Origin of the sequence: Streptomyces sp. Tue6028 (genome assembly GCF_002300165.1) — a bacterium.
Lineage (GTDB): Bacteria > Actinomycetota > Actinomycetes > Streptomycetales > Streptomycetaceae > Streptomyces > Streptomyces siamensis.
Genome location: NZ_MLCE01000031.1, coordinates 1 through 57,671, shown reverse-complemented (window position 1 = coordinate 57,671; position 57,671 = coordinate 1). Strand labels below are relative to the sequence as shown.

At 72.4% G+C, this 57,671-nt stretch carries 41 protein-coding genes (1 of these 41 running past the window's edge); 20 read left to right on the top strand and 21 right to left on the bottom strand.

Features of this window, described 5'->3' with window-relative positions; translation table 11 throughout:
* Positions 1-3,033 carry the 3' portion of a GH92 family glycosyl hydrolase gene (locus tag BKI49_RS28900; RefSeq protein ID WP_095937204.1) on the top strand. The gene continues 792 nt to the left of window position 1, outside the view, so the window shows 3,033 of its 3,825 coding nt (coding positions 793-3,825); its start codon lies beyond the left edge, outside the window; the stop codon is at positions 3,031-3,033.
* A gap of 73 nt (positions 3,034-3,106) precedes the next feature.
* Here BKI49_RS28900 and BKI49_RS28895 read toward each other — a convergent pair whose 3' ends face one another.
* The 3 genes from BKI49_RS28895 to acnA form a co-directional block, all read right to left on the bottom strand.
* Entirely contained in the window at positions 3,107-6,382 is a 3,276-nt protein-coding gene (locus tag BKI49_RS28895) for a GH92 family glycosyl hydrolase (protein ID WP_095937203.1), read from the bottom strand.
* Positions 6,383-6,759: 377 nt separating this feature from the next.
* Positions 6,760-7,839, bottom strand: a complete 1,080-nt coding sequence (locus tag BKI49_RS28890) for a lytic polysaccharide monooxygenase auxiliary activity family 9 protein (protein ID WP_095937424.1) — start codon at positions 7,837-7,839, stop codon at positions 6,760-6,762.
* A gap of 1,112 nt (positions 7,840-8,951) precedes the next feature.
* A complete protein-coding gene (gene acnA / locus BKI49_RS28885; protein ID WP_095937202.1) occupies positions 8,952-11,666 on the bottom strand; it encodes an aconitate hydratase AcnA in 2,715 nt (904 codons plus the stop codon).
* A gap of 249 nt (positions 11,667-11,915) precedes the next feature.
* Between acnA and BKI49_RS28880 the strand changes: the two genes are divergently transcribed.
* The 3 genes from BKI49_RS28880 to BKI49_RS28870 all read left to right on the top strand — a co-directional run bounded on the left by BKI49_RS28880 (position 11,916) and on the right by BKI49_RS28870 (position 18,368).
* Positions 11,916-12,113, top strand: a complete 198-nt coding sequence (locus BKI49_RS28880) for a DUF4236 domain-containing protein (protein ID WP_095937201.1) — start codon at positions 11,916-11,918, stop codon at positions 12,111-12,113.
* Positions 12,114-12,227: 114 nt separating this feature from the next.
* Complete coding sequence (locus tag BKI49_RS35440) at positions 12,228-16,760, top strand: hypothetical protein (RefSeq protein WP_179332613.1); 4,533 nt, start codon at positions 12,228-12,230, stop codon at positions 16,758-16,760.
* A gap of 78 nt (positions 16,761-16,838) precedes the next feature.
* The gene (locus BKI49_RS28870; RefSeq protein ID WP_095937199.1) at positions 16,839-18,368 is read left to right on the top strand and encodes a helix-turn-helix domain-containing protein; all 1,530 of its coding nucleotides are present in this window, start codon (positions 16,839-16,841) and stop codon (positions 18,366-18,368) included.
* Positions 18,369-18,437: 69 nt separating this feature from the next.
* Here the strand turns inward: BKI49_RS28870 and BKI49_RS28865 are convergent, their stop codons facing one another.
* Entirely contained in the window at positions 18,438-18,878 is a 441-nt protein-coding gene (locus BKI49_RS28865) for a DUF6299 family protein (RefSeq protein ID WP_095937198.1), read from the bottom strand.
* Between the two features lie 263 nt (positions 18,879-19,141).
* On the opposite strand from BKI49_RS28865, the gene BKI49_RS28860 reads away from it, so the two are divergent.
* Positions 19,142-19,336: a DUF5999 family protein gene (locus tag BKI49_RS28860; RefSeq protein ID WP_028802216.1), complete on the top strand. Its 195-nt coding sequence runs from the start codon at positions 19,142-19,144 to the stop codon at positions 19,334-19,336.
* A gap of 11 nt (positions 19,337-19,347) precedes the next feature.
* Here BKI49_RS28860 and BKI49_RS28855 read toward each other — a convergent pair whose 3' ends face one another.
* The gene (locus BKI49_RS28855; protein ID WP_095937197.1) at positions 19,348-19,746 is read right to left on the bottom strand and encodes a RidA family protein; all 399 of its coding nucleotides are present in this window, start codon (positions 19,744-19,746) and stop codon (positions 19,348-19,350) included.
* A complete protein-coding gene (locus tag BKI49_RS28850; protein WP_095937196.1) occupies positions 19,743-20,942 on the bottom strand; it encodes an acyl-CoA dehydrogenase family protein in 1,200 nt (399 codons plus the stop codon). The genes BKI49_RS28855 and BKI49_RS28850 overlap by 4 nt, the downstream gene beginning before the upstream one ends.
* Positions 20,943-21,081: 139 nt before the next feature.
* Here BKI49_RS28850 and BKI49_RS28845 point away from each other — a divergent pair, with 139 nt between their 5' ends.
* The 5 genes from BKI49_RS28845 to BKI49_RS28825 all read left to right on the top strand — a co-directional run bounded on the left by BKI49_RS28845 (position 21,082) and on the right by BKI49_RS28825 (position 26,532).
* Positions 21,082-22,767 carry an AMP-binding protein gene (locus tag BKI49_RS28845; protein ID WP_095937195.1) on the top strand — a complete coding sequence of 562 codons (1,686 nt, stop codon included), beginning with the start codon at positions 21,082-21,084 and terminating at the stop codon, positions 22,765-22,767.
* A 15-nt stretch (positions 22,768-22,782) separates the two neighbouring features.
* Complete coding sequence (locus BKI49_RS28840; RefSeq protein WP_095937194.1) at positions 22,783-23,625, top strand: PaaX family transcriptional regulator; 843 nt, start codon at positions 22,783-22,785, stop codon at positions 23,623-23,625.
* Between the two features lie 179 nt (positions 23,626-23,804).
* Complete coding sequence (cysC, locus tag BKI49_RS28835; RefSeq protein ID WP_095937193.1) at positions 23,805-24,356, top strand: adenylyl-sulfate kinase; 552 nt, start codon at positions 23,805-23,807, stop codon at positions 24,354-24,356.
* A complete protein-coding gene (gene cysD, locus BKI49_RS28830) occupies positions 24,353-25,303 on the top strand; it encodes a sulfate adenylyltransferase subunit CysD (protein WP_095937192.1) in 951 nt (316 codons plus the stop codon). Before cysC ends, cysD begins: the two co-directional genes overlap by 4 nt.
* Positions 25,304-25,305: 2 nt before the next feature.
* Positions 25,306-26,532 carry a sulfate adenylyltransferase subunit 1 gene (locus BKI49_RS28825; protein ID WP_095937191.1) on the top strand — a complete coding sequence of 409 codons (1,227 nt, stop codon included), beginning with the start codon at positions 25,306-25,308 and terminating at the stop codon, positions 26,530-26,532.
* A gap of 34 nt (positions 26,533-26,566) precedes the next feature.
* Here BKI49_RS28825 and BKI49_RS28820 read toward each other — a convergent pair whose 3' ends face one another.
* Both BKI49_RS28820 and BKI49_RS28815 read right to left on the bottom strand, forming a co-directional pair.
* A complete protein-coding gene (locus tag BKI49_RS28820) occupies positions 26,567-28,900 on the bottom strand; it encodes a bifunctional salicylyl-CoA 5-hydroxylase/oxidoreductase (protein WP_095937190.1) in 2,334 nt (777 codons plus the stop codon).
* Positions 28,901-28,902: 2 nt separating this feature from the next.
* Positions 28,903-29,730, bottom strand: coding sequence for an enoyl-CoA hydratase family protein (locus tag BKI49_RS28815; protein WP_095937189.1), 828 nt, complete (start codon positions 29,728-29,730; stop codon positions 28,903-28,905).
* A gap of 404 nt (positions 29,731-30,134) precedes the next feature.
* Between BKI49_RS28815 and BKI49_RS28810 the strand changes: the two genes are divergently transcribed.
* A complete protein-coding gene (locus BKI49_RS28810) occupies positions 30,135-30,587 on the top strand; it encodes an ATP-binding protein (protein WP_095937188.1) in 453 nt (150 codons plus the stop codon).
* On the opposite strand, the gene BKI49_RS28805 is transcribed toward BKI49_RS28810, so the two are convergent.
* From BKI49_RS28805 to BKI49_RS28795, 3 genes are all read right to left on the bottom strand, one after another.
* Positions 30,547-32,013, bottom strand: coding sequence for an amino acid permease (locus BKI49_RS28805; RefSeq protein ID WP_095937187.1), 1,467 nt, complete (start codon positions 32,011-32,013; stop codon positions 30,547-30,549). The two genes, BKI49_RS28810 and BKI49_RS28805, sit on opposite strands and share 41 nt — an antisense overlap.
* Positions 32,014-32,318: 305 nt before the next feature.
* Positions 32,319-33,326, bottom strand: a complete 1,008-nt coding sequence (gene argF / locus BKI49_RS28800; protein WP_095937186.1) for an ornithine carbamoyltransferase — start codon at positions 33,324-33,326, stop codon at positions 32,319-32,321.
* Between the two features lie 166 nt (positions 33,327-33,492).
* A complete protein-coding gene (locus BKI49_RS28795) occupies positions 33,493-34,716 on the bottom strand; it encodes an arginine deiminase (RefSeq protein WP_179332612.1) in 1,224 nt (407 codons plus the stop codon).
* Between the two features lie 194 nt (positions 34,717-34,910).
* Here BKI49_RS28795 and BKI49_RS28790 point away from each other — a divergent pair, with 194 nt between their 5' ends.
* Positions 34,911-35,990, top strand: coding sequence for an SPFH domain-containing protein (locus BKI49_RS28790; RefSeq protein WP_095937184.1), 1,080 nt, complete (start codon positions 34,911-34,913; stop codon positions 35,988-35,990).
* On the top strand, positions 35,987-36,880 hold the full coding sequence (locus BKI49_RS28785; protein ID WP_095937183.1) for a hypothetical protein: 894 nt from the start codon (positions 35,987-35,989) through the stop codon (positions 36,878-36,880). Before BKI49_RS28790 ends, BKI49_RS28785 begins: the two co-directional genes overlap by 4 nt.
* Positions 36,881-36,934: 54 nt before the next feature.
* Here the strand turns inward: BKI49_RS28785 and BKI49_RS28780 are convergent, their stop codons facing one another.
* From BKI49_RS28780 to BKI49_RS28770, 3 genes are all read right to left on the bottom strand, one after another.
* Positions 36,935-37,780, bottom strand: coding sequence for a M55 family metallopeptidase (locus BKI49_RS28780; RefSeq protein WP_095937182.1), 846 nt, complete (start codon positions 37,778-37,780; stop codon positions 36,935-36,937).
* A gap of 191 nt (positions 37,781-37,971) precedes the next feature.
* On the bottom strand, positions 37,972-40,545 hold the full coding sequence (locus BKI49_RS28775; RefSeq protein WP_095937181.1) for a polynucleotide kinase-phosphatase: 2,574 nt from the start codon (positions 40,543-40,545) through the stop codon (positions 37,972-37,974).
* On the bottom strand, positions 40,542-42,017 hold the full coding sequence (locus BKI49_RS28770) for a 3' terminal RNA ribose 2'-O-methyltransferase Hen1 (RefSeq protein ID WP_095937180.1): 1,476 nt from the start codon (positions 42,015-42,017) through the stop codon (positions 40,542-40,544). The genes BKI49_RS28775 and BKI49_RS28770 overlap by 4 nt, the downstream gene beginning before the upstream one ends.
* A 216-nt stretch (positions 42,018-42,233) precedes the next feature.
* On the opposite strand from BKI49_RS28770, the gene BKI49_RS28765 reads away from it, so the two are divergent.
* Complete coding sequence (locus BKI49_RS28765; RefSeq protein ID WP_095937179.1) at positions 42,234-43,157, top strand: LLM class F420-dependent oxidoreductase; 924 nt, start codon at positions 42,234-42,236, stop codon at positions 43,155-43,157.
* 244 nt (positions 43,158-43,401) lie between these two features.
* Here the strand turns inward: BKI49_RS28765 and BKI49_RS28760 are convergent, their stop codons facing one another.
* The 4 genes from BKI49_RS28760 to BKI49_RS28745 form a co-directional block, all read right to left on the bottom strand.
* Positions 43,402-43,881, bottom strand: a complete 480-nt coding sequence (locus BKI49_RS28760; protein WP_028802231.1) for a DUF6099 family protein — start codon at positions 43,879-43,881, stop codon at positions 43,402-43,404.
* Positions 43,882-44,064: 183 nt separating this feature from the next.
* On the bottom strand, positions 44,065-44,400 hold the full coding sequence (locus tag BKI49_RS28755; protein ID WP_095937178.1) for a nucleotide pyrophosphohydrolase: 336 nt from the start codon (positions 44,398-44,400) through the stop codon (positions 44,065-44,067).
* Positions 44,401-44,434: 34 nt separating this feature from the next.
* The gene (locus tag BKI49_RS28750) at positions 44,435-45,592 is read right to left on the bottom strand and encodes an AAA family ATPase (protein WP_095937177.1); all 1,158 of its coding nucleotides are present in this window, start codon (positions 45,590-45,592) and stop codon (positions 44,435-44,437) included.
* 566 nt (positions 45,593-46,158) lie between these two features.
* Complete coding sequence (locus BKI49_RS28745; RefSeq protein ID WP_095937176.1) at positions 46,159-46,548, bottom strand: cell division protein SepF; 390 nt, start codon at positions 46,546-46,548, stop codon at positions 46,159-46,161.
* A gap of 175 nt (positions 46,549-46,723) precedes the next feature.
* Between BKI49_RS28745 and BKI49_RS28740 the strand changes: the two genes are divergently transcribed.
* From BKI49_RS28740 to BKI49_RS28730, 3 genes are all read left to right on the top strand, one after another.
* Complete coding sequence (locus BKI49_RS28740) at positions 46,724-47,143, top strand: TOBE domain-containing protein (protein WP_095937175.1); 420 nt, start codon at positions 46,724-46,726, stop codon at positions 47,141-47,143.
* A 94-nt stretch (positions 47,144-47,237) separates the two neighbouring features.
* Positions 47,238-48,989 carry a hypothetical protein gene (locus tag BKI49_RS28735; RefSeq protein ID WP_373557599.1) on the top strand — a complete coding sequence of 584 codons (1,752 nt, stop codon included), beginning with the start codon at positions 47,238-47,240 and terminating at the stop codon, positions 48,987-48,989.
* Positions 48,990-49,163: 174 nt separating this feature from the next.
* Positions 49,164-49,931, top strand: coding sequence for an SDR family NAD(P)-dependent oxidoreductase (locus tag BKI49_RS28730; protein ID WP_095937174.1), 768 nt, complete (start codon positions 49,164-49,166; stop codon positions 49,929-49,931).
* Positions 49,932-50,024: 93 nt separating this feature from the next.
* Here BKI49_RS28730 and BKI49_RS28725 read toward each other — a convergent pair whose 3' ends face one another.
* Positions 50,025-51,341: a hypothetical protein gene (locus tag BKI49_RS28725; protein ID WP_095937173.1), complete on the bottom strand. Its 1,317-nt coding sequence runs from the start codon at positions 51,339-51,341 to the stop codon at positions 50,025-50,027.
* A 72-nt stretch (positions 51,342-51,413) separates the two neighbouring features.
* Positions 51,414-51,953, bottom strand: coding sequence for a DUF7144 family membrane protein (locus tag BKI49_RS28720; protein ID WP_095937172.1), 540 nt, complete (start codon positions 51,951-51,953; stop codon positions 51,414-51,416).
* A gap of 458 nt (positions 51,954-52,411) precedes the next feature.
* Here BKI49_RS28720 and BKI49_RS28715 point away from each other — a divergent pair, with 458 nt between their 5' ends.
* Positions 52,412-53,371, top strand: a complete 960-nt coding sequence (locus tag BKI49_RS28715; RefSeq protein WP_095937171.1) for a hypothetical protein — start codon at positions 52,412-52,414, stop codon at positions 53,369-53,371.
* 92 nt (positions 53,372-53,463) lie between these two features.
* Here the strand turns inward: BKI49_RS28715 and BKI49_RS28710 are convergent, their stop codons facing one another.
* On the bottom strand, positions 53,464-54,099 hold the full coding sequence (locus BKI49_RS28710; RefSeq protein ID WP_095937170.1) for a TetR family transcriptional regulator: 636 nt from the start codon (positions 54,097-54,099) through the stop codon (positions 53,464-53,466).
* A gap of 87 nt (positions 54,100-54,186) precedes the next feature.
* On the opposite strand from BKI49_RS28710, the gene BKI49_RS28705 reads away from it, so the two are divergent.
* Together BKI49_RS28705 and BKI49_RS28700 are read left to right on the top strand one after the other, a co-directional pair.
* Entirely contained in the window at positions 54,187-54,951 is a 765-nt protein-coding gene (locus tag BKI49_RS28705) for an LmeA family phospholipid-binding protein (RefSeq protein WP_095937169.1), read from the top strand.
* Positions 54,952-55,211: 260 nt separating this feature from the next.
* Entirely contained in the window at positions 55,212-57,455 is a 2,244-nt protein-coding gene (locus BKI49_RS28700; RefSeq protein ID WP_095937168.1) for an MMPL family transporter, read from the top strand.
* Positions 57,456-57,671 lie beyond the last annotated feature (216 nt).

Sequence of the window (57,671 nt, the reverse complement as noted above, 5' to 3'; positions counted from 1 at the left end):
CTGCGCTACGCCGGCACGCACAAGGCGGACAGCCGGGCGTACTCGTACAACAAGGTCTTCGACGTGAACGTGGCGGTCGGGCGCGACACACAGCTGTCGTACCGGATCTTCCCGTCCATGGCCGACGGCGACCGGGACTACGACGCCACGAACGTGTCCGTGGACCTGGCCTTCACCGACGGCACCTACCTGAGCGACCTGTCCGCGGTCGACCAGCACGGCTTCGCGCTCACCCCGCAGGGCCAGGGCGCGTCGAAGGTGCTGTACGTCAACCAGTGGAACAACGTCGCCTCGCGGATCGGTTCGGTCGCGGCGGGCAGGACGGTCGACCGGATCCTGGTCGCGTACGACTCCCCGAAGGGCCCGGCGAAGTTCCGGGGCTGGCTGGACGACGTCGCGCTGAAGACGGTCGCGCCCGAGAAGCCCAAGGCGCACCTGTCCGACTACGCGCTGACCACCCGCGGCACCAACTCCAGTGGCGGCTTCTCGCGCGGCAACAACTTCCCGGCGACCGCCGTCCCGCACGGCTTCAACTTCTGGACGCCGGTGACCAACGCGGGCTCGCTGAGCTGGCTCTACGACTACGCCCGGGCGAACAACTCGGACAACCTGCCCACCATCCAGGCGTTCAGCGCGAGCCACGAGCCGAGCCCCTGGATGGGTGACCGGCAGACCTTCCAGGTGATGCCGTCGGCGGCGTCCGGCACCCCGGACACCGGGCGCGGCGCCCGCGCGCTGGCCTTCCGGCACGAGAACGAGACCGCCCGCCCGTACTACTACGGGGTGACCTTCGAGAACGGTCTCAAGGCCGAGATGGCCCCCACGGACCACGCGGCGGCGCTGCGGTTCACCTACCCCGGCGACGACGCCAGTGTGGTCTTCGACAACGTCACCGAGCAGGCGGGGCTGACCCTCGACAAGGACAACGGCATCGTCACCGGCTACTCGGACGTGAAGTCCGGGCTGTCGACGGGCGCGACCCGGCTGTTCGTGTACGGCGTCTTCGACGAGAAGGTCACCGGTGGGGACTCCAGCGGCGTCAAGGGCTACCTGCGCCTGACACCGTCCAAGGACCACACCGTCACCCTGCGCCTGGCCACCTCCCTGATCAGCGTCGACCAGGCGAAGGACAACCTCCGCCAGGAGATCCCGGACGGCACGTCCTTCGACAAGGTCAAGTCGCGGGCCCAGCACCAGTGGGACGCCCTGCTCGGCAAGGTCGAGGTGGAGGGCGCGACGACGGACCAGCTGACGACGCTCTACTCCAGCCTGTACCGGCTCTACCTGTACCCGAACTCGGGCTTCGAGAAGGTCGGCGGGAAGTACCAGTACGCGTCGCCGTTCTCGCCGATGCCCGGTCCCGACAGCCCCACCCACACCGGCGCGAAGATCGTCGACGGCAAGGTGTACGTCAACAACGGCTTCTGGGACACCTACCGGACGACCTGGCCGGCCTACTCCTTCCTGACACCCAGTCAGGCGGGCGAGATGGTCGACGGGTTCGTGCAGCAGTACAAGGACGGCGGCTGGACCTCACGCTGGTCCTCGCCCGGCTACGCGGACCTGATGACCGGCACCTCCTCGGACGTGGCGTTCGCGGACGCGTACGTGAAGGGCGTCGACTTCGACGCGGAGTCGGCGTACGCCGCGGCCGTGAAGAACGCGACGGTCGTCCCGCCGACGTCGGGCGTGGGACGCAAGGGCATGTCGACCTCGCCGTTCCTCGGCTACACGAGCAGCGACACCCACGAGGGACTGTCCTGGGCCCTGGAGGGCTACCTCAACGACTACGGCATCGCCAAGATGGGCCAGGCCCTCTACAAGAAGACCGGCAAGAAGCAGTACAAGGAGGAGTCCGAGTACTTCCTCAACCGCGCCCAGGACTACGTCAACCTCTTCGACACCAAGGCCGGCTTCTTCCAGGGCCGTGACGCCAAGGGCGACTGGCGCGTCGACTCCTCCAAGTACGACCCGCGTGTGTGGGGTTACGACTACACGGAGACCAACGGCTGGGGCTACGCGTTCACCGCGCCGCAGGACTCGCGCGGTCTCGCCAACCTGTACGGCGGACGCAGCGGCCTCGCCGAGAAGCTCGACGCGTACTTCGCGACGCCCGAGACGGCCTCCCCCGACTTCGTGGGCTCGTACGGCGGTGTCATCCACGAGATGACCGAGGCCCGCGACGTGCGGATGGGCATGTACGGCCATTCCAACCAGGTGGCCCACCACGTCAACTACATGTACGACGCGGCGGGACAGCCCTGGAAGACGCAGAAGAACGTACGTGAGGTGCTCTCCCGCCTCTACACCGGCAGCGAGATCGGGCAGGGCTACCACGGCGACGAGGACAACGGCGAGCAGTCGGCCTGGTACCTCTTCTCCGCGCTCGGCTTCTACCCGCTGGTGATGGGCAGCGGCGAGTACGCCATCGGCTCCCCGCTGTTCACCAAGGCGACGGTCCACCTGGAGAACGGCAACGACCTGGTGGTGAAGGCGCCGAAGAACAGCGCGAAGAACGTGTACGTGCAGGGCCTGCGGGTCAACGGGAAGAAGTGGACGTCGACCTCGCTCCCCCACTCGGTCGTCTCGCGCGGCGGGGTGCTGGAGTTCGACATGGGCGCCAAGCCCTCCTCGTGGGGCACCGGCAAGAACGCGGCACCCGTGTCCATCACCCAGGACGACAAGGTGCCCGCACCCCGCACGGACGCCCTCAAGGGCGACGGCGCGCTCTTCGACAACACTTCGGCGACCGACGCGACCGTCACGTCCGTGGACCTGCCGGTCTCCGCGTCCGCCAAGGGCGTCCAGTACACGCTGACGTCCTCCGACCACACGAAGGCCCCGGCCGGCTGGGTGCTCCAGGGCTCCAGCGACGGCACGCAGTGGACGGACCTGGACAAGCGCTCCGGCGAGTCCTTCGCCTGGGACAAGCAGACCCGCGCGTTCTCCGTCGCGCGGCCGGGCGCGTACACGCACTACCGGCTGGTCCTCGACGGTGAGGCGACCCTCGCGGAGGTGGAGCTGCTGAGCTGACGCACACCCCCCACGGGAGAAGGGGCGGGCGCGGAGAACTCCGCGCCCGCCCCGCTTTTTCCTCTCGTCGCCGTCAGCCCACCGCGAGGGTGAAGACGTGCAGGTCGGCGTTGTCCGGCAGCCGTACGCTGCGGACGGTCTTCCCGGACGGCGCCTCGAAGGGCTTGGTGGCGAAGACGTACGTCGCCACCGGGTCCTTGTCGGCGCCCGCGACGTTGCGGTACGCGGCCTTCGCGACGGTCGCGTTGCCGTACTGGACGGTGCCGCCTCCTCCGCCGACGGTCCAGTCGGTGAAGGACAGGTCGACGGCGTCGGTGGTGCCGTCGGTGTACGTGACGGTCGCCTTGGTCTGCTGGTTGCCGTTGACCGCACTGCCGATGAAGGACAACCGGGCGGCCGGCTCGGCGAGTTCGACGGTCTGGCCGGTCGCCGAGGCGTTGTCGGGGCGGCCGGCCGGGGAGTTCGGCCAGGTGAAGGTCAGGCCGTCCACCGTGCCCCGCTCGCCCGGGGTCAGCCCCGCGTCGGCGAGGGCCTGCTTGGAGTAGCTCCAGCCGCCTCCGTCGTAGTCGGCCTCGTCGTGGTCGCCGCTGTCGTCGGAGACGCCGGTGTTGTTGTAGGCGGCGAGCAGCGAGTCCGGGGCGGCGACCGTGAGGGCCACCGGCTGCCGGTACGAGGTGTCGTCCGAGGACACCGAGACGTCGACGTCGTAGAAGCCCTGCTCGGCGTCCGCCCCCGCCGACAGCGTGATCCGCTGCGCGCCGTCGGTCACGGTGCCCTCCGCGGGAGTCGCCGTCACGCCCTTCGGCACCTCCACGTGGAAGCGCACCTCGGGGCCCGCGCCGCCGCTCAGCGCGAGGGCGCGGATGTCGAGCGTGGTGCTGCCGCCCGGCGCGAGCGTGGCCGTGGTCGGCCCCACACCGATCTGGTACGGCTGTTCGCCCGTGCGGAAGGACGGCGGTGCGGCGGCCTCGTCGGCGCCCCAGGTCCGGTCGGGCGTGCCGGACAGCGTGTAGTCGAGCGTGCCGCCGTCCCGGACGAAGGAGGCCGGCAGCCAGGGCCGCTCACCGGTGCGCCCGTCGACGCGCAGCGACCGGACGTACGGGGCGTCCACGGCGGCGCCCCGCGCCCTGATCTCGATGTCGGCGCCGCCCGGACGCTCGATCTCGATCCTCGGGAACAGCGGTGACGACAGGGTGAGTTCGGCGCGCGAGGGCACCTGGGGATACATGCCGAGCGAGGAGAAGACGTACCAGGAGGACATCTCGCCGAGGTCGTCGTTGCCGGGGATGCCGCCCGGCTCGGTGGACCACAGCCGGGTCATCGCCGCGCGCACCGTCTCCTGCGCCTTGTAGGGCGCGCCCGCGTAGTCGTACAGGTAGGGCACGTTGATCGACGGCTCGTTGTCCAGCTCCGACTTGTCGCCGCCGCTGCCCGTGAAGGCCCAGCTGCCGTCGGCGTTGTGGAAGAAGGCGTCCAGCCGGTCCAGCGCCTTGGCACGGCCGCCCATCGCGGCGAACAGGCCGGCCGGGTCGTGCTGCACCATCCAGGTGTACTGGGCGGCGGTGCCCTCCACGAACCCGTTGCCCGTCGCCGGGGTGAAGCCGGTGACCCAGCTGCCGTCGGCCTTGCGGTTGGCGATGTAGCCGCCGCTGGGGTCGGCGGCGAGGTTGAAGCTGTTCTGCCACCACTGGGAGCGCCGGGCGAACTCGGCGGCGGTCTTCCGCTCCCCCGCCGCCGTGGCCAGCTGGGAGATCGCGAAGTCCGCGCCGGACATCTCCAGGGTCTCCGCCGCGCCGCCCCACGCGTTGGACACCGAGGGCATGTAGTGCTGCCGGAGGTACTTGTCGAGCGAGGGCCGCTGGCCGACCGACAGCACCGGCTTGCCCGCCGACGACAGGTCCTTCTCCGTCGGTACGGTCGCCGCCCGCACCAGCGAGTCGAGCGCGCCGCGCAGGTCGAAGTCGGTGCCGCCGAAGGCCCTGATGCCCGCGAGGGCGGGCGCCGACGGGTCGCCGTTCATGACGTGCGTGCCGTTCGCGCCGTGCAGCCAGCGGTCCCACACGCCGCCGTTCTGCCGGGCGAGTTCGAGCAGCGACTGCGCGATGTCGGAGCCGGTGTCCGGGTCGAGGAGCGTCAGCAGCTGGACCTGGGAGCGGTAGACGTCCCAGCCGGAGAAGGTGCCGTACTGGGCCTCGTGCCCGCGGCCCACCGTGTGGACCTCGTCGTCGCTGCCTCTGTATCTGCCGTCGGCGTCGCTGATGACGTTCGGGTGCAGGAGCGCGTGGTACAGCGCGGTGTAGAAGGTGGTCCGCGACGCGTCGGTGCCGCCGCCGACCCGGATGGCGCCGAGCCGGTCGCGCCAGGCACGGCGGGCGGCGTCCCGGACCGCGGCGAAGGACCGGTGCGGCCCGTTCTCGGCGGAGAGGTTGGCCTCGGCGCCCGCCCGGCTGACGTACGAGATGCCCACCTTGACGTTCACCGGACCGGTTCCGGGCTCGAACTCCACATAGCCGCCGGCGCCCTTACCGGCGACGGGACGGCCGCCCTGGCCGAACCCGCCGGTCCCGCCGCTCGCCTCGGTGCTCCCGGGGCTGAGTTTGTCGTCCTGCCAGGTGCCCGTCTTCTTGAAGTCGCGGTCGAAGCGGGCGGTGAAGTGGAGCGTGTAGTAGGCGCGTCGGCCCTCGGGGTCGAGGTATCCGCAGAAGTTCCCGGAGGTGACCGATCCGGAGACGGTGCGGGTGGCCGGGTCGATGCGCACGTCCGAAGCGGTCGAGCCAACTTCGGAGTTGGCGGTGCGGATCAGCAGGGAGGCGGGTTTGTCGGCGGGGAAGGTGAAACGGCCCGAGCCGGTGCGCGCGGTCGCGGTGAGGTCGGCGGTGACGCCGGAGGAGAGTTCGACCCCGTAGTGGCCGGGGTCGGCCGTCTCGTCGGTGTGCGCGAAGTCGGCCGCGTACACGGCGTCCTTGGTGTCGCTCGCCGGAGAGGAGGTGACCTCGCCGGCGTACGGGAAGAACGGGATGTCGCCGCTGCCGCCCGCGCATCCCGTGCCGGACATGTGGGTGAGGCTGAAGCCGCGGATGCGGGTGGCGTCGTACTGGTAGCCGCCGGGCGCGGCCGTGCGGGTCGCGTCGCCGCGGGTGTTCTCGGGGCTCCAGGACAGCATGCCGAAGGGCACGACGGCGCCCGGGAAGACATTGCCGCCGTTCTTGGTGCCGATGAGCGGGTCGACGTACGTGGTCGGGTCCCGGACGAGGTCCGGCGGGTCGGACTGGGGTGCGGCGAGCGCCGGGGTGGCGCCGGCGACCGTCAGGGCGACGGCCAGCAGAACGGATGACGGACGGAAACGCATGACGCGGCCCCTCCTCCTTCGGACGGGTCGCGCACCACAGGTCGCACAAGCCGCAGGGACAGTAGCGTGCGCCACGGGTACCACGGAAGACCGCCTGCGGCCCGCAGGGCGCGTCCGGCGCACCCCCGGACGGCGCAGCGGGGGCTCCTGCACCCCAACTGGCTTGACATCGTTGTCGGTTGAGGCGGTAGAGTTTTCCGAAGACCGTTCGACAACGTTGTCGCACACTGCGATCGGCACAAGCCACGCCCCGGGCTCTCGGTTTCCCGCGAGCCGGGGGCATCGTCCCGGGCCGGGCCTCCCCCGACCTGTCCGGGCTCGCGGACCGGGTGAGTCGCGAACCACCCACCCGGTCCGCCCTGAGCAAGGGCGCGGGATCATCCCACCCGGCAGGGAAGGGATGTCGACGGGTCGTCACCCGATCCGGAGACGACATAACCGAATGTCGCGCCGGCGCCCGGAGCCAGCGCTCCGTTCCAGTCGGCGTTGTGCACCATCACGTCCTGACCGTCGTACGTGGCGTTGCCGTTCCAGAGGCTGGCGACCGACTGCCCGTCCGGCAGCGTCCAGTCGACCATCCAGCCGAGCATCGGCACGTCTCCGGTGTTGGTGACGGTCACCTCGGCCTGGTAGCCGCCGGACCAGCTGTTCGTCGTGCGGCGGGTGGCCGAGCAGGCGCCGGGCGGGGGTTCGGTGGGGTTGCCCGGGTCGTGAATGCCCGTCACTTCACCGTTGCCGCCGTCGAAGACGACGTCGGAGCAGGAGTAGAACGTCTCGGCGCTGTCGGAGCGCTGCCAGACCATGTAGATGATGTGGCGGCCCGACTTGTTCGCCGGCAGCGTGCCGCTCCAGGAGTAGTTGGCCTCGACCGTGCCCGGGGTGCCGTGGAGCGGCGGGTGGTCGACCGTGAGGAACGGCTGCTCCTCCATGTCGTACCAGGTGAGGGTCCTGGTCGGGTCGAAGCTGTCCTTGGTGACATAGACGCGGAACCAACCCGGGTGGGCCGCCCAGGCGTTGTACGCGAAGTCGACCGTGGCGCCCGACGTGAGGTGGGTGAGCGGCCAGTCGTCACGCGGCAGGTCGAAGCCGGTGAAGTTGGGGTTGCCCCCGCTGCACAGCGCGCCGTCGGGGACGAAGCCGCGGGTGCGGCCCGCGCCGTCCGAGCGCAGCACGGAGAACCAGTTGTAGAACGGCGTGGTACCGCCGGCCTGTTGGGCCGCCCTGCACGCCGGGTTCACGGGCTTGATCTCGCCGGTGTCGGTCAGCCCGTCCTGCCAGCACAGGAAGGTGCGACTGCCCGGCTTCATGGGGGTGCCGTGCGCCGCCGCGCCACCGCCGGCCGCGAGCACCAGCCCCAGGGCCGGCAGGGTGGTGAGCAGGGCGAGCAGCACGAGGAAGAGGGCCCTGTGCCGGGCGGGGAACGGTAATCGGCGCCTCGGCCGGAGCGTTGATGTCATGGTCATGTCATTCCGTCCTTCCATGGGCGGGCGCGCGGTGAAGGTGTCCGGATCACGTGAGGTGGGAGCGGTTCCGGGGGCGGGTTCCGGTCCACCGGTCTATGGGAGCGCTCCCACCCCACTCACTCGTGAAGCTAGCGCTTCGGGGAAGCGGTGTAAACGGGTGACGCACGAGTGCGGGGTCCGTGTGCACGGGGCGTGTGGGGGCGTCGGCGCGGGCCGCGGTCCGGCGCCGCGGGGCCGCCCCCATGGGGACGTGCAGCCCCCTCCGCAGCGGGGTGCGCCTCGGGGCCGCTGGGGCGGGGGGCCGCCTCCGTCGAGAACGGCGGGGTCCCCGCCTCGGCGGAGCGGGCACGACCGCTCCCTCGGCACAGGCCCGACAAACGCCTCTCGCCCCCGCCGCCCCTACCCGTCCCTTACCTCTGGGGGCTCCGCCCCCAGACCCCCGATCAGCCTGGACGGCCTCGTCCTCAAACGCCGGACGGGCTGAAAGGTGACTCCCAGCCCTCAGGCGGAACCGGGGTGGAGGGGGCGGGGGGCCGGAGGAGCGGGGGGTGAGGGGGCTTGGGGGTGAGGGAGCTGGGGAGCTGGGGAGTTGAGGGGGTGGGGGCTGGGGAGTTGAGGGGGGCTTGGGGGGTTGAGGGAGCTGGGGGGCTGAGGGATTGAGGGCCTGAGGGCCTGAGGGCCTGAGGGGCTGAGGGCCTGGGGAGCTGAAGGGCTGAGGGTCCACACGGACCACACGGACCACATGAACCACATGAACCACATGAACCACATGAACCACACGGGCCATACAGACCACACAGGTCATATGGACCACGCGAGGTAACCGCCCAGGCCCACGGGGTGTTGGGCGCCAGCCCGACTCACACCCGCACTCGCCCTCTCACGGAAGGGGCCGTGCCGGTGAATCAAATGCCCGTTGCGGACGGCGCCACCCACCCACCGAGGCTCTACCAGCACCGCCCCGCACAACGGCTGCAACGGGCGGATCACCGGCACGGACCCGACCCACCCACCGAAGCGGTGGCGAGACGGGGAACACGAAGGACCGCACCCCCGTCACCGGGGATGCGGCCCTCGACCGCGCTACAACTGCCCTGCCGTACCGCTTACTTGCGGATCAGGTTGCGCAGCACGTACTGCATGATGCCGCCGTTGCGGTAGTAGTCCGCCTCGCCGGGGGTGTCGATGCGGACGACCGCGTCGAACTCGACGCCGGTGTCGGTGGTGACCTTCACCGTGCGCGGGGTGGTGCCGTTGTTGAGCTCCTCGACGCCGGTGAAGGAGAAGGTCTCCTCGCCGGTCAGACCGAGGGACTCGGCCGTGGCGCCCTCCGGGAACTGGAGCGGGAGGACACCCATGCCGATGAGGTTCGAGCGGTGGATGCGCTCGTACGACTCGGCGATGACGGCCTTGACGCCCAGGAGCGCGGTGCCCTTGGCCGCCCAGTCGCGGGACGAGCCGGAGCCGTACTCCTTGCCGGCCAGGATGGCCAGCGGGATGCCCTGCTCGATGTAGTTGCGGGAGGCGTCGTAGATGAACGACACCGGGCCGTCGGCCTGGGTGAAGTCGCGGGTGTAGCCGCCCTCGGTGCCCGGCGCGATCTGGTTGCGCAGGCGGATGTTGGCGAACGTACCGCGGATCATGACCTCGTGGTTGCCGCGGCGGGAGCCGTAGGAGTTGAAGTCACGACGCTCCACACCGTGCTCGGTGAGGTACTTGCCGGCCGGAGTGTCGGCCTTGATCGCACCGGCCGGGGAGATGTGGTCGGTGGTGACCGAGTCGCCCAGCTTGGCCAGGACGCGGGCGCCGGAGATGTCGGAGACCGGCGCCGGCTCCATGCCCATGCCCTCGAAGTACGGGGGCTTGCGCACGTAGGTCGACTCGGTGTCCCACTCGAAGGTGTTGCCGGTCGGGACCGGCAGCGCCTGCCACTGGGCGTCGCCCGCGAAGACGTCCTGGTAGGACTTGTTGAACATGTCCTCGCCGATGGCGTTCGCCACGACGTCGTTGACCTCGGCCTCGGTCGGCCAGATGTCGGTCAGGTAGACCGGCTTGCCGTCCTGGTCGATGCCCAGGGCGTCCTTGGTGATGTCCACCTTCATGGAGCCGGCGAGGGCGTACGCGACGACCAGCGGCGGGGAGGCCAGGTAGTTCATCTTGACGTCGGGGTTGATACGGCCCTCGAAGTTGCGGTTGCCCGAGAGGACCGAGGTGACCGCGAGGTCGTGGTCGTTGACGGCCTTGGAGACCTCCTCCGGCAGCGGGCCGGAGTTGCCGATGCAGGTGGTGCAGCCGTAGCCGACGAGGTTGAAGCCGACCTTGTCGAGGTACGGGGTGAGGCCCGCCTTGTCGAAGTAGTCGGTGACGACCTTCGAGCCCGGGGCGAGGGTGGTCTTGACCCACGGCTTGCGGGTCAGGCCCTTCTCCACGGCCTTCTTCGCGACGAGCGCGGCGGCGACCATGACGTACGGGTTCGACGTGTTGGTGCAGGAGGTGATGGCGGCGACCGTCACCGCACCGTGGTCGATCGTGTAGGTCGTGCCGTCGGGGGCGGTGACCGTGACCGGGTTGCTCGGCACGCCGTTGGAGGAGGCCGGGGCGTCGGAGGCCGGGAAGGACTCCTTGCCCGCCTCGTCGGCGGTGTCCACGTAGTTGCGGACGTCGGCCTTGAACTGCTCGGCGGCGTTGGCGAGGACGATACGGTCCTGCGGGCGCTTCGGGCCGGCGATGGAGGGAACAACCGTCGACAGGTCCAGTTCGAGCTTCTCGGAGAAGTCCGGCTCGGCGGCCGGGTCGAGCCACAGGCCCTGCTCCTTGGCGTACGCCTCGACGAGCGCGACCTGCTGCTCGGAGCGGCCGGTGAGCTTGAGGTAGTTCAGCGTCTCGCCGTCGATCGGGAAGATCGCGGCGGTGGAGCCGAACTCCGGCGACATGTTGCCGATGGTGGCGCGGTTGGCGAGCGAGGTGGCGGCGACGCCCTCGCCGTAGAACTCGACGAACTTGCCGACGACGCCGTGCTTGCGCAGCATCTCGGTGATCGTGAGCACCAGGTCGGTGGCGGTGGTGCCGGGCGTGAGCTCACCGGTGAGCTTGAAGCCGACGACGCGCGGGATGAGCATGGAGACCGGCTGGCCGAGCATCGCGGCCTCGGCCTCGATGCCGCCGACGCCCCAGCCGAGGACGCCGAGGCCGTTGACCATGGTGGTGTGCGAGTCGGTGCCGACGAGGGTGTCGGGGTACGCCTGGCCGTTACGGACCATGACGGTACGGGCCAGGTGCTCGATGTTCACCTGGTGGACGATGCCGGTGCCGGGCGGGACGACCTTGAAGTCGTCGAAGGCGGTCTGGCCCCAGCGCAGGAACTGGTAGCGCTCCTTGTTGCGGCCGTACTCCAGCTCGACGTTCTGCGCGAAGGCGTCGTTGGTGCCGAACTTGTCGGCGATGACGGAGTGGTCGATGACCAGCTCGGCCGGGGAGAGCGGGTTGACCTTCGCGGGGTCGCCGCCGAGCTCCTTGACGGCCTCACGCATGGTGGCGAGGTCGACGACACAGGGCACGCCGGTGAAGTCCTGCATGATCACGCGGGCCGGCGTGAACTGGATCTCCTGGCTCGGCTGCGCCTGGGAGTCCCAGCCGCCGAGGGCCCGGATGTGGTCGGCGGTGATGTTGGCGCCGTCCTCGGTGCGGAGCAGGTTCTCCAGCAGCACCTTCAGGCTGTACGGAAGGCGAGCCGAGCCTTCCACCTTGTCCAGCCGGAAGATCTCGTACGACTCGTCGCCCACCTGCAGCGTGCTGCGGGCGTCGAAGCTGTTCGCCGACACGACAGTCTCCTTCATTGATGTGCGCGTACCACCGCAATCCTGCCGCCACGCGGTCTTGGCCGATCCGCTAAGGTAAGGCTAAGTTAGGTAACCCTTACCGAGGTGGCGGCTGCGGGGCGCCTCGGCAGATATCTCGATGTCGAGATAACTCTAGTACATGGGCGCGGGCTGGTCATGCCCGGCCTCTTGCGGGGTACCCGGTGTCGGCCGGGATCCACCCGGCGTAACCATCGCAAGGGGGGGGCAGCCATGCCACTCACGTTCCGCAAGAGTTTCCGCATACTTCCCGGGGTCAGGCTCAACATCAACCGCAAGTCGTGGTCCATCACCACCGGCGGCCGGCACGGGCCGAAGCACACCCACAGCAGCACCGGGCGCCGGACGACGTCGATGGACCTGCCGGGGCCCTTCGGGTGGCGGCGCACCACACGCGCCCGGCGACACTGAGGCCCCCACCCGCGTCTCGTACAGGCGTTCGCACCCCATGTGATGAAGTGTGCACGGCAGTCGGACACCGCCACGGCGGTGCCGTACGGGGATCACGTGCACAGGGGGCGCTGCGTGACGGCGGGCTCGACGACCGGATACGACCACCACGGGGCGCACTTCCTCGCCCTGCTCACGCCCGCGGCCGGGCCCGGCGAGGCGGGACGGATCAGACGGCGGCTCGGGGAGCGGGAGCCCCGCCACCTCACCTGGGTGCCGCTGTCCGCCGAGGCCCGCGCGAGCGCCGCCCAGGACCCCGACCCGCTGGTGCGGCGCGCCCTGGTCCGGGCCAAGGACGTCACCTCCGACGACCTGGCCCTGCTGCTCCTGCGCCCCGACCCGGTCGTCGACCTGCACGTGTACGAGCACCGCTGGGCACGGTCGTGGATGCGCCGGCTCGTCCTGACGCCCGGGCGGCACGCCGACCCGGCGGCCCTCGCACCGCTGCGCGAACGCATCCTCGCCACGCAGCGGGAGCTGCCCGGCGTCCCGCACTTCGTGGGAGCCGGTGTCGTGAGCGACGTGCCCGAGGTGGTGGAGCACGCCCTGCGGGTGCGGGGCACGGACCTCACCAGCGCCGAGCAACTGCGCGCGGTGCAGGGCCTGCTGCCCCACCCCGGCCGGCTGCGCGCGCTGCTCGAAGCGGCGGACGCACCGCTGCGTCCCGCCGTCGCCGAGCTCGCACGCGCGGCACTCGACTCCGACGGCGACCGGTTGCGGGCCGCCGTCGTGACCGCCGAGGGACCGCACGGGCTCGTCGCGGGACTGCGCGCGGGCGAGGCCGAACCCCGCTGGCGCCGGACGCTGGAGTGGGACGCGCTCGTCGCCACGCACCGCGAGGAGCCGCTTCCCGAGGCCGCCGTGCGGTTCCTGGCCGGTCGCTCCGACTGCCCGGAGTCCGTGCTCGCCGAGCTGTACCGCACCCACCCGGCGGTCGTGGCCGATGTCGCCCGTGCCTGTCCCGCGCTGGTGCGTGCCGCCGCGGCCGTCCCCGGCCACCCGGAACTGGCCCGGATCTGCGCCGCGCTGAGCGGGGAGGCCACCGGCCCGTCCGCCGCCGCCTCCCCCGCGGTTCTCGCCGACCTTTCCGCCGTGGTGCTGGACGCCGTCGCGCCCGCCCGCACGGCCGCCGCGGCCCTGACCGAGCTGGGCGCCACTCCTCCGTTGCGGGATCTGCTGCACCTCCGCCTCGGCGGGGACCCGGACCGGTGGGCCACGCTGCGCACCACCCTGTCCCGGTACAAGGGCACGCTGGCCGCGCTGCTCGACGCCGTCGCCGAGGGCACCGCACCCGCCGGACCGGCGAAACCGCCCGCGCTGACGAAGCCGTACCGCTTCCTGCTGTACGCGGCCGGGCCGGCCGATCTGAGCGCCCTGCTGCCACGGCTGCCCGACGACCTGCTGACGGCGCTGCTCGGCAAGGGCTCGCTGCCGCCGCACGCCCTGGACACCGCGCTCGCTGCGGGCGATCCGCGGGTCGCCGCCGCCATCGGCGGCAATGTCGCGCTCGGCGCCGGTGCGCTGCGCCGGCTCACCGAGCTGGACGAACCGTCCGTCAACGCCGCCGTGTTCCTGAACCAGAAGGCCACGCTGTCGCTGCGCCGCGCGATCGTCTCTGGACTCCCGCGCACGCCGGGCCGCTCGGAGCGGGTGCCGCTCGACGAGAAGCTGCGCACCGCACTGCTCGGCGACACGCTCCAGCATCTGCGGACGCCGCTCGCCACCAGCGGGGACCCCGAACTCGTGCACCACGCCTGGCCGTTCCTCAGCGACCGCGCACGGCACTACGCCGTCGTCCGGGTCCAGGAGAACGGCGGCGCGACGGAGGTACGCCGGCTGCTCGGGCTGTTCGGCGAGGAGGCCCTCACCCACCCCGTGCTCCGAAGGGCGCGGGGCACGGACGAGCCGGGCGGGCTGAAGGAGGACCTGTACCCCTTCGACGACCCGGACACCCTGCCCGCGCTGCTCGCCGAGCCGCGCGGGCGCAACGCCACCCGGCGTCTGATGCCCGTCCTCGTCCACGAGCCGTACGCCTACGACTTCGGGCGGCTGGTGGCGGCGCACCGCGCGACGCCCTTCCAGCCGGAGCCGGTCGAGGAGCTGTTGCGTCACGAGGACGTCGACGACGCGGTCCGGGCGGCGTTCACGGAGGACGCCGGCGACGAGCAGGACGCCGACCCGGCCGGGCGGCTGCGTTCCGCGTCCTTTCCGGGCTGGGCCTGGTTCGCGCGCATGGCGGGGCGCGGGCTGCTCGCCCCCGAACGGCTGGTCGACACCGCCCGCCCGGCCCGGGCCGTGCTCACCGGTCTGCGCCGGCCCGACGACGCCGTGGCCGCCGAGGCCCGCGCGAGCGCCGCGGGCCTCGTACGGGAGCATCTGGCCGGCCATCCCGAAGGATGGGTCGTGGCGCTGCACCTCCTGCCGACGTACGAGGGGACGCTCGCCGAACTGATCCAGGTGGCCGCGCAGGTGGCGGGCCCCCGGCCCGACGCCGAGGAACTGGCCCGCCGGGACGCGCGTGAACTGGCCGCGGTGCGGGAGACCTCGGTGTCCGTCGCGGCCGTCCCCGCCCTCACCCCGGTCCAGGAGCGCTCGCTGCGCGAGGAGGCGGGGCCCCTCTCGGCGCTGCCGGCGGTGCATCTGCTGCGCACGCTCGTGCCGGGTGCGCCCGTTCCCACCGACCGGCAGGTGCTGCGCACGCTGGCGAACGCCTACCCCTACAGCGTGCCGGGGGTCGAGCGCCCCGACTGGCTCGTCGAGGCCTGTGCCGCGTACGGCTCCGCCGCGGGCGGTGAGCCGGTGGTGCCCCGTGAGGCCCCGCTGCGGCCGCTGTCCGACATGGACGAGTACCGGCACGGGTTCGTCACGCCCCGCGAGATGGTCGCCCGGACTCCCGTGCGTGCCATGACCCCCGTGCCGAAGGCGTGGCGCACGCACGGCGCGGAGGGGCCGCAACTGCGGGCCGCACGCGCCCTGGTCGCCGAGCGGCTCGGCGTCGACGGCGGGCGCTGGCTGCGCGCCCTCGGCGCGCTGGAGGCGTGCGGGGCCGACCTGACCTTCGGCGAGGCACTCGACGCGGGCACGACGGACCGGCCCCTCGGCGAAGCGCTCGACGCGGGCCGTACGGGCGACACGGGCGACACGGACGGCACGGACGGCACGGACGGCACGGACAGTACGGGCAGCACGGACGGCACGGGCGACACAGACGGCACGGACGGCACGGGCAGCACGGACGGCACGGGCAGCACGGGCGACACAGACGGCACGGACGGCACGGGCGCGGAGGCCACGTCCGTCACCCTGTCGGGCGCGCGACTCCTGCTGCACGCCGACGTCGACGCGCTGACGGCCGTGCTCCCCCTGCTCGGGCCCGGGGCGGCGGCCGCGCTGACCGGGCACGCGTGCGCGAGCGGCCATCTGCCCGAGGCGCTCGTCGCGTGTCTCTTCGCTCGCGACGACCGCGAGGCGCTGCTCGTGCTCGCCCGGTCGTGGCGCGAGCTGTACCGCGACCACGAGCTCCAGCTGCGGCTCCTCGGTCTCGACGAACCCGAGGTCAACGCGGCCCTGTACGGCAGGGCGCTGGGTGGCGCGGCCTCCATGGACGTGCGCCGGACGATCCTCTCCCGCCGCCCGCAGGGCCGCGCCGCGCGGGGCCCGGACGACCTGCTGCCGCTGGCGCCGGAGCTGCGCCGGGAGTTGCTGGGTTCCTCGTACTACTCCGCCGAGCGGGAGCACCTCCAGCGCATCCAGCTCGAAGCCGCGGACGCCGAGATCGTCGAGCACGCGCTCGCCTCGTGGGGGAAGCGGCGCCCTCAGCTCGACCATCTGCTCGCCGCACGCGCCTCGCTGCGGTCCGGCGGTCCGGAACACCTGCGGTCGCTCGTGGACCGGGGTCTGCTGAGCCCCGCAGCGGCCAAGCTGGCCGTGAAGGCGCTCGGCTCACCCGACCCGGACGCGGTGCTCTCCGCGCGCCTCGACCGTGAGCTCGGCGCGGACCGGCTGGTGGCGCGGTTGCGGTCGTGCAAGGCGTACAACGAGGAACTCCGTGTCCTCGAACTGCCGTACGCGCGCGATTGGGACGTACTGCGCAGAGCGCACGAGGAGCAGCCCTTCCCGTCCGCCGTGTGGAGGGCGCTCGGGGAACTGCCGGACGCTCCCGACACGGTCACCGCGACCGGCATGGACTGGCAGCGGCTGCGCAGGCGCGCCCTGGTCGGGCGCAGCGCCGAATGCGCCCGCGCCGCCGTGGCGCACCGCGAGCGGACGGGCCACCGTGACGTGCGGACCGCGATGTTCGACCATCTCGTCGAGCGGGGCCTGCTCACCGGCGGGGACCTGGTGCACCGCGCCGCGGGCGCGGCAGGAGTGCTGCACTACCTGGCCGAAGGAGCGGTGCGCCGCGAGCTTCCCGACCCCGTCCGCACGGCGGTGCGGGAGGCCACGGACGAAATCGGCAGACTCGTGACAAAACTTCTCAGTACCGATGAATCGTCATGGAAGCGCCTGTTCGCGGCACTCACCGGACGGGACGTGAACTGGCTGCGCCCCGGATGCGCCACCACGGTCGCCGCACTGCTGGAACACAGCGCCCGAACTCCCTTGTAACGGACTCGCGATGACCCCCACCACCCGGAAGGGTGCGCTCCATTTTTCTTTATCTCACATCCGATATACGGTCGCGCCATGGCAGACGACTACCTCGTACGCATCGGCAAGCTCATCCGTGACGCCCGTCAGCACCGGGGCTGGACACAGTCGCAGCTCGCCGAGGCGCTCGGCACCAGTCAGAGCGCCGTAAATCGCATCGAGCGCGGCAACCAAAACATCAGCCTTGAGATGATCGCCCGAATCGGTGAGGCCCTGGACAGCGAGATCGTCTCGCTGGGCTACGCCGGGCCGATGCATCTGCGGGTCGTGGGCGGACGTCGTCTGTCCGGCTCGATCGACGTCAAGACCAGCAAGAACGCCTGTGTGGCGCTGCTGTGCGCGACGCTCCTGAACAAGGGGCGCACGGTGCTGCGCCGCGTGGCCCGCATCGAAGAGGTGTACCGCCTTCTGGAGGTACTCGGTTCGATCGGCGTCCGCACCCGGTGGATCAACGACGGGGTCGACCTGGAGATCGTGCCGCCGAGCGAGCTGGAGATGGAGGCGATCGACGCCGAGGCCGCCCGGCGTACGCGGTCCATCATCATGTTCCTCGGACCGCTGCTGCACCGGATGGACCACTTCAAGCTGCCCTACGCGGGCGGTTGCGACCTCGGCACCCGCACCATCGAGCCGCACATGATCGCGCTGCGCCGGTTCGGGCTCGACATCGCCGCCACCGAGGGGCTCTACCACGCCCAGGTGGACCGCTCGGTGACCCCGGGCCGCCCGATCGTGCTGACCGAGCGCGGCGACACGGTGACCGAGAACGCGCTGCTCGCCGCCGCCCGCCACGACGGCGTCACCGTCATCCGCAACGCGTCGTCCAACTACATGGTCCAGGACCTGTGCTTCTTCCTGGAGGCCCTGGGCGTGCGGGTGGAGGGCATCGGCACCACCACGCTCACCGTGCACGGTGTGCCGAACATCGACGTGGACGTGGACTACTCGCCCTCCGAGGACCCGGTCGAGGCGATGAGTCTGCTGGCCGCCGCCGTGGTCACCGAGTCCGAGCTGACGGTGTGCCGGGTGCCGATCGAGTTCCTGGAGATCGAGCTCGCGGTCCTGGAGGAGATGGGCCTCGACCACGACCGCAGCGCGGAGTACTTCGCCGACAACGGACGTACGCGCCTGGTGGACCTGACCGTCCGGCCCTCCAAGCTGGAGGCGCCGATCGACAAGATCCACCCGATGCCGTTCCCGGGCCTGAACATCGACAACGTCCCCTTCTTCGCGGCCATCGCGGCCTCGGCGCAGGGGAAGACGCTGATCCACGACTGGGTCTACGACAACCGGGCGATCTACCTGACGGACCTCAACCGTCTCGGCGGACGCCTCCAGCTCCTCGACCCGCACCGGGTCCTGGTCGAGGGACCGACGCGCTGGCGTGCCGCCGAGATGATGTGCCCGCCCGCGCTGCGGCCCGCCGTGGTCGTGCTGCTGGCGATGATGGCCGCCGACGGGACGTCCGTCCTGCGCAACGTGTACGTCATCAACCGCGGTTACGAGGACCTCGCCGAGCGCCTCAACTCGATCGGGGCACAGATCGAGACGTTCCGGGACATCTGACGGGCCCGGAGCCCGTGCCGTACGGGGGCGGCGCGGGCGACGGGCGGTGTCTCCGGCGGTCGTGGCGCGTCAGTCCGCGACGACCGTGATGTCCTGCTCCCGGGTCGCGTGGAAGACCGGCAGGGGCAGCGGGCCGGAGCTCAGTTCCATGAGAGTGGCCGCGACGTGGGCCGGGCCGGGTACGAGGGTGCCCGGCTCGCGCTTCTCGGAGTTGGTCCAGCGGTGCAGGACCCCGTCGCAGACCGCGGCGGTGCCGCCGATGCCGTGCTGCACCTCGGAGTCTCCCTGCGACACCGCCGAGGACACGAACACCGGTCCGGTGCTGCTCGCGCATCGGTAGGTGCCGGACAGGGTGATGGTGCCGTCGGCGGCGACGCTTCCGGTCGCGTCGACGGTGAGTTCGTCGCCCGGGGTCGAGTGGGCGGGCGCGGACAGGGCGGACGCGGACGGGGCGGCGAGCAGGAGCAGCGCGGCACCGGCGGCCGTGCCTACGGCATGACGCAGCGACATGGGGTACCTCCAGGAGCGGGGTGCGGGGACGGGCGCTCCACAGGTACCGGCCCGGCGGCCCCGGGGCGGCGACCGTCACCCCATCGGTGGCGAGTCCATGGCGGATCCGCACCGTCCGTCCCGGGCCCGTCCGAGGGTTGTCCGCGTGTTGTCACGCTTCACGGCCGGCTGTTCCGATGAGTTCGCGGCGCGCGCATGGTCTATCCATGCGAGGGCGACGACACCGCCGCCGACACTCATCGCATCCGACGTGGAGGTGCACCATGTGTTCCCACCGGTCTTCGTGCCCGTCCGCGGACTCCATCGCCCCGCACATCGTGGCGGCCCACCCCGAGCAGGGCTGGAACCTCCTGTGCAACGGCGCGATCGTCTTCGACGACAGCGGCGAACTGCTCCCCGACGGCAGCGTCGTCGCGCCGCACCGGGTGTTCGTCGAGCAGCTCGCCGTCGCGGCCTGAACCGTCCGGGGTTACGGCAGCACCGCGAAGCCGTCCAGTTCGACGAGGGCCTGTTCGTCCCAGAGGCGGGCCGCGCCGATCACGGCCATCGCGGGATAGTCCCGTCCCGCCAACCGGCGCCAGACGCGGCCGAGTTCGGGCGCGTGGACGCGGTAGTCGGCGACGTCCGTGGCGTAGACGGTGACCCGGGCGAGGTCCGACGGGGCGCCGCCCGCCGCGCGCAGCGCGGTCAGCAGATTGGTCAGCGCCCGCTCGAACTGCTCGGGCAGGGTCTCGCCGACCACCTTCCCGTCCGCGTCGAGCGAGGTCTGGCCCGCCAGGAAGACGACGCGGCTGCCGCTGGCGACGACCGCGTGGGAGAAGCCGGTGGGCGGCGACAGTCCGGGCGGGTTGACGCGCTCGGCGGTCATGGGGCCTCGCTCTCTCCTTCGGCACCGGAGTGCGGCCTGCGCTCCCGGGCGTTCCCCGGGGGCGGTGTCCCGGCCGGTCCGGCCGACCGGTACAGCTCCTTGGCGATGACCGCCCGCTGGACCTCGCTCGCGCCCTCGTAGATCCGCGGTGCGCGCACCTCGCGGTAGAGGTGTTCGAGGAGGTGGCCGCGGCGCAGGGCGCGGGCGCCGTGCAGCTGTACGGCGGCGTCCACGACGTACTGGGCCGTCTCGGTGGCCAGCAGCTTCGCCATGGCCGCCCGCTTGGGCACGTCCGGGGCCCCTTCGTCGTACGCCGCCGCGGCCGCGTACACCATCAGGCGGGCGGCCTCCGTGCGCAGGGCCATCTCGGCGACCTGGTGGGCCACGGCCTGGAGGTCCTTCAGGGGGCCGCCGAAGGCCTCGCGCCGGCTCGTGTGCGCCAGGGTCGCGTCGAGTGCCGCCTGCGCCATGCCGACCGCGAAGGCTCCCACGCTCGGCCGGAAGCGGTTGAGGGTGTTCATGGCGACCCGGAAGCCGCGGTCCGGTTCGCCGAGCACGTCGTGGGCGGTGACCGGCACGGCGTCGAAGGCGAGGGCCCCGATGGGGTGCGGCGAGAGCATGTCGAGCGGGGTGCCGGTGAGACCCGCCCGGTCGGCGGGGACGAGGAAGGCGGTGACGCCGCGGGCGCCGGCGTCTGCGGTGGTGCGCGCGAAGACGGTGTAGAAGTCGGCCTCGGGCGCGTTGGAGATCCAGCACTTCTCGCCGGTCAGCCGCCAGGCCCCGGAGCCGTCCTTGTCCGCCCGCAGGGCGAGCGCCGCCGCGTCCGAGCCGGCGCCGGGCTCGCTGAGCGCGAAGGCGGCGACCGTCGTGCCGGCGTGGACGCCGGGGAGCCAGCGGTCGCGCTGGGCCCCGGTGCCGTACGCGTGCACCGGATGGGCGCCCAGGCCCTGGAGGGCGAGCGCGGTCTCGGCCTCCGTGCAGATCTGGGCGAGCGACTCTCGCATCAGACACAGGTCGAGCGCGTCGGAGGTGAACAGGCGGGCGAGCAGGCCGAGTCGGCCGAGTTCGGCGACGAGGGGGCGGTTGACGTGGCCCGGTTCGCCCTCCTGGGCGAGCGGGAACAGCCGCTCACCGGCCAGTGCGCGCAGCTCCGCACACCAGGCGGTCCGCGCCGGATCGAGTGAGAATGCGGTCATCGCCGGTCCCCTCTCCCCCGGTGGCCCGCGCGTCGGGGCCGGTCGGGTCGCGCCTTCACGTTATCGCGTACCGTTGACTGTCGTCACCAACACGATACGCTCCTTGTGCGAGCCCACCACGACGAGGGGGCGAACCACCATGGACCCCAGGGATGCCGGTGACACCGTGCGGCCGACGGACTCGGCCCACGTCGACACGTTCCCCCGCGACCATCTCCCGCCCCCCGGGCAGTGGCCCGAGCTCCGCTTCGACCTCCCGGAGCTGCGCTACCCCGACCGGCTGAACTGCGCCGCCGAACTCCTCGGCCACACCCGCCCCGAGCGCCCCGTGTTCCGCACGGCCTCCGGCGAACCGTGGACGTACGGCCAGCTCCGCACCCGCGTCGACCGCATCGCGCATGTGCTGACCGCCGAGCTGGGCGTCGTCCCGGGCAACCGGGTGCTGCTGCGCGGCCCGACCACGCCGTGGCTGGCCGCCTGCTGGCTCGCGGTCCTGAAGGCCGGGGCCGTCGCCGTCACGGTGCTCGCCCAGCAGCGGCAGCACGAACTGAGCACGATCTGTGCCATCGCCCGGGTGACCCACGCCCTGTGCGACGTACGGTCGGTCGACGACCTGGTCAAGGCTGAGGTCCCCGGGCTCCAGGTCACCACCTTCGGCGGCGACACCCCGGACGACCTGCTGCTGCGCATCACGGGCGCGCCGGACGAACCGTACGAGGCCGTCGACACCGCGGCCGACGACGTCGCGCTGATCGCCTTCACCTCGGGCACGACCGGCCGGCCCAAGGGCTGCATGCACTTCCACCGCGATGTGCTGGCGATCGCGGACACCTTCTCCAAGCATGTGCTGCGGCCGCGGGAGGATGACGTCTTCGCGGGCAGCCCCCCGCTGGGATTCACCTTCGGGCTCGGTGGGCTCGTCGTCTTCCCGATGCGCGTCGGCGCCTGTTCCCTGCTGCTCGAACAGGCGGGCCCCAAGCAGCTGTTGCCCGCGATCGCCGAGCATCGCGTCTCCGTGCTGTTCACCGCTCCGACCGCCTACCGGGCGATGCTGGCCGAGCTGGACGACCACGACACCGGGTCGCTGCGGCGCTGCGTGTCGGCGGGCGAGAACCTGCCGGCCGGGACCTGGCAGGACTGGCACACCCGCACCGGGCTGCGCATCATCAACGGCATCGGCGCCACCGAGCTGCTGCACATCTTCATCTCCGCCGCCGACGCGCACATCCGCCCCGGCACGACCGGCGTCCCCGTACCGGGGTGGCACGCGCGCGTGGTCGACTCCGACGGGGAGCCCGTGCCGGACGGGGAGCCCGGACTGCTCGCCGTGCGCGGCCCGGTGGGCTGCCGCTACCTCGCCGACCCGCGGCAGCGCGAGTACGTGCGCGGCGGCTGGAACATCACCGGCGACACCTATGTGCGCGACCCCGACGGCTACTTCCGCTATGTCGCCCGCGCCGACGACATGATCATCTCGGCGGGCTACAACATCGCCGGCCCCGAGGTCGAGGACGCGCTGCTGCGTCATCCCGACGTGGTGGAGACCGCGGTGGTGGGGAGACCCGACGAGGACCGCGGGCAGGTCGTCGTCGCCCATGTCGTGCTGCGGCCCGGCGCGCGCCGGGACCCCGAGGCGCTGCGCGGCTTCCTCAAGTCCGAGCTGGCGCCGTACAAATGCCCTCGCGAGATCGTCTTCCTGGACGCGCTGCCGCGCACCGCGACGGGGAAGCTCCAGCGCTTCCGGCTGCGCACCGGGGCGGGTTCCGGCGCGGTCCCCGGTCCCCCGGCGGCCGGTGGTGTGCCCACGGGCGGCGATTCCAAGTGATCTTCGCGCACTAGAGTGATCAACGTGTCAGAGCAGCACGCCCCCCGGTCCCTCATCGTCACGTTCTACGGCGCGTACGGCCGATTCATGCCCGGCCCCGTGCCGGTGGCCGAGTTGATCCGGCTCCTCGCCGCGGTGGGCGTCGACGCGCCCTCCGTGCGGTCGTCGGTGTCACGGCTCAAACGCCGTGGCCTTCTCGAACCGGTCCGTACGGCGGCGGGCGCGGCCGGGTACGCGCTCTCCCCGGACGCGCGGCAGCTGCTCGACGACGGCGACCGCCGGGTGTACGCGACGACGCCTCCCGAGGACGAGGGCTGGGTGCTCGCCGTGTTCTCGGTACCGGAGTCGGAGCGGCAGAAGCGGCATGTACTGCGCTCCCGGCTCGCCGGACTCGGCTTCGGGACGGCGGCTCCCGGGGTCTGGATCGCCCCGGCGCGGCTCCATGAGGAGACGCGGCACACCCTGGAGCGCCTGCGGCTCGACCCGTACGTCGAACTGTTCCGCGGGGAGCACCTGGGGTTCGCGGCGACGGCGGACGCGGTCGCCCGCTGGTGGGACCTGGCCGCGATCGCCAAGGAACACGAGGCGTTCCTCGACCAGCACGCGCCCGTCCTGCACGACTGGGAGCGGCGCGCGCACACCCCGCCCGAAGTGGCCTACCGCGACTACCTGCTGGCCCTGGACTCCTGGCGGCACCTCCCGTACACCGATCCGGGGCTGCCCGCCGCGCTGCTCCCCCGGGACTGGCCCGGTGCCCGCTCGGCCGCGGTGTTCAGGGCGCTGCACGCACGACTGCGGGACGCCGGGGCGGAGTTCGCGCAGGTGCCCGGGGGATCCGGGGACTCCAGCGGCGTGTGAGCAGCGGGTCCGGCGGCGCGTGACCGGCGCGTACGACGGTGTGCGACCGGCGTCCGCCGGGTGTGATCCCGGTGACATCAGTGGTGGCTAAGGGAACCCTCAGGCTCCTCCGTCCCTCTTCTCATCTTCCTTGCCTAGCGTCGTGAGCCGCACGCCAGGAGAGGAAGAGGACAGCACGCATGACCACCACGGCAAGGGCTCAGGGAGCCACCGTCTGGCTCACGGGACTGCCGAGCGCGGGCAAGACGACCATCGCACGCATCCTCGGCAGTCGCCTGAGGGCCGAGGGACACCGCGTGGAGGTCCTGGACGGCGACGAGATCCGTCGTTTCCTCTCCGCCGGTCTCGGCTTCTCCCGCGAGGACCGCAACACGAACGTCCAGCGCATCGGTCTGGTCGCCGAGGTCCTCGCCCGCAACGGCGTGCTCGCGCTGGTGCCCGTCATCGCGCCGTACGCCGACAGCCGCGAGGCCGTGGCGAAACGGCACGAGGCGAGCGGGACACCGTACGTGGAGGTGCACGTCGCCACTCCGGTCGAGGTGTGCTCCGTGCGCGACGTGAAGGGCCTGTACGCCCGGCATGCGGCGGGCCGGCTCAAGGGACTGACGGGGATCGACGATCCGTACGAGCCTCCGCTCGACCCGGCGCTGACACTGGAGACGGATCTGCAGACCCCGGAGGAGTCCGCGGCGTCCGTGTACGCGGTGCTCGCGGCGAGGGGTCTCGCATGACGCAGACCCTGTCCGGGGCCGCGCCCGGCGTGCCGGTCCTGTCGGAGCGTGGCTTCGCGCTGTCGCATCTGGACGCGCTGGAGTCCGAGGCCGTCCACATCTTCCGCGAGGTCGCGGGCGAGTTCGAACGACCGGTGATCCTCTTCTCCGGCGGCAAGGACTCCATCGTCATGCTGCACCTGGCGCTGAAGGCCTTCGCCCCCGCGGCGGTCCCCTTCTCCCTCCTGCACGTGGACACCGGACACAACTTCCCCGAAGTCCTGGAATACCGCGACCGCACCGTGGCCCAGCACGGACTGCGCCTGCACATCGCCTCCGTCCAGGACTACATCGACCGCGGTGTACTGCGCGAACGCCCCGACGGCACCCGCAACCCCCTGCAGACCGTCCCCCTCACCGAGAAGATCCAGTCCGAACGCTTCGACGCCGTCTTCGGCGGCGGCCGCCGCGACGAGGAAAAAGCCCGCGCCAAAGAACGCGTCTTCTCCCTGCGCGACGAGTTCTCCCAGTGGGACCCCCGCCGCCAGCGCCCCGAACTGTGGCAGCTCTACAACGGCCGCCACGCCCCCGGCGAACACGTCCGCGTCTTCCCCCTCAGCAACTGGACCGAGCTCGACGTCTGGCAGTACATCGCCCGCGAACACATCGAACTCCCCGAGATCTACTTCGCCCACGACCGTGAGGTCTTCCAACGCTCCGGCATGTGGCTGACCGCCGGCGAATGGGGCGGCCCCAAGGACGGCGAGAGCGTCGAGAAACGCCTCGTGCGCTACCGCACCGTCGGCGACATGTCCTGCACCGGCGCCGTCGACTCCGACGCCACCACACTCGACGCCGTCATCGCCGAGATCGCCGCCTCCCGACTCACCGAACGCGGCGCCACCCGCGCCGACGACAAGATGTCCGAGGCCGCGATGGAAGACCGCAAGCGCGAGGGGTACTTCTAGACATGACCAGCATCAACACCCCGATACGCGTGGACACTCTGCGCTTCGCGACCGCCGGTTCAGTGGACGACGGCAAGTCCACCCTCGTCGGACGCCTGCTGCACGACTCCAAGTCCGTCCTCACCGACCAGCTGGAGGCCGTCGAGCGCGCCTCCGCCAGCCGCGGCCAGGACGCACCCGACCTCGCCCTCCTCACCGACGGCCTGCGCGCCGAACGCGAACAGGGCATCACCATCGACGTCGCCTACCGCTACTTCGCCACCGCGCGCCGCCGCTTCATCCTCGCCGACACCCCCGGCCACGTGCAGTACACCCGCAACATGGTCACCGGCGCCTCCACCGCCGACCTCGCCGTCGTCCTCGTCGACGCCCGCAACGGCGTCATCGAACAAACCCGACGCCACGCCGCCGTCGCCGCCCTCCTCCGCGTCCCCCACGTCGTCCTCGCCGTCAACAAGATGGACCTCGTCGACTACGACGAGGCCACCTTCGAGCGGATCGTCGAGGACTTCGCGGGCCACGCCGCCGAGTCGGGACTGCCCGGCTTCACGCCGGTCCCGGTCTCCGCGCTGCGCGGCGACAACGTGGTGGAACGGTCGGCGCACATGGACTGGTACACGGGCCCGGCGCTGCTGGAGCACCTGGAGACCGTGCCGGTGGCCTCCGACGAGTCGGCCGCTCCGGCGCGCTTCCCCGTGCAGTACGTGATCCGGCACGGCGAAGTCCGCCACTACGCGGGGCAGTTGGTGTCCGGGACGCTGCGCGTCGGCGATCGCGTCACGGTGCATCCGTCCGGCGAGACCTCCGCGATCGCCGGCATCGACGTCCTGGGCCGGGAGGCGGACATCGCGCGCGCACCCCAGTCCCTGACGCTGCGGCTGGCCGATCAGCGTGACGTCTCGCGCGGCGACATGATCACCGCGGGGCCCCACGCACCCGCGCTCACCCAGGATGTCCGGGCGGCGGTGTGCCATCTGGCGGACCGCGCGCTGCGGGTCGGTGACCGGGTGCTGGTCAAGCACACGACGCGGACCGTGAAGGCGGTCGTCGAGGACCTGGGCGGCGCCGTCGAGCTGACCGCGAACGACCTCGGCAGGATCGTGCTGCGCACCGCCGGTCCGCTCGCGCTCGACGACTACGCCGAGGTGCGCCGGACGGGTGCGTTCATCCTGGTCGACCCGGCCGACGGGGCGACGCTGACGGCCGGCATGGCCGACCTGTCCGCGTAGCCCACGACGGCCGTTCCTCCGGCCCTCGGCGTCCTCAAGTACCCAGCGTGAGGCGGGGCTTGGGGGCGTCGGTGCGTCCGGTCCGCGGAGGCCTGCTGCCCGCCCGGTAGGGCATCGGCCAGGCGACCCCCGGGCCGTCGTACCCCTGCTCGGCCGCCGCGTGCAGGGTCCAGTGGGGGTCGTAGAGGTGCGGTCGGGCGAGCGCGCACAGGTCCGTGCGTCCCGCCAGGACCAGGGAGTTGACGTCGTCCCAGGAGGAGATCGCGCCGACGGCGATCACCGGGACGCCGGTCTCGTGGCGGATCCGGTCGGCGTACGGCGTCTGGTAGGACCGGCCGTAGTCGGGCCGCTCGTCCGACACCACCTGCCCCGTCGACACGTCGACCGCGTCGGCGCCGTGCGCGGCGAAGGCCCGCGCGATCTCCACGGCATCGTCGCCGGTGGTGCCGCCGTCCGCCCAGTCGGTGGCGGAGATACGGACGGTCATGGGCCGCTCCTCGGGCCACACGGCGCGTACGGCGTCGAAGACCTCGAGCGGGAAGCGCAGCCGCCGGGCGAGGTCGCCGCCGTATCCGTCGGTACGCCTGTTGGTCAGCGGCGACAGGAAGCCGGAGAGCAGATAGCCGTGGGCGCAGTGCAGTTCGAGCAGGTCGAAGCCGCAGCGTGCGGCCCGCCAGGCGGCCGACACGAACTGCTCGCGCAGATCGGTGAGCTGGGCGCGGGACAGCTCGCGGGGCGTCTGGCTCCCCGGCTTGTACGGGATCGGGGAGGCCGCCACGAGGGGCCAGTTGCCGTCGTCCAGGGGCTCGTCGATGCCCTCCCACATCAGCTTCGTCGACCCTTTGCGCCCGGCGTGGCCGAGCTGCACGCCGATGGCGGTGCCGGGGGCCTGCCGGTGCACGAATTCGATGATCCGCCGCCAGGAGTCGGCCTGTCGGTGGGTGTACATGCCCGCGCACCCGGGGGTGATGCGGCCCTCGGCGCTCACGCACACCATCTCGGTCATCACCAGGCCGGCGCCGCCCAGTGCCCGCGCGCCCAGGTGGACGAGGTGGAAGTCACCGGGGACGCCGTCGACGGCCGAGTACATGTCCATGGGTGAGACGACGACGCGGTTGCGCAGGGTCAGGCCACGCATCCGGAACGGCGTGAACATCGGGGGTGTCCCCGGCGGGCAGCCGAACTCGCGCTCCACCGACTCCGTGAAGCGCGCGTCGCGCAGCCGCAGGTTGTCGTGGGTGACGCGGCGGCTGCGGGTGAGCAGGTTGAAGGCGAACTGCCGGGCGGGCTGGCCGAGATGGAAGCGGATGTCCTCGAACCACTCCAGGCTGGCGCGGGCGGCCCGCTGGGTGGAGGCGACGACCGGCCGCCGCTCCTCCTCGTAGGCGGCGAGGGCCTGGGTGAGGCCGGGCTGTTCCTCCAGGCAGGCGGCGAGCGCGAGCGCGTCCTCGACGGCGAGCTTGGTGCCGGAGCCGATGGAGAAGTGCGCGGTGTGCGCGGCGTCGCCGAGCAGGACCAGGTTCTCGTGCGACCAGTGGTCGTTGACGACGGTGCGGAAGGTCGTCCAGGCGGACTTGTTCGACCGCAGCGGCCGGCCGCCGAGGGTGTCCGCGAAGATCTTCCCGCACTGTTCGACGGACTGCTCCTCGTCGAGGTCCGCGAAGCCGGCCGCGCGCCACACCTCCTCGCGCATCTCCACGATGACGGTGGAGGCGTCGGGGGCGTACGGGTAGCCGTGCAGCTGCATCACGCCGTGTTCGGTCTCGGCGATCTCGAAGCGGAAGGCGTCGAAGGCGAAGTCGGCGGCGAGCCAGATGTAACGGCAGCGGTGCTCCTCGACGGACGGCCCGAACACGTCGGCGTGGGCGGTCCGGGTGGCGCTGTGCACGCCGTCGGCGGCGATCACGAGGTCGTGGGTCGCCATGAGCTCGGCCACGGGTGGGGCCGGTGCCCGGAAGCGGAGGTCGACGCCGAGCGAGCGGCAGCGGTCGTGCAGGATCTCCAGGAGCCTGCGCCGTCCGAGGGCGGCGAAGCCGTGGCCGCCGGAGGTGTGACGGACCGAGCGGTGCACGATGTCGATGTCGTCCCAGCGCACGAACTCGTCCTGGAGCGACGCGTACACGACCGGGTCGGCGTGCTCGATGCCGCCGAGCGTCTCGTCGGAGAGCACGACACCGAAGCCGAAGGTGTCGTCGGGGGCGTTGCGTTCCCAGACGGTGATCTCGCGGCGCGGATCGAGGCGCTTGAGCAGCGCGGCGGCGTACAGTCCGCCGGGCCCGCCTCCGATCACGGCGACCCGCAGGGGGTCGCCCGGCCGTCCGGAGGTGCCGTCGTGCGTCGCCGTCGCCGTGTCGCGCGGTGTCGTCATGGCTATCGCCCCCGCCACTTCGGCGGCCGCTTCTCCGTGAAGGCGGCGTGGAACTCGGCGTAGTCCTCCCCGTTCATCAGGAGGGCCTGGGTCGAGGCGTCGAGTTCGACGGAGGCGGCGAGCGGCATGTCCAGTTCGGCGGTGAGCAGGGCCTTCGTCTGGGCGTACGCGAGGGCCGGGCCCTCGGCGAGGCGGTGAGCAAGCCGCTGGGCGGTCTCGTCGGCGGCGCCCTCGTCGGCCATCTCGCTGATCAGTCCGATGCGCTCGGCCTCGGGGGCGCGCACGGGTTCGCCGAGCATGAGCAGCCGGGTCGCGTGGCCGAGTCCGACCACCCGGGGCAGCAGGTAGGCCGCGCCCATGTCGCCGCCGGACAGTCCGACACGGGTGAAGAGGAAGGCGAAGCGGGCGCTCGGGTCGGCGATCCGGAAGTCGGCGGCGAGCGCGAGGACGGCTCCCGCTCCGGCGGCCACTCCGTGCACCGCCGCGATCACCGGGAAGGGGCACTCGCGTACGGCGCGGACGACCTGGCCGGTCATCCGGTTGAAGTCGAGGAGCTGGGCGGTGTCCATGGCGAGGGTGGCGCCGATGATCTCGTCGACGTCACCGCCGGAGCAGAAGCCGCGGCCCTCGCCCGCCAGCACCAGGGCGCGGACCGACCTCTCGCGGGACAGCTCGGCGAGCAGGTCGCGCAGGTCGGCGTAGGCGCCGAAGGTGAGCGCGTTGAGTTTCTCGGGGCGGGCCAGCGTGACCGTGGCGACCCCGTCGGAGATCTCGCACCTGAGGTGCTGCCAGTCGGAGGTGCGGGCGGCGGATCCGGTGAAGGGACTCATGACGTGCGGCCTCCTCGGGCGGGGGCGGCGGTCTGCGGCCTGTGGGAGGGAGTCGGGCGGCGGGTGCCGGAGGGCTCTTCCCTCACGAAGTTATCACCGATCCGTGACTGTCGTCACGACCACGCAATAGCCCGGGCGGCGTGTCCGGCCTCGCGCCTCGTCGTCACGATGCGACAGCGCACCGTCACCGAGTCACCGTTCCTCGATAGCCGCGTAACGGCTGGAGCACCTCGGAGCGACGGGGCGTCCACCTGGGTACGCACCCTCATGCCGGGGCGAACGTCCCGGCGGATCACCGACCGACGTCCCGCAGCACCACCGGAAGGTCCCCGAACGGCCCGCCGACCGCCTCCGCCCGGCGGCGCCGTACCATTCCTGAGGTTGAAAGCAGGACAGGCTGCTCCATGAACGGACTCGCCTTGCACGACACCCCGGCCCCCGCCTCCTGGCGCATCGCGCTGCCGCACACCGTCGCGGCCGTGCCCGTCGCGCGTGCTCTGGTGCGGACGGCACTGGCCGAGCTGGAGCACGCGGCCGACAGCGACACGGCGGAGCTGCTCACCGCGGAGCTGGTCGCGAACGCGGTGGAGCACACCGCGGGCACCGGCCCCATAGAGCTGGTCGTGGAGCTGCTGCCGACCGGCTGCCGGGTCGAGGTGCACGACCCGGACCCGGCGCCGCCGGGCCACCTCACGGTCCCCCACCCGGTCGGGGAGCCGGACCCCTGGCAGGAGCACGGGCGCGGTCTGCTGCTGATCCGCACCCTGAGCTCGTCCTGCGGCCACCGCCCCACCGACACGGGCAAGGCGGTCTGGTTCAGACTGCCTGTGGTACCTCGTCAGCGACGGCCTGCGTAGCCGTCGCCGCGGCCCGGGCCGCCAGCCGTGAGTTGCGGCGCCCGTAGAGCACGTAGACCAGGAGTCCGGCGGCGAGGAAGCAGGCGAACTGGATCCAGGTCGTCCAGCCCGTCTCGTACATCAGGTAGAGGCAGAAGCCCACGCCGAGCAGGGGCACGACGGGGTAGAGCGGCACCCGGAACGTGCGCGCCAGGCCCGGCTCCGAGCGGCGCAGCGCGATCACGGCGATGTTCACGGCGGCCATCACGGCGAGGGTCCCGATGGTGCACAGGTTGACCACGGAGTCCAGGGACGCGAAGGCCGCGGGGATCGCGAACACGATCGCGACGATCAGCGTGCCGGCGACGGGCGTCGAGGTCCTCGGGGAGACCCGCTCGAAGACCCGCGGGATGAGGCCGTCGCGGGACATCGACATGAGGATGCGGGTCTGGCCGTACATGACCGCGAGGACCACCGACGCGATGGCGACCACGGCGCCGAAGGCGATGACCCCGCCGCCGACCGAGGAGCCGGTGACCTCGTTCACGACGTACGACAGCGCGGCGGGGCGGCCGCCGACCTCGTCCCCGCCGATGGCGCCGATCGCCGCGAGGGCGACCGCGCAGTAGAGCAGTGTGACCAGGCCGATGCAGACCAGGATGGCGATGGGGATGTTGCGGCGCGGGTTCTTGGCCTCCTCGCCGGCGGTGGTGATCGCGTCGAAGCCGATGTAGGAGAAGAAGGCGGCGGTGGTGCCCGCGCCGATGCCGCCGAGTCCCGCCGGGGAGAACGGGGTGAGGTTGCCGTCCTGGAAGGCGCTGAAGCCGACGGCGCAGAACACGACGAGGACGACGAGCTTGAGCACGGCCATCGTGGCGGTCGCCCGCGCGCTCTCGCGCACGCCGCGCACCAGCAGGACCGACGCCAGTGCGATCACGATGACCGCGGGGAGGTTGACGATCCCGCCGTCCGACGGGCCCGCGGAGAGCGCGGCGGGAAGCTGGGCGCCGGTGAGGCTGCCGAGCAGTTCGTTCACGTACTGGCTCCAGCCGACCGCCACGGCCGACACGGAGACGCCGTACTCCAGGAGCAGGCACCAGCCGACCAGGAAGGCGGTGCCCTCGCCGAGTCCGGCGTAGGCGAAGGAGTAGGACGAGCCCGAGACCGGGATCGCGCCGCCGAGCTCCGCGAACGCGAACGCGGTGAAGACGCAGGTGATGGCGGCGAGGATGAAGGACACGACCACGGCGGGTCCGGCCTGGGCGACCGAGTCGGACAGGCCGACGAAGATGCCGGTGCCGACGATCGCGCCGACGCCGAAGCAGATGAGCTGGAAGAGACCCATGGTGCGCTTGAGTCCGTGCCCGTCGAGGTCCGCGCCGGATTCGGCGATCAGCAGCTCGGGGGACTTGACGCGGCGGGTGGGCCTGAGGGTGGGAGCGGGCATGCGGGTGGTGCTCATTTCGGTGGTGCGGGTGCGGCTGGGTTGTCCGCGCGACGGCTACGGAAGGGGTGGTTCCGGGGCCGTCGAGGATGGTACGGGCAGGTCGGGCCGGTGTGCGAGACGCGTCGGCATTCCCGACCGGCGTACGACACGTCTCGCGGGCCCCGCCGGACGGAGGCGCCCTGCGCGGCGCGCGTACCGCCGGGGCCGGGGCTCCACGCGCGGATCGGGTGACACCGGGGCCGGCGGCATGCACGGCGCGGGCCGTGCCGGGACCAGGGCGCCGCGGGGCGCGACCGGCCCCGCGGTCAGGCGAGTGTGGCGACGAGGATCGCCTTGATGGTGTGCAGCCGGTTCTCCGCCTCGTCGAAGACGACCGAGTGCGCCGACTCGAAGACCTCGTCGGTGACCTCCAGGGAGTCCAGGCCGTGGGTCTCGTACAGCTCGCGGCCGACCTTGGTGCCGAGGTCGTGGAAGGCGGGCAGGCAGTGCAGGAACTTGACGGCGGGGTTGCCGGTGAGCCGCAGGACGTCCATCGTCACTGCGTACGGGGACAGGGCGCCGATGCGCTCGTCCCACACCTCCTTGGGCTCGCCCATGGAGACCCAGACGTCGGTCGCGACGAAGTCGACGCCGGCGACCCCTTCGGAGGGGATCTCGGTCAGCGTGACGCGGCCGCCGCTGCGCTCGGCGAGCTTGCGGGCGCGCGCGACGATCTCGTCGGCGGGCCAGTAGGCCCGCGGGGCGACGATGCGGACGTCCATGCCCAGCAGCGCGCCGGTGATCAGGTACGAGTTGCCCATGTTGAAGCGGGCGTCGCCCAGGTAGGCGAAGGCGATCTCGTCCAGCGGCTTGGCGCAGTGCTCGGTCATGGTGAGCACGTCGGCGAGCATCTGGGTGGGGTGCCAGTCGTCCGTCAGGCCGTTGTAGACGGGCACGCCCGCGTAGGCGGCGAGCTCCTCGACGGACGCCTGGCTGTCCCCCCGGTACTGGATGGCGTCGAACATCCGGCCGAGGACGCGGGCGGTGTCCTTCACGGACTCCTTGTGCCCTATCTGCGAGCCGGAGGGGTCGAGGTAGGTCGTCGAGGCACCCTGGTCCGCGGCGGCCACCTCGAACGCACAGCGGGTGCGCGTGGAGGTCTTCTCGAAGATCAGCGCGATGTTCCTGCCCCGCAGGTACTGGGTCTCGGTCCCCGCCTTCTTGGCCGCCTTGAGCTCGGCGGCCAGCTCGATCAGTCCGCGGAACTCCTCCTCGGTGAAGTCCAGCTCCTTGAGGAAGTGGCGGCCGGCGAGGGCGGTCGGGACTGTCGCCATGGGGGCGCTCCAGGGTTACGAAGACGAGGACCTTGGAATTCTATACGACACTCAGCATTTCTATACGGCGCCCTGCCTCCTCGTGCGTGGCAACGGCACTCCCTCCACGATGCCCCCACCTCCTATACGCGGCGTCCCGACCCGCCATACCGCAGGCGCCGGCCTCCTATACGGCGTCGCGCTGGACCGGGCAGCTCATACAGCGCGGCCCGCCCCGGCCGCGGCCCAGCTCACTGCCCGGGATCTCGATGACCTCGATGCCCTGCTTGCGCAGGTGCGTGTTGGTGGTGGAGTTCCGCTCGTAGGCGATGACGACGCCCGGCTCGACGGCGAGGACGTTGCAGCCGTCGTCCCACTGCTCGCGCTCGGCCGCGTGGACGTCCTGGGTGGCGGTCAGCACACGGATCTCATTGAGTCCGAGCGCGGCGGCGATCGCGCGGTGCATGTGCTCCGGGGGGTGGTCGGTGACCTTGAGCTCCTTGTCCTCCACGCCCGGCTCGATGGTGTACGAGCGGAGCATGCCGAGGCCCGCGTACTGCGTGAAGATGTCGCCGTCGACCATGGTCATCACGGTGTCGAGGTGCATCAGGGCCCGCCGCTTGGGCATGTCGAGGGCGACGATGGTGCGCGCCGAGCCGGCGGCGAAGAGTTTGTGCGCGAGCATCTCGACGGCCTGCGGCGTGGTCCGCTCGCTCATGCCGATGAGCACGGCGCCGTTGCCGATGACGAGCACGTCTCCACCCTCGATGGTGGACGGGTAGTCGGCCTGACCCTCCGACCAGATGTGGAAGCCCTCGTCACGGAAGAGCGGGTGGTGCCGGTAGATCGCCTCGAAGTGCACGGTCTCGCGCTGGCGCGCCGGCCAGCGCATGGCGTTGATGGAGACCCCGTCGTAGATCCAGGCCGAGGTGTCCCTGGTGAAGAGGTGGTTGGGCAGCGGCCCGAGCAGGAAGTCGTCGAGGTCCATGACATGGAAGCGCACGGAGGTCGGCTCCGGGTGGACGTCCAGGAACTCCCGCTTGGTCATCCCCCCGACGAGGACGGACGCCAGCTCGGGGGCGGGCAGGGTCTCGAACGAGGCCCTCAAGTGGTCGGTGGCCAGCGGCCCGTACTCCTTCTCGTCGAAGACCCGGTCGAGGACGAGCGCCCTGGCCGCCGGGATCTCCAGCGTCTCGGCGAGCAGGTCACCGAAGAGGTGGACGGTGACCCCGCGGTCGCGCAGGACGTCCGCGAATCCGTCGTGCTCGGCGCGCGCCCGGCGCACCCAGAGCACGTCGTCGAAGAGCAGGGCGTCCTTGTTGCTGGGGGTGAGCCTTTTGAGCTCAAGATCCGGCCGGTGAAGGATGACGCGGCGCAGCCGCCCGGCCTCGGAGTCGACTTGGAATCCCATGCCTCCATCCTGACCATCCGGACGCGCGTTCACCCGCCGATCGCACGAGCCCGAACGCATTCATTTCGTCCTCTTGACGATAAGCCTCCCCCGCCTTTATCGTCTCACTGACGACAACGAGGAGTGGACGACGGGCGTACGGCAGCGGGAGATCATCCCCGCCCGGGGCACGCCCGACGACGAGGGGGTTTCCCATGGCCGACATCACGCGCCGGTTCGGCTGGCGCCATCTGCGCGGAGCGCCGACCGCCCACGTCCGGCACCACCGGTCGGGCCGGCTGGTCCACGACGGCCCCGGGCTCAGCTTCTGGTACCGCTCCCTGACCGCCGCGCTCTCCGAGGTCCCGGTCGACGACCGCGAGCTGGCCATGACGTTCCACGCCCGCACCTCCGACTTCCAGGACGTCGCCGTCCAGGCGACCGTCACCTACCGCGTCGTCGACCCCGCGATCGCCGCCGCCCGCCTGGACTTCTCCATCGACCCCGACACCGGCGCCTGGCGCGGCACCCCCCTGGAACAGCTGGGTTCGCTGCTGACCGAGACGGCCCAGCAGCACGCGCTGGACGTCCTGGCCCGTACCTCGCTGGCGTCCGCCCTGGTCGACGGCGTCGCCGCGGTGCGGGAGCGGATCGCCGGAGGGCTCGCGGCCGAGCCCCGGCTGCCCGCGACGGGCATCGAGGTGGTGGCCGTCCGCGTGGTCGCCCTGCGCCCGGAGCCCGAGGTGGAGCGGGCGCTGCGCACCCCGGCCCGCGAGCAGATCCAGCAGGACGCCGACAAGGCGACGTACGAGCGCCGCGCCGTCGCCGTCGAGCGCGAACGTGCCATCGCCGAGAACGAACTCGCCAGCCAGATCGAACTCGCCCGGCGCGAGGAGCAGCTGGTCGACCAGCGCGGCACCAACGCGCGGCGCGAGGCGGAGGAGCACGCGGCCGCCGACGCGGTGCGGGCGGGCGCGGAGGCGGCGCGGACGGTGCGGCTCGCGGAGGCGGAGGCCACCCGCGCGCTGCGCCTCGCCGAGGCGGAAGCCACCCGCAAGGTGCGGCTCGCCGGGGCCGAGGCGCAGGCCGAACGCGAGGTCGGCGCGGCCCGGGCCGAGGCACAGGCCGCCTGGCTGCGGGTCCACGCGGACGTGGACGTCAGCACGCTGCACGCCCTCACGGGCACCCGGCTCGCGGAGAACCTGCCGCGGATCGACAGCGTCACGGTGTCGCCCGACGTCCTCACGGGGCTGCTCGCCAAGCTGGGCAACCCGGACGCCGGGGACGAACGGTGAGCCTCGCGCACCGGGTGGTCCTCGTCCATCGGACCACGGAGTACGAGGAGCTCGTCGCCCGGCACGGGACGCACGGGCAGGCGGCGTTCTTCCTCTCCTCCCGAGGGCGCGACATCGCGGAGGTGGCCGAGCGGCACCGGCGGGACCGCGAGGCGCTCGCCGGTGTGGTGGCCGCGATCCCGCTGACGTGGCGTCAGGCCCGGGTCGAACGCGGCGACCTGGACCGGTTCCTGTTCGCCCCGGAGGACGTGGTCGTCGTGGTCGGCCAGGACGGGCTCGTCGCGAACGTCGCCAAGTACCTCGCGGGACAGCCCGTCATCGGCATCGACTCGGACCCGGGGCGCAACCCGGGGGTACTGGTGCGGCACCGCTCCGGGGACGCGGCGGCGCTGCTCGCCTCGGCGCACCGGAGCCGGGCCGACGAGCTGACCATGGTCGAGGCCGTCGCGGACGACACGCAGCGCCTGGTGGCGCTGAACGAGATCTATCTGGGAGCCGCCGGCCATCAGACGGCCCGCTACCGGCTGGGGCTCGACGAGTACGGGGGTGCCGTCGAGCCCCAGGCCTCCTCCGGGGTCCTGGTGGGCACCGGGACGGGGACCGGCGGCTGGCTCCGCTCCGTGTGGCAGGAACGGGGCGGGGAGCTGACGCTGCCCGGCCCCACGGACGAACGCCTGCTGTGGTTCGTCCGCGAGGCCTGGCCGTCGCCGGCCACCGGCACCTCACTCGTGGCCGGCCACCTCACGGCGTCCGACCGCCTGTCCCTGACCGTGGAGTCCGACCGCCTCATCGCGTTCGGGGACGGGATGGAGGGCGACGCCCTGGAGCTGGTGTGGGGTCAGACGGTGCGGGTGGGGGTGGCGGGGGTGCGGCTGCGGCTGGTGGGATGACGCCGGGGCGGGCGGGCCACGACGGACGGTGCCCAGGCTGCCCGCGACGTCCCGTCAGCAGTACGGCGGCTGGTTTGTCAGGGACGCCGCCACCCGCATCCACACGCCGAACAGCCGGTACAGGGAAGGAAGTTGACCCTCCGCCCGGACGGTCCGGCTGTCCGTGACCGTGACTCCGGGGATGCCCTGGAGCGTGGCGGCCACGGAGGCCGACTGCCAGCGCACGGTGAGCTCGCGGGGGGCCTGCGGTCCCGACGGGGGCGTCGGCTCGGCCCGTACCGCGTGGGCCGACAGGGCTGTGGTGACGGTCTTCTCGATGGCCTCGCGCGCCTCGTCGGCCGGGCGCAGCCGGGCCGCGAAGCGGTCCCGCGCGTACTTCACCGCGACAGTGGTGACGGAGTCGTCCCACGCGGTCGCCTCGTCGCAGGCGGTGTCGTCGCCGGTGAGTGCCACCATGGGCACTCCGATCGCCGCGGCGGTGGCGTGGGCCAGCCCGATCTCGCCGACCGGGCGCCCGTCCAGCCACATGTCCTCGATCTCGTGCCCCATGAAGCTGTGGCTGAGCACGCCGAGCACTCCGGCCCGGGAGTGGTACCCGACACCGATCATGGCGTCGTGTCCGGGGGTGAGGCCTTCGAGCATGCCCATCTGCTTGGGCTTGCCGCGGACGAGGCGGACCGCCGGGTGCAGGGCCTCGGGCAACAGGTTGCGCATCGGGCCGTGCGCGTCGTTGACGACGATGTCGGTGGCACCGGCGGCGAGGGCGCCGCGGACGGCGGCGTTGACGTCCTCCGCCATCATCAGCCGGCCCCGCTCGTAGTCCCGGCCGGCCGGCTGGACGTCGTCGGCGTCGACGAGTCCGGTGATGCCCTCCATGTCGGCGCTGATGTAGATCCGCACTGGGCGTACTCCTCCGGTTGATCACTTGGGAGACGCCGGGCCACCACGACATGGTTCCGGCGCCCGGGCCGCCCCGGCCGCCCGCGCACGGAGTGCGGCCGAGCGGCCGGCCCGTCCGGTCTGCGAGGACGGGAACGCGCGCCGGAAGCCGGGGCCGAGGCCCCGGCCCCCGGGAGTCGGGTGCGTACCCGTCACAGACGGGGGTCCACCGGTTCGGACTCCAGGGCCAGGACTCCGAACACCGCCTCGTGGACCCGCCACAGCGGCTCGCCGTTCGCGAGCCGGTCCAGGGCCTCCAGCCCCAGCGCGTACTCGCGGATCGCCAGCGACCGCTTGTGGTTGAGGAAGCGGCCGCGCAGTCGTGCGAGGTTCTCGGGGCGGGTGTACTCCGGGCCGTAGATGATCCGGAGGTACTCACGCCCACGGCACTTGATGCCCGGCTGCACGAGCCGTCCCTGCTCGCTGCGCACCACCGCGCCGACCGGCTTGACGACCATGCCCTCGCCACCGCGGCCCGTCATCTCCAGCCACCAGTCGACACCCGCCTGCACCGACTCGGGGTCACCGGTGTCGACGAAGAGCCGCCGGGTGGTCTGCAGCAGCCCGCTCCCGTCGTTCTCCACGAGGCGGTCGATGAGCGCGAGCTGCTCGTCGTGCGGCAGCCCGGCGAGACTGCGGCCCTGCACCGCGAGGATCTGGAACGGCGCCAGCCGGACGCCCTCCAGTCCCTCCGTCGTCCAGCAGTACCGCCGGTACGCCTCCGTGAACGCCTCGGCGTCCGCGGCACGCTCGCGCTGGCGGCCCAGCAGGTCCGCCACGTCGACACCACGCTCCGCCGCCCCTTCGAGCGCGGCCAGCGCCCCCGGGAACACGGCTCCGGACGCGGCGCCGACCGCGGCGTACTGGCTGCGCAGCAGCCCGGACGCCTTCAGCGACCACGGCATCAGTTCGGCGTCGAGCAGCAGCCAGTCGGTCTCCAGCTCCTCCCACAGCCCCGCCTCCGTCGCGGCGGCCCGCACCCGCCCGAGGATCTCCTCGGTGACGGTGTCGTCGGCGAAGAAGGGACGGCCGGTACGGGTGTACAGGGCCCCCGTGGGACCGGTCGTTCCCGCACCGGACGGACCCGGGACACCGAAGCGCTCGCGTGCCGCCGCCGCGTCCCGGCAGACCAGCGCCACCGCGCGCGAGCCCATGTGCTTCTCCTCGCACACGACCCGGGGGACCCCGTCGTCCCGGTACTGCGCGAAGGCCTCGGCGGGGTGTTCCAGGTAGCCCTCCACGTGCGAGGTCGCGGTCGGCGCCATCGTCGGCGGCAGGTACGGCAGCAGCCGCGGGTCCACCGCGAAACGGCTCATGACCTCCAGGGCCGCCGCCGCGTTCTCCTCGCGGACCGACACGCGTCCGCCGTGCCGGGTCTCGACGACCCGGCGGCCGTGCACGTCCGCCAGGTCCAGCGGACGTCCCTCGTGTCCGCCGGGCGCCTCGGTGGCGAGCGGCTTGGCCGGCTCGTACCAGACCCGCTCGGCCGGTACGTCGACGAGCTCGCGCTCAGGCCAGCGCAGCGCGGTGAGCTTGCCGCCGAAGACGGCTCCCGTGTCCAGGCAGATGGTGTTGTTCAGCCAGGTGGCCGTGGGCACCGGGGTGTGGCCGTACACGACGGCCGCGCGGCCCCGGTAGTCCTCCGCCCACGGGTAGCGCACCGGCAGCCCGAACTCGTCGGTCTCGCCGGTCGTGTCGCCGTACAGCGCGTGCGAGCGCACCCGGCCGGAGGTACGGCCGTGGTACTTCTCGGGCAGGCCCGCGTGGCAGACGACGAGCCGCCCGCCGTCGAGGACGTAGTGGCTGACCAGCCCGTCGAGGAACGCCCGTACGCCCACGACGAACTCGTCGCTCTCCCCCGCCAGCTGCTCGATGGTCTCGGCGAGTCCGTGGGTGTGCTGGACCTTGCGGCCCCTGAGATGGCGGCCGAGCTTGTTCTCGTGGTTGCCGGGCACGCACAGGGCGTTGCCCGAGCCGACCATGGACATCACGCGGCGCAGCACGCCCGGGGTGTCGGGCCCCCGGTCGACGAGGTCGCCGACGAAGACGGCCGTGCGGCCCGTCGGGTGGACGCCGTCGACGTATCCCAGCTTGCCGAGCAGGCTCTCCAGTTCCGAGGCGCACCCGTGGATGTCGCCGATGATGTCGAAGGGGCCGGTGAGGTGGGTCAGGTCGTTGAACCGCTTCTCGGTACGGACCTCGGCGCCCTCGGCCTCCTCCACGCCCCGCAGGACGTGGACCTTTCGGAAGCCCTCCCGCTCCAGATGGCGCAGCGAGCGGCGGAGTTCGCGGATATGGCGCTGGATGACGCGGCGCGGCATGTCGGCGCGGTCGGTGCGAGCCGCGTTGCGCGCGGCGCAGACGTCCTCGGGCACGTCGAGCACGATCGCGATGGGCAGCACGTCGTGCTTCCTGGCGAGCTCGACGAGCTGGCGGCGGCTCTCCTGCTGGACGTTGGTGGCGTCGACGACGGTCCGGCGGCCCGCCGCGAGGCGCTTGCCCGCGATGTAGTGCAGCACGTCGAACGCGTCGCCGCTCGCGCTCTGGTCGTTCTCGTCGTCGGCGACGAGCCCGCGGCAGAAGTCGCTGGAGATGACCTCGGTGGGCTTGAAGTGCTTGCGGGCGAAGGTCGACTTGCCCGAGCCCGAAGCGCCGATCAGCACCACGAGGGAGAGGTCGGTGACGGGCAGGACCCGCCCGGGGGTGGTGGTGTCGTCGTGCGTCATGCGGCCTTCTCCTCCTTCGGGGACGGGGCGTCTGCGGTCAGTGCGAAGACGGCCATCTGGGTCGGCGGCCCCACCTCGGGGTCCTCGGGTCCGACGGGGGTGAACTCCACGGCGTAGCCATGCCGTTCGGCGACCTCGCGGGCCCAGGTGCGGAACTCCTCGCGCGTCCACTCGAACCGGTGGTCGCCGTGCCGGGAGTGTCCGGCGGGGAGCGTCTCCCAGCGGACGTTGTACTCGACGTTCGGTGTCGTCACGAGGACGGTCCTCGGACGCGCGGATCCGAACACCGCGTACTCCAGGGCGGGCAACCGCGGCAGGTCGACGTGCTCGACGACCTCGCTGAGCACGGCGGCGTCGTACCCCTTGAGGCGGCGGTCGGTGTAGGCGAGCGAGCCCTGCAGGAGCTTGACGCGCGAGGACTGCCGCTCGCCCATGCGATCCAGCTTGAGCCGTCGCGACGCGATGGTGAGGGCGCGCATCGACACGTCGACACCGACGATCTCGGTGTACCGCACGTCCTTGAGCAGCGCCTGCACCAACTGCCCCTGCCCGCAGCCGAGGTCGAGGACCCGCGCGGCACCGCCGGCGCCGAGGGCAGCGAGGATCGCGTCCCGCCGCTGCACGGCGAGCGGCACCGGCTTCTCCTCCGTGTCGCTCTCCTCGTCGACGGCGTTGTCGATCTCCGCGACGTCGGTGTCGTCGGCCTCGGCGAGGCGGACGAGTTCGAGACGCTCGTTGGCCTGGCGGGTCAGCGACCAGCGGCGCGCGAGATAGCGGCTGGTGATCAGCTTCTGCTCGGGGTGGTCCGGCAGCCAGCCCTCGCCGGCCCGCAGCAGCTTGTCGACCTCGTCGGACGCCACCCAGTAGTGCTTCGCGTCGTCGAGCACGGGGAGGAGGACGTAGAGGTGGCGCAGGGCCTCGGCGAGCGTGAGGTCCGCCGCCTCCAGCACCAGGCGCACATAGCGCGAGTCGCCCCACTCGGGGAAGTGGTCGTCGAGGGCGACGGCTTCGGCCGTCACCGTCCATCCCAGCGGTTCGAAGAGCTTGCGTACGAGTTCGGCACCGCCGCGCGCGGGCAGCGCGGGCACCTCGATCCGAAGCGGCAGCGGCCTGGCGGGCAGCTCCGGCCTGGCGGCGCACTGGCCCTTCATCGCGCTGGAGAACACGCTGCTCAATGCCACGGCGAGCAGCGAAGAGGCCGCGTACGGACGGTCGTTGACGTACTGCGCGAGTGCGGCGTCGGGCGCGCCGCCGCGTCCCTTGCCCTTGCCCCGCCGGACCAGTGCCACCGCGTCGACCTCCAGCAGCAGCGCGGCGGTGCACTGCTCGTCGGACGCCTGTGGGTACAGGACGTGCGCTGTGCCGTAGGACGTCGAGAACGCCTGCGCCTTGTCGGGATGCTTGTGCAGCAGGAAGCCGAGGTCGGTGGCGGGGCGTTCTGGGGTACCGGTGGTACTGATCGTCAGGAACACGGGGGTCTGCCTTAAAGCAGCTTCTGAGCTGCGGAAACGTGGTCGGATGCGACGCATTTCGGCGCGCCCTGACAACGTACAGTGAACATCCTGGGCAGACTCGGGATTTTCCCCGGACCCGCTGCCTCCGCCCGCGTGCGGACTCCTTCACGACTGTGAACCGGGCGCCAGCGGTTCGCGGCGGGGCGGTTGTTGTGACCGGTGCATGATGGGTGGATGGATCTTCGAGTCTTCACAGAACCGCAGCAAGGCGCGACCTACGAGACGTTGCTCCGTGTCGCCAAGGCCGCCGAGGACCTGCGCTACGACGCTTTCTTCCGTTCCGATCACTATTTGCACATGGGTTCCGTCGACGGGCTTCCCGGCCCCACCGATGCCTGGATCACCCTGGCCGGTATCGCCCGTGAGACGAGCCGGATCCGGCTCGGCACGCTGATGACCGCGGGCACCTTCCGTCTCCCGGGCGTCCTGGCCGTCCAGGTCGCCCAGGTCGACCAGATGTCGGGCGGCCGTGTGGAGCTCGGACTCGGGGCCGGCTGGTACGAGGCCGAGCACGAGGCGTACGGCATTCCTTTCCCCAAGGAGAAGTTCGGCCGGTTGGAGGAGCAGCTCGCGATCGTCACCGGTCTGTGGACCACGCCCGTAGGTGAGCGTTTCTCCTTCGACGGCAAGTACTACCAGCTCAAGGACTCGCCCGCGCTGCCGAAGCCCACGCAGTCGAAGGTGCCCGTCCTCGTCGGGGGTCACGGGGCGAGGCGCACTCCGGCCCTCGCGGCGCGCTACGCCGACGAGTTCAACATCCCCTTCGCTTCCGTCGCGGACACGGAGCAGCAGTTCGCCCGGGTGAGCACGGCGGCCGAGCAGGCCGGACGCAAGGGCGACGATCTGGTGTACTCCAACGCGCTGGTGGCATGTGTCGGGCGGACGGACGCGGAGGTGAAGCGCCGCGCGGACGCCATCGGGCGCGATGTCGACGAGTTGAAGGCGAACGGGCTCGCGGGCTCTCCCGCGGAGGTGGTCGAGAAGATCGCCCGGTACCAGGCCGTGGGTTCGCAGCGCATGTACCTCCAGATGCTGGATCTCGACGACCTGGACCACCTGGAGCTGATCGCCTCCGAGGTGATGCCCCGGCTGGTGTAGCTCGCGGCGCCGAGGGCCGTGGTCGAATCCGGCTGCGCCGGCCGGCGCGGTCGACTCCAGCTCGACCGGCCCACGCGGTCGACTCCAGCTCGACCGGCCGGCGTCGGGCATTCCCTGCGGGGTGAATGGCCGTCAACTCCGGGCGCGGTGGCGGACCGTGCCGGTGCGGTGGACGGGCCGGACGGCGCCCGACACCCCCGCGGGGGCGCCGCCCCGCCGCCGCACGGCGGTGGGACGTGAGCGCCTACCCGGCGGCCCGGTCCCGCTCCACCACCGCCTTCTGGTCCCTGACCGCCAGCCGTCGCAGCATCTCCAGAACGCGGTCCCGCGACTCGTCGGCCGCGTCGATGGCCTCCATGCACTGCCAGTACGTGCCCTCGTCGTCCGCCGCGCAGGCGACGGTGACGAGGGCGATGCCGACCTCGCCGAGCAGGGCCCCCAGGCACAGCAGCGACTCCCGGGCGTCCCCCAGCTCGGAGAGCTGGGCGGCGCGCAGTGCCCCGAGGTCGAGAGCGGGCGCGCCGAGGACCCCGCAGCCCCGGCCCGCCAGTTCGGTCAACCCCAGGGCCTCTCCCCGTAGTTCCGGAGGCCCCGACACGGCGAAGCGGCTGCCTATCGCCTGAGCCAGGGCGTGTGCCTGCCACGCCTCCGTCATCACCTCCGGGGTGTCGCCGCTCTCCGCCAGGGCACGCCTGCTCGTCACGATGAGCCGCACCGCGTCCATGCGCTGCCCCCGTCTGTCCCGACGCGCTTTTCGCACGTCCGCCCGAACTCCGTTGTTCACTACCCAGAGTGAGGGTCTGTGGGACGAAAAGCCAGAGGAAGCCCGAAATCTGTGGACACGGAATTGATGGAAGCCGACTCAATGACTTCATAGAGTGACGAAGCGGCTTGCCGGCCGGTTCCGTCACCTCTCCCCCGGCGCCGGGAACCTCCGCTCGTTGCGGTCGATCTTGGCGTCGAGGGCGGAGAGCGGGTCGATGCCGAGGACCTCGCACAGCTGGAGCAGATACGCGAGGACGTCGGCGACCTCGTCGGTGACACGGTGCGCGCTGTCCGCGTCGTCCATCACCCGGGCCGACTCCTCCGGTGTCAGCCACTGGAAGATCTCGACCAGTTCGGAGGCCTCCACGCTCAGTGCGGCCACCAGGTTCTTGGGGGTGTGGAACGGCTGCCAGTTCCGGGCCGCCGCGAACTCGGCCAGTCTGCGCTGGAGCTTCGCCACGTTCAGGTCGTCCGTCACGGCCAGAGTCCCACCTTCGGTGCGTCCGTTCTCGTCACGACCGAAGGTCTACCACCGAGACGCCGGGCAGCCCGCGGGCCCAGGACGCGTCGCTCACGGCGCCCACCAGCCGGATGTGCCCGCGCTCGCACATCCGCACCGCCAATCGCACCAGTTCCTGCGTCTGCCGGGCGTCCAGGCAGTGGTCGAAGCCGTCGGCCAGGACCGTCAGCGACTGGAGCGCCTGCGGGACCTCGCCCGCCTGGTCGACCTCCAGCACGCCGGGCCCGGTGAGCAGCACCAGGGCGAGCGCGAGATAGCGCAGTTCGCCGTCGCCGAGCAGTCCGAGCGGGGTGCGCACGCCGTCGCCGCGGTCGAGGAGTCCACGGACGGTGCCGTCGCCGAGCGGTTCGGCCGACACGTCGGCGACCGGGCCCGCGCATCCGGCCCGTACCGCCGCCACCAGGTGCGCGTAGCGGTGGGCGCACTCCGAACGCGTGCGCCACAGCACCTCGGCGAGGTTGTCGCAGCCGCCCAGGAGTCGTCCCGGCCCGACCGGTGCGGGCGCGCGCATGCGCCGAGGGCTCGGCGCGCAGGCGTAGACGGACCGCAGGGCGAGCACCATCTGTTCGGCGGCGGCGAGGACTTGGCGTTCGCCGTCCGTGCGGCCCGCGACGCGCAACGGCAGCAGCGCGGTGCCGAGGCGGTCGTCCGGGAGCGGTCCCCTGGTCACCGCGGACGATCCCCCCGTGTGCCAGGCCGCCTGGACGGACCGGCGGCCGGGGTCGCGCAGGGCCGTCTCCAGCAGGATCCGCCCGTCCACCGTCAACCGCTCGCCCACGACGCGCAGTTCGGGCTCGGCCTGCACGGCGACGTCGAGCCGTACCGGGCCCTCGGGGCCGTCCACCGTGCAGCCGATACGGAATCCGCGCCGTCGCTGGGCGTCCGGCCGGGCCGTCTCGGGCACGCAGGTGACCGGATCGGGGAACACCTCGGCGAGTTCCGCGCCGCCGCCGAGCCGCGCCAACGCCTCGTACGCCCGCAGGGCGGCGGTCTTGCCGCTGCCGCTCGGACCGGTGACGAGGGTGAGCGGTCCCAGCGGGAACCGGACACGGCGGTGGACGGCGAAGGCGGCGAGCCGCAGTTCGGTGATGCCCGGGCGGTCGGGGCGCGTGCGCGCCGTCACGACGGCCTCCGGGGATGACACGGTCATATCCGGACCGTAGGCCTCCGTCGGGTGGCGAACCGTTCCGGCCCGGAGACCTTCCCACGATCGGGGGAGCGCGCCGCGGCCTGCCGCGCACACCGCGATCCGCGCCGGTCGGACCCCGGCCCTCCGGCCCCGGCCCCCGCGGGGCGGGCCTGCCCACCGACCCCGCGGGACGGGCTTGCCCACCGCCCCCGCGGGACGGGCCGGTCCGGCACCCCCCGGCCCGCGCGGCTTCCTGGCCCGGTCCGGCCCGCGGCCGGCTTCCGACATCGGGCCGACTTAGGGGGTTTCGTTCGGATCGGGTCGGATCGGGCCGCGGCGTCCTGTGCGGTGCATCGCAAGGCGGAGGATCACCCGCGTACTGGGCGTACTCGGGTGGCCCGACAACGCGGCGAGGTGCCGTGCCGGACGCCGCGGACCCGGGCTGATCCGAACGAAAACCCCTAAGGCCCTGTTCGCCCCAGCCCGGGGGCCACGGGCCCCGATTCGAACCCCGCGCACCCCCGGACCACGTACCGGCGGACCCCGCACACCCCCGGGGCCCTGTGCCGGACCCACCCAACTCGCCTTCAGACGCCGGGAACCCCGGCCCCCTCCATCAGCCCGCGCACCTCGGTCCCCGGCGGTGTCAGCAGGAACACGTTCCGGTCGACCCGGTGCATGCTGCTCGCGAGCCCGAAGACCACACCCGTGCTGAAGTCCAGCACCCGCTTGGCGACATCGGTCTCCGCGCCGGTCAGGTCCAGGAGCACCGGAATGCCCGCCATCAGCGTCTCGGCGACCTCGCGGGCGTCCGCGAAGACATTGACCCGCAGCACCACGAAACGGCGCCGGGCCTCGGTCGGGGCATCGGGGATCGACCGGTGGCCGACGGCCGACGGCCATGCGTCCCTGCCCCGCAGCGGAACGACCTGGGCGAGCCCTTCCCACTGTTCGTCGGTGACGTCGTGGCTGTTCACCCGTCCACCCCGTCCTGACTCGCACTCAGTATCTGCACCGGGCAATTCTTACGCATGGTCACCCGTTCGGCCCAACAGCGACACGGTCCGCGACGCGGTCGCACGCCTACCCGCTGCGGCAAACTGCGCATAGTCCAGCAAACCCGGCACCCAGTAGAGCGATCGAGGCCTCCCCATGAGTCTGAGCATCCGCAACCAGCTTCCCGGCACCGTCGTCTCCGTCACCGCGGGTGAGGTGATGGCGACGGTGAAGGTCCGTCTCGACGGCGGCCAGGAGATCGTCGCGGCCGTCACCCTGGAAGCCGTCGAGGACCTGGGCCTGGCCGCCGGCTCCACGGTGCGCGCCCTCGTCAAGTCGACGGAGGTGTCCCTGGCGACCGGGCCGGTCGCCGGGGTGAGCATCCGCAACCAACTGCCCGGCACGATCACGGACGTCGCCACCGGCGGGGCCATGGCACGCGTCAAGGTCGACGTCGCGGGCGGCGAGCTGACCTCGGCCATCACCAAGGACGCGGTCACCGAACTCGGCCTGGTCCCCGGCGCCCACGTCGTGGCGCTCATCAAGTCCACCGAGGTGTCGCTCTCCAACGCCTGACACTTGGACCGCTCTTGCCCTCTTACGCGCCTCACACCGGACTCTTCACGTCCTCCCGCACCCCGCTCACCTGCGGGAACTACCTTCTGGGGCCGTGTACTCGGCAGAAACCGGGCCGTCGCCCAGCGCCCGCCAGACCCCTTCGGAGGAAGCGTCCGGCAGGAGGTCCGCGCCCCGGCACGAGGACGGGACGCCCACCCAGTGGCACCGCGTCCTGACTCTGCTCGCCGACATCAGTCTCTTCGTCGGTACGCGCCCGCTGTGGGTCCAGGCCGCGAGCCACCGTCTCCCGGTGGCCGCGGTCGTCTCCCTCTGTTACGCCTCGATCCTCGTCACCGGCGCCCTCATCCTGGTGGTACGCCGGAGCCGCGCACTGGCCCGGCTCGACCTGGTCGTCCTGCTGACCGCCGTGACGCTCGCCGTCTGCGGGTGGGTGATGAACCACGGGGGCAGCGACGAGGCGGTGCTCACCACGCAGGCCGCCCACGAGTTCCTCGCCGGTCACCAGGTCTACGGGCGGCCCTGGCCCTGGCTGTTCGGTCACGGCGTGGCGCTCACCCCGACGATGGCCGGGGGCTACGACTACACGTACGGCTATCCACCGCTGTGCCTGATGCTGACCGCGCCGCTGCTCTGGACGGGTCACGGCGCGGCGGCGGCCACCCTCGTGAGCACCGGGGCCCTGGTGGTGGGCGCGATCGTCATGTGGCGGCTGCTGCCGGTGCCGTGGCGCTCCGCGGCCACGCTGGTCTGCCTCGGTCTCAACCTGCTGCCCGCGTACGGCCGACTCGGCTATCCGGCGGTCGTCGCCTGCGCCCTGCTCGTCCCGGTGGTGGTGGGCTGGCCGCGGACGGGCGGCGGCGGCCGGGGCGACCGGGTGCGGGCCGCCTGCCTCGGCGCGGCCTGTGCCGCGCAGCAACTGCCGTGGTTCCTCGCCCCGTTCCTGCTGGCCGGTGTGTACGCCCTGCGCCGTGGCGAACTGGGGCCGCGCGCCGCGGCGATCGCGGTGGGCCGGATCGCCGCGGGGGCCGTGACGGCCTGGCTGCTCATCAACGCGTACTTCATCGTGAGCGAGCCCCGCGCCTGGCTATCGGGCATCGCGCTCCCGCTGACCCAGCAGGCGGACATCCACGGTCAGGGCCTGGTCGGCATCTCGCTGTACCTCACCGACGGCAGTGGGCGGCTGGCCTGGTACGCGCACGCGAGTCTGCTGCTGGCCGCCGGTCTGCTCGTGCTGTTCGTGCTGTTCGTACGGCGGCTCGGGCCGGCGGCGACGGTCCTGCCGTGGTGCGCGTTCTACGTGGCGACCCGTTCGCAGGACGGCTACTACCTGATGATGACGCCCCTGTGGACGGCCGCGGCCGTCACCGCGCCCTGGCAGTCCTTCACGACGGCCTGGCAGCCGCGCCCGGCCGTGCTGCGCGGCCGCACGGGGCGCCGTGCGCGTCCGGTCGCGGCCGTTCTCCTGCTGGCCCCGGCTGCCGTGGCGGTCGCCTTCGCGGCGACGGGATCACCACCGCTCCGGATGAGCGTCGTCGGCGCACGCCGGGCGGCCGGCGCGCTCACCGCACTCTCCGTCCGGGTCACCAACGAGGGCGGCGCGGCCCTGCGTCCCCACTTCACCCTGACAAAGGGGCAGGGCATGAGCCGCTACTGGGGCGTCGAGGCGGGTCCCGCCGTGCTGCGCGCCCATGGCACGGCCCGCTACGAACTCCTGCCGCCCGGCGGGAGGTTCGTCCTGCCGGGCCGGGGTGTCCGGGTACGGGTGCGGGCGGTCTCCGCGGCGCCGATGACCCTGTCGAGCACCGATGTCCTTGTGTCGGACCTCCGGCGCCTTCGCCCCTGACACCCACCGCACGCCCGATCACCGGAGTCGGACCCGCCGCGGCGCACGGAGGTGCATGCTGGAACTCCCGTTCGCCCGGGGGCCGTTGTACGCGTGTGGCACGCGGCCGCTGCCGGCCGGGTGTGGTCGTGATGGTCGTCGTCGCCGAGTACACGGGGGTTGTGGGGCGTGAGCGTGGAGGACTTCTCGAAGCGGCCGGGCGTCGCGTTCGTCGCGGGCGGTACGGGCGGCATCGGCGCGGCGGTCGTTCGGACGCTCGCCGGGCGGGGCAGCGACGTGGCGTTCACGTACCGCGGCCGGCGGGCGGCGGCCGACGCGCTCGCCGAGGAGGTCGGCCGGCCGGGGCGCCGCGCGCTGGCACTGCGCGTCGACCTGAGCGACGAGGCGGCCACGGCGCAGGCCGTGGCGGAGGCCGCCGCCTCCGGGGGGCTGCACACCCTCGTGTACGCGGCGGGTCCGCACGTGCCCATGGTGCATCTGAGCAAGGTGACGCCGAGCCAGTACCGCGCCCAACTCGACGCGGACGCCGGGGCGTTCTTCAATCTCGTACACCCCGCGCTGCCGCTGCTGCGGGAGAGCCGGGGCAGCATCGTCGCGGTCACCACCGTGGCCACCCGGCGGTTCCCCGTCCGCGACGGGTTGTCGTCCGGCACGAAGGGGGCGGTCGAGGCGGTGGCCCGGGCGCTGGCCGCCGAGGAGGGGCGGTACGGCGTCCGCGTGAACTGCGTCGGCCCCGGCATGCTGACCGACGGCAACGCGGCGCGGCTGATCGGCTCCGGCGAGCTCGACGAAGCCGCGCTGGAGATCACCCGGCGGAACATCCCGCTGCGCCGCTTCGGCTCCGCGACGGACATCGCCGAGGCGGTCGTGTTCCTCGCCTCCGACCGCGCGGGATTCATCACCGGGCAGGCGCTGGGCGTCGACGGCGGCTACAGCGTCTAGCGGTCGCCACGACCATGCCACGGTGGGACGCAGGAGCGCGGCACGGCAGCCCCGCCGTCTGTCAGCCGGAGCCGGCGAGCCCCAGGCCCCCGGTCAGCCGGAGCCGGCGAGCCCCAGGCCGCCCGACTCGGGCGGATCGTCGAGGAACTCGACGAGGGCCAGCGCCAGCAGGGCGCCCAGCACGATCCAGAGCGTCACGGCGGCGGTGGGGTAGCTCCAGGCGAGCAGGGTGGCGGCCGCGACGGCGACCACGGTCCAGTTCAGCCAGCGCTTCGACCGGTGCACCCAGGTGCCGACGGATCCCGCCTCGAAGCCCGTGGCCTCGCGCACGGCACCGATGCCGGCGGTCCAGGCGAACCGCACCCGGGAGGCGGCCCGGCCGGTCCCGGTCAGCCAGGCCGCGAGCGCCACGACGACGCCGAGGGTGATCAGCATGCGGACCGTGGTCCGGAGGTAACGGACCAGCGCGTCGTAGACGGCCCCCGCGGCGGGCTGCGAGACCTTCGCCGGCAGTTCGTCGAGATAGAGCGCGCGGCCGATCCAGAGACCCACTCCGAGGACGGCGGCGCCGAGCGCGACGGCGATGGCGACCGCGACGAGGGCCCGGCGTCTGCGCACGGCGGTCAGCACGGCCGCCGCCGCGAGGACCAGCGTCAGCAGCGGCAGCCAGAACCCGACAAGTTGCAGCAGCCGGTAGCCCTTCTGGGCCTTGCCGACGGAGTCGGAGGTCAGGACCGTGAAGTCGGTGTGCACCTCGGGGATCTTCGACGCCACCGTCAGGCCCTTGTCGACGAGCGCCTGTTTCACCTGGTCGATGACGGGCGCGAGGTCGATGACCACGGAGTCGTCGGTGAGTTTCACCGCGCCGCCCCCGCTGCCGGTCAGCGCCTTGTCGACGGCGGCGTGAGCCCTTCTGTTCAGGTCCGTCCACAAGGTGGCGAAGGCGTCGCTGTCGACGAACTTCTCGGCGGTGCTGTGCACGAAGCCGGTGAGGCCCGAGGTGAGCGGGCCGCTCAGTTTCTCCAGGGCGGCGCTCAGCCGCGGCCGGTCCTCGGGCGCGACGGATTCGAGGAGTGTCTGGAGGTCGATGTGCTGCATCACCGCGTCGGTCACCCGGTCGGCGACGGCGGCCTGGACGTCCGGGTCGGAGGCGAGGGGCTTCATGGTCGCCACGTACCGGTCGGTGTCCGCGACCTCGCTCCTGGCCCAGGCGGCCACCGCGCTGAGCGGCGTGAGCACGAAGGTGAGGAGGATCAGCAGACCGGCGACGAGCGAGCGCAGCCGGTGCCGGGAGGCGGTGGGGCCGCCCTGACGCTCCAGCTCCGCGACCCTGGCCCGCAGGTCGGCGAGTTCCGTACCGCCGTCCGCGCCCGTCGTACGTCCGGCCCCGCGGTCTTCGGAACTGGCCATGGATGCTCCTTGCGTGGGGTCGGGGGCCGGTGCGGCACGAAGCCGTCCGTCCGGCCCGCCGCGGGCCGCCGGTCAGCCCGTCGTGGGGCCGGGCTTGTGGACGGCGAGGGCCCAGATCACGAAGCAGTCGATGGCGATCACGACGAGGGACCACACCGGCGCGTACGGCAGGAACATGAACTGGAAGATGATGCTCAGCGAGGCGAGCAGGATGCCGGTCAGGCGTGCCCAGTCGGCGTCCTTGAGGATGCCCCAGCCGACGACGATCGCGATGGCGCCGAGGACCACCAGGATCCAGCCCCAGCCGGTGAGGTTGATCCGGTACACGTAACCGTTCACGCGCGTGTACACGGTGTCCTCGACGATGGCGGAGATGCCCTGGAGGACGTGGAGGACGCCGTTCACGCACAGGAGGACACCCGCGAAGACGGTGCCACCGGCAGCCCAGGCGTCGCGGGTCCGGTGCGAGGACCCCGTGCCCCGCGCGCCCGGGGCCGGCTGTCCCTGGTTTCCCCAGAGGGGCGCTTCGCCGCCCCCGGCGGAACCGGTGGAGGGGGCTGCGGCGCCGGTGGCGTGCGGGGTGTCCGACGGCTGCGAGGCGTCCTGGCTCATGTGCGACCCCTTGTGTGGTGTCGGCGTGCGGTGCCGGCCGGGCCCGCCCGTGCGGCGAGCACCGAGTCGAGTTCGAGCCTCGGTCCCGGCCCGTCGCTCCGCCACATGGGTTCGGCCGTTCGGGTGACGACCGCGCCAGGGTCGGCGGGGCCCGTGCACGGCGGCGGCCCGGCCCGCGCGGCGGACCGCGTCGCCGGGCCCGTACCGGAGCCCGTACGGAACCCCGAGGCGGGTGTTTCGTGCTAGATACGACATATGGCGCACCCGCCTCTTTCCTTCCGCGACAGCCGTGCGCCCCGTCGCACCCGGGGCACGCGGACCGGGCGCGCGCACCCAGGCACCGTGCCGCGGCGGGCTCGCGGCCGACGACGCCCCACCCCGGCACCGACACACCGCACACGGCACGCGCCGATCCACTCACGACGACCCGGGCGGGGCCCGTGGCGGTGTGATGCCCCATGAGCCGCGCCGCACCCCGCCGCCCCGCCGGGCCCTCGCCCGAACGGTCGCTGCTGGCATCGGCGCTCGGCGACCCGGGCCGGCTGCCGGAGATTCTGGCGGCCTTCGCGGTCGCCCGGCACGGGCACGCGGCGGCCGACTCCGTGGCCCGGCTGCGCCACGACCACCCCGGGGCGAGCACCCCGGAACTGCGGGCCCAGGTGATCACCCGGGGCCATCGCACGGTCGTCGCGGAGGGGGCGATGGTGGGCGGCCCGTTCCTCGTGCTGGTGCCCTTCGCGTTCTGCGCGGCGCTGCTGCGACAGGGGCGCACGGTTCTGGAGCTGGCCGCGCTCGACGGTCACGACCCCACGACGAGCGCCCGCGTGGCCGACCTCCTCGCCCTGCAGGGCGTGTACGAGGACACCCCGCGGGCGCAGGAGGCACTCGCGGGGATCGCCCGCGCCGAACCCCTCCCCCGCCTGAAGCGCTGGCCGGCCATGTGGCGGCTCACCGTACGGATGGCCTATCTGCTGGGCCTGGTCACGACCGGCGACGACACCCCGGGTCGGCGGCGGGTGCGCAGGATCGCCGTCCAGACGGGCCGTTGGACGCTGGTCGTCGCGGTCTTCCTGGTGGGACTGGTGGCGCCGCTCGTCTGGCTCCCCTACCTGGCGTACGTCTACCGGCGTTCCGACAACCGCCTGATGGAACGGGCCCTCGCCCAGTACGGCGCGGTCAGTTCACCCGCCCCGCGCCGCCGGATCGCCCGTGTCGAGCCCGAGGTGCTGTCCGCGGGACTGCGCGCGTGCGTCTCGCTGCTCGTGCCGCTCGCCCTGGTCACCCTGGCCGTCGTGGCGGACCTGCGCATCGCCGGGAGCAGATGGCCGGTGCTGGCGATCGCCCTGGCGGTCGCGTCGTTCCTGGCCGGCGGCCTGTGGCTGTGGCTGCGCCACCGCAGGCGCGCCGGACGGGCGTGACGGCGAGGCCTGGCTCCGCGCCGCCCGGCACCCCTGCAGCGCGGCGGTACGGCGACGGCGGGCGCCCGGGCGGGCCGGCGTCCGGCGCCGGGTCACACGGCCTCCCGTACGGCGTCGAACGCCTCCCGCAGCAGGGTGCCGAAGTCGTCGACGGAACGCCGTTCGGGCCCCGCGGCGTCCTCCGACACGTGCGCGAGCAGGGCGCTGCGGATGACGGCGACCGACACGCGGGCCAGCACGGCGGCCCTTCGCGCGCGCCGGTCGTCCGGCTCGTCGGGGTGCTGCTCGGCCAGACGCACAACGAGCGCGTCGGCGATGCCGTCCTCGAAGTCGGTGAGGACGTGGGTGCGCCGGGCGCCGGTGGGCAGGGCGCGCGGCGGTGTGCCGACGAACAGGATGGCCAGGCCCTCGTCGAGCGCACCGGCCGCCTCGACGAGGCCGTTGAGGACGGCGGTGAGCGGGGGTTCGCCGGCCGGCCGCCGCGGGATCTCCCGTCGCAGCAGGGGTACGAGGTCGAGGACCTCGGCGAAGACCAGGTCCTCCTTGGAGGGGAAGTAGCGGAAGAAGGTGCGCTCGGTGACGCCGGCCGCCGAGGCGATGTCCTTGACGGTCGTCTCCTGGTAGCCGCGTTCGGCGAACATGCGTGCCGCCGTCTGGAGCAGGGTCCGCCGCGTCGCGGCCTTCTTCCGGTCCCGCAGCCCCGGTTCGCGCTCGCCCCAGTCGTTCACCTGGTCATCCTGTCACGCCACGGGTGCGGCGCCGGGCCCCCGCCCAGCAAAAGTGTCAGTCCTGACACTTTGTGTATCGTGTCAGTCATGACACTTTTTGGTGAGCGGCTGCCTCTGCGCGCCCTGACACGCCTGACCCCGGGGCGTCGCGGCCCGGGACACCCCGCCGCGGGACGCCCCGTCACGAGACGCCGCACCGCGGTCGCCGCGCTCACGGTCCTCGCCCTCGGCGGTGGAGCGGTGACGGCGGAGGCGGTGGTCCGGCACCGGGTCGGCGACCGTTTCGCGACCGCGGCGGCCGAACGGCTCGGCACGGTCCCCGACGTCGGCCTGGGCGGCACTCCCGTGCTGATGCAGCTGTCCCGGGGCGCGTTCCCGGACGTCGAGCTCACGGCCGACGGGGTGACCGCCCGGCGGATGACCGGACTCGGCGTCGACGTCCATCTGCGGGACGTACGGCGGGCCGCGGGGACGGTCACCGTCGGGTCGAGCACCGCGGACGTCACCGTCGGCGCCGACCGGCTCGGCGGCGACGAACTGAGACGGATGAACGGGGTGGTCGTCCCCGACCCGGGAACCGGACGGCTCCTCGTCCACCTCGGCCGCACGGGCGCGCTCACCGTCCCCGTCACCCCGTCGCTGGACGGCACGACCGTCCGCGTCACGCCGGCCCGGCCGACGTTCGACGGCGCTCCCCTCCCCGACGCGCTGTCCGCGAGGATCACCGGCAAGGTGCGGCGCACCGTCGAACTGACCGGCCTCCCCATGGACATGAAGCCGCGGAAGCTCGCCGTCACGGACGACGGGCTGCGTCTCAGCCTGCGCGGCGGCCGCGCCGCCCTCGACGTCTGACCGAGCCGGGGCCGGCACGGGGCACAGGGGACCGCAGCACCGTCCCCCGCCGTCCCCGCATCCGTCCCGATCGGCGCCGGCCCGGGTAGCGCGGGACCGCGTCCATCCCCACCGCCCCCGATCTCCGCCCCCGTCGGCACCGGCACTGGACGCGCGGGACCGCACCGGCCCCACCGCACCGCCCCGCCCGACGCCCGAGATACCCCTCCCCGAACGTGCCGCTCGCCCCCGCAAGTCCCCCTTCAAGGAGTGGTTCTCCCATGGCTTCCCTGCTTCACCGGCTCGGCCGCGGCGCCTTCCGGCATCGCCGTGCCGTGCTGGCCTGCTGGCTCGTCGTGCTCGCCGCGGCCGTCGCCTGCGTGGCCGGCTTCGGCGGTACCACGAACGACGAGTTCACCATCCCGGGCTCCGAGTCGCAGACCGCGATGGACGCCCTCAGGACCGAGCTGCCCTCGGCGGCCGGCACCAGCGCCCAGATCGTCTTCGTCGCCCCCGAGGGCCACGAGATCACCGAACCCTCGTACGCGCGGGCCGTCGGCGCGACCATGGCACAGGCCGGGAAGGCGCCGCAGGTCACCCACGTCACCGACCCGACGACCGCGGGCCTCGTCTCCCGCGACCGCACGACCGCCCTCGGGCAGGTGCGCTACGACGTGACGAAGGCCGGACTGGCCGCGGACAGCCTCACCGCCCTGGAAAGGACGACCCGGCCGGCCGAGGACGCCGGACTCACCGTGGACGTCGGCGGGCCCGCGTACGGCAGCGACAAGAGCACCGGTCACTCCAAGGAGGCGATGGGGCTGCTGTTCGCGCTCGTCGTGCTGACGGTGACCTTCGGCTCGCTGTTCGCCGCCGGCATGCCGCTGCTGACGGCGGTGACCGGTGTCGCCGTCACCCTGCTCGGCCTCCAGACGCTGACCGGCGTCCTGACGATCTCCGGCACGGCGCCATCGCTCGCGTCGATGCTCGGTCTCGCCGTCGGCATCGACTACGCGCTGTTCATCGTGTCCCGCCACCGCTCCCAACTGGCGTCCGGCATGGACGCCGAGGAGTCCGCGGCCACCGCGACCGCGACGGCGGGCGGCGCGGTCGTCTTCGCCGGGCTCACGGTGGTCATCGCGCTGTGCGGGCTGGCCGTGGTCCGTATCCCGTTCCTGACCGTGATGGGCCTGGGCGGTGCAGCCGCCGTGCTGATCGCGGTGTCCGTCGCGCTCACGCTGCTGCCCGCCCTGATGGGCTTCGCCGGTGACCGGTTGCGTCCCCGGCCCGGTTCGCGGACCGCCCGCCGCGAGCGCGCCGCCCACGACGGCGGGCGGAGCGGACGGCCGAACCTCGGCGAACGGTGGGGCCGGCTGGCGATCCGCCGCCCGCTGCTCACCCTGGCCGCCGTGCTCGTCGCCCTGCTCTCCGCAGCCGTCCCGGCGCGGGATCTGCACCTCGCCCTGCCCGACAACGGATCGGCGCCGGCGGGCAGCACCGAGCGCAGGACGTACGACATCGTCTCGAAGGAGTTCGGCCCCGGATTCAACGGACCGCTGCTGATCCTCGCCGACACCTCGCGCGCCGCGGACCCCCGGCAGTCCACCGCCGCGCTCGCCGAGGACCTCAAGGCCATGGAAGGCGTCGCCACCGTCGGCGCCCCCCAGCTCGTCGACCACGGTGACGCGGCGGTCGTCCAGGTGGTGCCGCGGACCGGGCCCGCCGACGAGCGGACCAGGGAACTCGTCGAGCACATCAGGGACCGGTCGGCCGAGTGGCAGCGTGCGTCGGGCACCCGGGTGCGGGTGACCGGAAGCACCGCGGTCGGCATCGACGTCTCCGACCGGCTCACCGACTCCCTGGTGCCCTTCGCCCTGGTCGTCGTGAGCCTTTCGCTGCTGCTGTTGCTGCTGCTCTTCCGCTCCCTGGTCGTCCCGCTCAAGGCGGGTCTCGGCTTCCTGCTCTCGGTGGCGGCCACGTTCGGAGCGGTGGTCGCCGTCTTCCAGTGGGGCCTGCTCGCCGACCTGCTGGGCGTGGCGCGGACCGGGCCGGTGGTGAGCATCCTGCCGATCCTGGTGATGGCGGTGCTGTTCGGACTCGCCATGGACTACGAGGTGTTCATGGTCAGCCGGATGCGTGAGGCGTACGTGCACGGGGCCGGACCCCGGGACGCGATCCTGGCCGGCTCACGGCACGCGTCGCGGGTGGTCACCGGCGCCGCCCTGATCATGTTCGCGGTCTTCGCGAGTTTCGTGCCGGGGAGCAGCAGCATGCTGAAGCCCATCGCGTTCGCGCTGGCCTTCGGTGTCCTCGTCGACGCGTTCGTCGTCCGCATGACCCTCGTACCCGCCGTTCTCGCCCTCGTCGGCCGGGCCGCCTGGTGGCTGCCGACGTGGCTGGCACGGCTGCTGCCGGAGGTGGACATCGAGGGCGAGCGCCTGCGCGCGGCGGGCGCGGGGACGCCCGGCGCCGGCACGGCCCGGGAGGAGGTCCCGGCCGGCGCCCCGGACGAACGCACCCCCTAGGGGGTTTCGTCTGGATAAGGCCGGGTCCGCGGTGCCCGGCACGGCACCTCGCCGCGTTGTCGGACCACCCGAGTACGCCCAGTACGCGGGTGATCCTCCGCCTTGCGATGCACCGCACCGGACGCCGCGGCCTGATCCGACCTGATCCGAACGAAACCCCCTAGTAGTGCTTCGTTACGTTGAGTGATCTCGGCTGATCGTGGGCAGCTTCCCGGA

Excerpts from the sequence above, each read along its gene's own strand:
- BKI49_RS28845 (WP_095937195.1), top strand. The coding sequence starts at position 21,082 with ATGGACCCCAGGGATGCCGGTGACACCGTGCGGCCGACGGACTCGGCC.
- BKI49_RS28805 (WP_095937187.1), bottom strand. The coding sequence starts at position 32,013 with ATGCCCGCTCCCACCCTCAGGCCCACCCGCCGCGTCAAGTCCCCCGAG.
- BKI49_RS28750 (WP_095937177.1), bottom strand. The coding sequence starts at position 45,592 with ATGACCGTGTCATCCCCGGAGGCCGTCGTGACGGCGCGCACGCGCCCC.
- BKI49_RS28720 (WP_095937172.1), bottom strand. The coding sequence starts at position 51,953 with ATGAGCCAGGACGCCTCGCAGCCGTCGGACACCCCGCACGCCACCGGC.
- BKI49_RS28795 (WP_179332612.1), bottom strand. The coding sequence starts at position 34,716 with ATGGGATTCCAAGTCGACTCCGAGGCCGGGCGGCTGCGCCGCGTCATC.
- BKI49_RS28790 (WP_095937184.1), top strand. The coding sequence starts at position 34,911 with ATGGCCGACATCACGCGCCGGTTCGGCTGGCGCCATCTGCGCGGAGCG.
- BKI49_RS28810 (WP_095937188.1), top strand. The coding sequence starts at position 30,135 with ATGAACGGACTCGCCTTGCACGACACCCCGGCCCCCGCCTCCTGGCGC.
- BKI49_RS28860 (WP_028802216.1), top strand. The coding sequence starts at position 19,142 with ATGTGTTCCCACCGGTCTTCGTGCCCGTCCGCGGACTCCATCGCCCCG.
- BKI49_RS28865 (WP_095937198.1), bottom strand. The coding sequence starts at position 18,878 with ATGTCGCTGCGTCATGCCGTAGGCACGGCCGCCGGTGCCGCGCTGCTC.
- BKI49_RS28700 (WP_095937168.1), top strand. The coding sequence starts at position 55,212 with ATGGCTTCCCTGCTTCACCGGCTCGGCCGCGGCGCCTTCCGGCATCGC.
- BKI49_RS28890 (WP_095937424.1), bottom strand. The coding sequence starts at position 7,839 with ATGACATCAACGCTCCGGCCGAGGCGCCGATTACCGTTCCCCGCCCGG.
- cysD (WP_095937192.1), top strand. The coding sequence starts at position 24,353 with ATGACGCAGACCCTGTCCGGGGCCGCGCCCGGCGTGCCGGTCCTGTCG.
- argF (WP_095937186.1), bottom strand. The coding sequence starts at position 33,326 with ATGGCGACAGTCCCGACCGCCCTCGCCGGCCGCCACTTCCTCAAGGAG.
- BKI49_RS28715 (WP_095937171.1), top strand. The coding sequence starts at position 52,412 with ATGAGCCGCGCCGCACCCCGCCGCCCCGCCGGGCCCTCGCCCGAACGG.
- BKI49_RS28820 (WP_095937190.1), bottom strand. The coding sequence starts at position 28,900 with ATGACGACACCGCGCGACACGGCGACGGCGACGCACGACGGCACCTCC.
- BKI49_RS28825 (WP_095937191.1), top strand. The coding sequence starts at position 25,306 with ATGACCAGCATCAACACCCCGATACGCGTGGACACTCTGCGCTTCGCG.
- BKI49_RS28880 (WP_095937201.1), top strand. The coding sequence starts at position 11,916 with ATGCCACTCACGTTCCGCAAGAGTTTCCGCATACTTCCCGGGGTCAGG.
- BKI49_RS28760 (WP_028802231.1), bottom strand. The coding sequence starts at position 43,881 with ATGGACGCGGTGCGGCTCATCGTGACGAGCAGGCGTGCCCTGGCGGAG.
- BKI49_RS28870 (WP_095937199.1), top strand. The coding sequence starts at position 16,839 with ATGGCAGACGACTACCTCGTACGCATCGGCAAGCTCATCCGTGACGCC.
- BKI49_RS28850 (WP_095937196.1), bottom strand. The coding sequence starts at position 20,942 with ATGACCGCATTCTCACTCGATCCGGCGCGGACCGCCTGGTGTGCGGAG.
- BKI49_RS28855 (WP_095937197.1), bottom strand. The coding sequence starts at position 19,746 with ATGACCGCCGAGCGCGTCAACCCGCCCGGACTGTCGCCGCCCACCGGC.
- BKI49_RS28765 (WP_095937179.1), top strand. The coding sequence starts at position 42,234 with ATGGATCTTCGAGTCTTCACAGAACCGCAGCAAGGCGCGACCTACGAG.
- BKI49_RS28740 (WP_095937175.1), top strand. The coding sequence starts at position 46,724 with ATGAGTCTGAGCATCCGCAACCAGCTTCCCGGCACCGTCGTCTCCGTC.
- BKI49_RS28815 (WP_095937189.1), bottom strand. The coding sequence starts at position 29,730 with ATGAGTCCCTTCACCGGATCCGCCGCCCGCACCTCCGACTGGCAGCAC.
- cysC (WP_095937193.1), top strand. The coding sequence starts at position 23,805 with ATGACCACCACGGCAAGGGCTCAGGGAGCCACCGTCTGGCTCACGGGA.
- BKI49_RS28705 (WP_095937169.1), top strand. The coding sequence starts at position 54,187 with ATGACACTTTTTGGTGAGCGGCTGCCTCTGCGCGCCCTGACACGCCTG.
- BKI49_RS28775 (WP_095937181.1), bottom strand. The coding sequence starts at position 40,545 with ATGACGCACGACGACACCACCACCCCCGGGCGGGTCCTGCCCGTCACC.
- BKI49_RS28725 (WP_095937173.1), bottom strand. The coding sequence starts at position 51,341 with ATGGCCAGTTCCGAAGACCGCGGGGCCGGACGTACGACGGGCGCGGAC.
- BKI49_RS28895 (WP_095937203.1), bottom strand. The coding sequence starts at position 6,382 with ATGCGTTTCCGTCCGTCATCCGTTCTGCTGGCCGTCGCCCTGACGGTC.